The organism is Paenibacillus apiarius (assembly GCF_017052585.1).
In the GTDB taxonomy this organism is placed as follows: domain Bacteria; phylum Bacillota; class Bacilli; order Paenibacillales; family Paenibacillaceae; genus Paenibacillus_B; species Paenibacillus_B apiarius.
Window position 1 is genome coordinate 1 of record NZ_JAFFHZ010000001.1, and the last position, 57,671, is coordinate 57,671.

Annotated in this window: 57 protein-coding genes and 1 pseudogene (1 of these 58 running past the window's edge); 21 read left to right on the forward strand and 37 right to left on the reverse strand. The window is 49.3% G+C overall.

Annotated elements, in window-relative coordinates; genetic code table 11:
* The 17 genes and pseudogenes from JSQ80_RS00005 to JSQ80_RS29365 all read left to right on the forward strand — a co-directional run.
* Positions 1-282: pseudogene (locus JSQ80_RS00005) on the forward strand (stalk domain-containing protein); the annotation flags it as partial.
* 154 nt (positions 283-436) lie between these two features.
* On the forward strand, positions 437-1,156 hold the full coding sequence (locus JSQ80_RS00010; RefSeq protein WP_206093875.1) for a stalk domain-containing protein: 720 nt from the start codon (positions 437-439) through the stop codon (positions 1,154-1,156).
* Between the two features lie 210 nt (positions 1,157-1,366).
* Positions 1,367-2,098 carry a stalk domain-containing protein gene (locus JSQ80_RS00015; RefSeq protein ID WP_336245691.1) on the forward strand — a complete coding sequence of 244 codons (732 nt, stop codon included), beginning with the start codon at positions 1,367-1,369 and terminating at the stop codon, positions 2,096-2,098.
* Between the two features lie 155 nt (positions 2,099-2,253).
* Positions 2,254-2,970, forward strand: coding sequence for a stalk domain-containing protein (locus tag JSQ80_RS00020; protein ID WP_206093876.1), 717 nt, complete (start codon positions 2,254-2,256; stop codon positions 2,968-2,970).
* 103 nt (positions 2,971-3,073) lie between these two features.
* A complete protein-coding gene (locus tag JSQ80_RS00025; RefSeq protein WP_206093877.1) occupies positions 3,074-3,526 on the forward strand; it encodes a hypothetical protein in 453 nt (150 codons plus the stop codon).
* 84 nt (positions 3,527-3,610) lie between these two features.
* Positions 3,611-4,765 (forward strand): methyl-accepting chemotaxis domain-containing protein, encoded by a 1,155-nt coding sequence (locus tag JSQ80_RS00030; RefSeq protein ID WP_206093878.1) that lies wholly within the window; start codon positions 3,611-3,613, stop codon positions 4,763-4,765.
* A 35-nt stretch (positions 4,766-4,800) separates the two neighbouring features.
* Complete coding sequence (locus JSQ80_RS00035; protein ID WP_206093879.1) at positions 4,801-5,181, forward strand: hypothetical protein; 381 nt, start codon at positions 4,801-4,803, stop codon at positions 5,179-5,181.
* Positions 5,182-5,251: 70 nt separating this feature from the next.
* A complete protein-coding gene (locus JSQ80_RS00040; RefSeq protein WP_206093880.1) occupies positions 5,252-5,776 on the forward strand; it encodes a hypothetical protein in 525 nt (174 codons plus the stop codon).
* Positions 5,777-5,852: 76 nt separating this feature from the next.
* Positions 5,853-6,467, forward strand: coding sequence for a hypothetical protein (locus JSQ80_RS00045; protein ID WP_206093881.1), 615 nt, complete (start codon positions 5,853-5,855; stop codon positions 6,465-6,467).
* A 15-nt stretch (positions 6,468-6,482) separates the two neighbouring features.
* Complete coding sequence (locus JSQ80_RS00050; RefSeq protein WP_206093882.1) at positions 6,483-7,058, forward strand: hypothetical protein; 576 nt, start codon at positions 6,483-6,485, stop codon at positions 7,056-7,058.
* Positions 7,058-7,324: a hypothetical protein gene (locus JSQ80_RS00055; RefSeq protein ID WP_206093883.1), complete on the forward strand. Its 267-nt coding sequence runs from the start codon at positions 7,058-7,060 to the stop codon at positions 7,322-7,324. The genes JSQ80_RS00050 and JSQ80_RS00055 overlap by 1 nt, the downstream gene beginning before the upstream one ends.
* Positions 7,325-7,390: 66 nt before the next feature.
* Positions 7,391-9,430: an SPRY domain-containing protein gene (locus JSQ80_RS00060; RefSeq protein WP_206093884.1), complete on the forward strand. Its 2,040-nt coding sequence runs from the start codon at positions 7,391-7,393 to the stop codon at positions 9,428-9,430.
* A 29-nt stretch (positions 9,431-9,459) separates the two neighbouring features.
* A complete protein-coding gene (locus tag JSQ80_RS00065) occupies positions 9,460-10,467 on the forward strand; it encodes a hypothetical protein (RefSeq protein WP_206093885.1) in 1,008 nt (335 codons plus the stop codon).
* Positions 10,468-10,524: 57 nt separating this feature from the next.
* The gene (locus JSQ80_RS00070) at positions 10,525-12,273 is read left to right on the forward strand and encodes a hypothetical protein (RefSeq protein ID WP_206093886.1); all 1,749 of its coding nucleotides are present in this window, start codon (positions 10,525-10,527) and stop codon (positions 12,271-12,273) included.
* 32 nt (positions 12,274-12,305) lie between these two features.
* Positions 12,306-14,099 carry a DNRLRE domain-containing protein gene (locus JSQ80_RS00075; RefSeq protein WP_206093887.1) on the forward strand — a complete coding sequence of 598 codons (1,794 nt, stop codon included), beginning with the start codon at positions 12,306-12,308 and terminating at the stop codon, positions 14,097-14,099.
* Between the two features lie 68 nt (positions 14,100-14,167).
* A complete protein-coding gene (locus JSQ80_RS00080) occupies positions 14,168-14,905 on the forward strand; it encodes a peptidoglycan DD-metalloendopeptidase family protein (protein ID WP_206093888.1) in 738 nt (245 codons plus the stop codon).
* Positions 14,906-15,104: 199 nt separating this feature from the next.
* Positions 15,105-15,227: a hypothetical protein gene (locus JSQ80_RS29365; protein WP_272491054.1), complete on the forward strand. Its 123-nt coding sequence runs from the start codon at positions 15,105-15,107 to the stop codon at positions 15,225-15,227.
* 545 nt (positions 15,228-15,772) lie between these two features.
* Here JSQ80_RS29365 and JSQ80_RS00085 read toward each other — a convergent pair.
* The 15 genes from JSQ80_RS00085 to JSQ80_RS00155 form a co-directional block, all read right to left on the reverse strand.
* A complete protein-coding gene (locus JSQ80_RS00085; RefSeq protein ID WP_087433163.1) occupies positions 15,773-16,213 on the reverse strand; it encodes a peptidylprolyl isomerase in 441 nt (146 codons plus the stop codon).
* Between the two features lie 158 nt (positions 16,214-16,371).
* Entirely contained in the window at positions 16,372-17,703 is a 1,332-nt protein-coding gene (gene lysA, locus JSQ80_RS00090) for a diaminopimelate decarboxylase (RefSeq protein ID WP_087433164.1), read from the reverse strand.
* A gap of 1,258 nt (positions 17,704-18,961) precedes the next feature.
* Positions 18,962-20,269 carry an XRE family transcriptional regulator gene (locus tag JSQ80_RS00095; protein WP_206093889.1) on the reverse strand — a complete coding sequence of 436 codons (1,308 nt, stop codon included), beginning with the start codon at positions 20,267-20,269 and terminating at the stop codon, positions 18,962-18,964.
* 165 nt (positions 20,270-20,434) lie between these two features.
* On the reverse strand, positions 20,435-22,048 hold the full coding sequence (locus JSQ80_RS00100) for a spore germination protein (RefSeq protein ID WP_087433166.1): 1,614 nt from the start codon (positions 22,046-22,048) through the stop codon (positions 20,435-20,437).
* Positions 22,049-22,095: 47 nt separating this feature from the next.
* Positions 22,096-22,542 (reverse strand): stage V sporulation protein AB, encoded by a 447-nt coding sequence (locus tag JSQ80_RS00105; protein ID WP_140397865.1) that lies wholly within the window; start codon positions 22,540-22,542, stop codon positions 22,096-22,098.
* A complete protein-coding gene (locus tag JSQ80_RS00110) occupies positions 22,526-23,167 on the reverse strand; it encodes a stage V sporulation protein AA (RefSeq protein ID WP_206093890.1) in 642 nt (213 codons plus the stop codon). The genes JSQ80_RS00105 and JSQ80_RS00110 overlap by 17 nt, the downstream gene beginning before the upstream one ends.
* A gap of 141 nt (positions 23,168-23,308) precedes the next feature.
* Complete coding sequence (gene sigF / locus JSQ80_RS00115; RefSeq protein WP_087433169.1) at positions 23,309-24,064, reverse strand: RNA polymerase sporulation sigma factor SigF; 756 nt, start codon at positions 24,062-24,064, stop codon at positions 23,309-23,311.
* A gap of 11 nt (positions 24,065-24,075) precedes the next feature.
* On the reverse strand, positions 24,076-24,531 hold the full coding sequence (gene spoIIAB / locus JSQ80_RS00120; protein ID WP_087433170.1) for an anti-sigma F factor: 456 nt from the start codon (positions 24,529-24,531) through the stop codon (positions 24,076-24,078).
* The gene (spoIIAA, locus tag JSQ80_RS00125; protein ID WP_087433171.1) at positions 24,528-24,881 is read right to left on the reverse strand and encodes an anti-sigma F factor antagonist; all 354 of its coding nucleotides are present in this window, start codon (positions 24,879-24,881) and stop codon (positions 24,528-24,530) included. The genes spoIIAB and spoIIAA overlap by 4 nt, the downstream gene beginning before the upstream one ends.
* Positions 24,882-24,969: 88 nt before the next feature.
* Positions 24,970-26,148, reverse strand: coding sequence for a D-alanyl-D-alanine carboxypeptidase family protein (locus JSQ80_RS00130; RefSeq protein WP_411829155.1), 1,179 nt, complete (start codon positions 26,146-26,148; stop codon positions 24,970-24,972).
* A gap of 233 nt (positions 26,149-26,381) precedes the next feature.
* Entirely contained in the window at positions 26,382-27,710 is a 1,329-nt protein-coding gene (locus tag JSQ80_RS00135) for a pyrimidine-nucleoside phosphorylase (RefSeq protein ID WP_206093891.1), read from the reverse strand.
* An 18-nt stretch (positions 27,711-27,728) separates the two neighbouring features.
* Positions 27,729-28,556 (reverse strand): purine-nucleoside phosphorylase, encoded by an 828-nt coding sequence (locus tag JSQ80_RS00140; RefSeq protein ID WP_206093892.1) that lies wholly within the window; start codon positions 28,554-28,556, stop codon positions 27,729-27,731.
* Positions 28,557-28,598: 42 nt separating this feature from the next.
* Positions 28,599-29,789 carry a phosphopentomutase gene (locus JSQ80_RS00145; protein WP_206093893.1) on the reverse strand — a complete coding sequence of 397 codons (1,191 nt, stop codon included), beginning with the start codon at positions 29,787-29,789 and terminating at the stop codon, positions 28,599-28,601.
* A 123-nt stretch (positions 29,790-29,912) separates the two neighbouring features.
* Positions 29,913-30,833 (reverse strand): tyrosine recombinase, encoded by a 921-nt coding sequence (locus JSQ80_RS00150; protein ID WP_206093894.1) that lies wholly within the window; start codon positions 30,831-30,833, stop codon positions 29,913-29,915.
* 100 nt (positions 30,834-30,933) lie between these two features.
* Complete coding sequence (locus JSQ80_RS00155) at positions 30,934-31,170, reverse strand: DUF4227 family protein (protein WP_206093895.1); 237 nt, start codon at positions 31,168-31,170, stop codon at positions 30,934-30,936.
* 273 nt (positions 31,171-31,443) lie between these two features.
* Here JSQ80_RS00155 and JSQ80_RS00160 point away from each other — a divergent pair, with 273 nt between their 5' ends.
* Entirely contained in the window at positions 31,444-32,856 is a 1,413-nt protein-coding gene (locus tag JSQ80_RS00160; protein ID WP_206093896.1) for a S8 family peptidase, read from the forward strand.
* 50 nt (positions 32,857-32,906) lie between these two features.
* Here the strand turns inward: JSQ80_RS00160 and fur are convergent, their stop codons facing one another.
* The 4 genes from fur to JSQ80_RS00180 form a co-directional block, all read right to left on the reverse strand.
* Positions 32,907-33,395 (reverse strand): ferric iron uptake transcriptional regulator, encoded by a 489-nt coding sequence (fur, locus tag JSQ80_RS00165; protein ID WP_087433179.1) that lies wholly within the window; start codon positions 33,393-33,395, stop codon positions 32,907-32,909.
* 117 nt (positions 33,396-33,512) lie between these two features.
* On the reverse strand, positions 33,513-34,142 hold the full coding sequence (gene spoIIM / locus JSQ80_RS00170; RefSeq protein ID WP_206093897.1) for a stage II sporulation protein M: 630 nt from the start codon (positions 34,140-34,142) through the stop codon (positions 33,513-33,515).
* A gap of 89 nt (positions 34,143-34,231) precedes the next feature.
* Positions 34,232-35,470, reverse strand: coding sequence for an endonuclease Q family protein (locus tag JSQ80_RS00175; RefSeq protein WP_240463422.1), 1,239 nt, complete (start codon positions 35,468-35,470; stop codon positions 34,232-34,234).
* Positions 35,458-36,045, reverse strand: a complete 588-nt coding sequence (locus tag JSQ80_RS00180) for an NUDIX hydrolase (RefSeq protein WP_206093898.1) — start codon at positions 36,043-36,045, stop codon at positions 35,458-35,460. Before JSQ80_RS00180 ends, JSQ80_RS00175 begins: the two co-directional genes overlap by 13 nt.
* A 94-nt stretch (positions 36,046-36,139) precedes the next feature.
* Here JSQ80_RS00180 and JSQ80_RS00185 point away from each other — a divergent pair, with 94 nt between their 5' ends.
* Complete coding sequence (locus JSQ80_RS00185) at positions 36,140-36,295, forward strand: hypothetical protein (protein ID WP_206093899.1); 156 nt, start codon at positions 36,140-36,142, stop codon at positions 36,293-36,295.
* Positions 36,296-36,436: 141 nt separating this feature from the next.
* On the opposite strand, the gene uxuA is transcribed toward JSQ80_RS00185, so the two are convergent.
* From uxuA to JSQ80_RS00240, 11 genes are all read right to left on the reverse strand, one after another.
* On the reverse strand, positions 36,437-37,507 hold the full coding sequence (uxuA, locus tag JSQ80_RS00190; protein WP_206093900.1) for a mannonate dehydratase: 1,071 nt from the start codon (positions 37,505-37,507) through the stop codon (positions 36,437-36,439).
* 31 nt (positions 37,508-37,538) lie between these two features.
* Positions 37,539-38,612: a Gfo/Idh/MocA family protein gene (locus tag JSQ80_RS00195; RefSeq protein ID WP_206093901.1), complete on the reverse strand. Its 1,074-nt coding sequence runs from the start codon at positions 38,610-38,612 to the stop codon at positions 37,539-37,541.
* 24 nt (positions 38,613-38,636) lie between these two features.
* A complete protein-coding gene (locus JSQ80_RS00200) occupies positions 38,637-39,500 on the reverse strand; it encodes a sugar phosphate isomerase/epimerase family protein (protein ID WP_240463424.1) in 864 nt (287 codons plus the stop codon).
* A gap of 38 nt (positions 39,501-39,538) precedes the next feature.
* Complete coding sequence (locus tag JSQ80_RS00205) at positions 39,539-40,309, reverse strand: SDR family oxidoreductase (RefSeq protein WP_206093902.1); 771 nt, start codon at positions 40,307-40,309, stop codon at positions 39,539-39,541.
* A 17-nt stretch (positions 40,310-40,326) separates the two neighbouring features.
* Positions 40,327-41,592 (reverse strand): glucuronate isomerase, encoded by a 1,266-nt coding sequence (locus tag JSQ80_RS00210; RefSeq protein WP_206093903.1) that lies wholly within the window; start codon positions 41,590-41,592, stop codon positions 40,327-40,329.
* A 52-nt stretch (positions 41,593-41,644) separates the two neighbouring features.
* Positions 41,645-42,823, reverse strand: coding sequence for a Gfo/Idh/MocA family protein (locus JSQ80_RS00215; RefSeq protein WP_206093904.1), 1,179 nt, complete (start codon positions 42,821-42,823; stop codon positions 41,645-41,647).
* Positions 42,824-43,301: 478 nt separating this feature from the next.
* Complete coding sequence (locus JSQ80_RS00220; RefSeq protein WP_206093905.1) at positions 43,302-44,189, reverse strand: hypothetical protein; 888 nt, start codon at positions 44,187-44,189, stop codon at positions 43,302-43,304.
* A 198-nt stretch (positions 44,190-44,387) separates the two neighbouring features.
* On the reverse strand, positions 44,388-45,806 hold the full coding sequence (locus tag JSQ80_RS00225; protein WP_206093906.1) for a DUF4179 domain-containing protein: 1,419 nt from the start codon (positions 45,804-45,806) through the stop codon (positions 44,388-44,390).
* The gene (locus JSQ80_RS00230; RefSeq protein ID WP_206093907.1) at positions 45,793-46,341 is read right to left on the reverse strand and encodes a sigma-70 family RNA polymerase sigma factor; all 549 of its coding nucleotides are present in this window, start codon (positions 46,339-46,341) and stop codon (positions 45,793-45,795) included. Before JSQ80_RS00230 ends, JSQ80_RS00225 begins: the two co-directional genes overlap by 14 nt.
* A 100-nt stretch (positions 46,342-46,441) precedes the next feature.
* On the reverse strand, positions 46,442-47,305 hold the full coding sequence (locus JSQ80_RS00235) for a helix-turn-helix transcriptional regulator (RefSeq protein WP_206093908.1): 864 nt from the start codon (positions 47,303-47,305) through the stop codon (positions 46,442-46,444).
* 84 nt (positions 47,306-47,389) lie between these two features.
* Positions 47,390-48,520 (reverse strand): M20/M25/M40 family metallo-hydrolase, encoded by a 1,131-nt coding sequence (locus JSQ80_RS00240; protein ID WP_206093909.1) that lies wholly within the window; start codon positions 48,518-48,520, stop codon positions 47,390-47,392.
* A 79-nt stretch (positions 48,521-48,599) separates the two neighbouring features.
* Between JSQ80_RS00240 and prli42 the strand changes: the two genes are divergently transcribed.
* Positions 48,600-48,701 (forward strand): stressosome-associated protein Prli42, encoded by a 102-nt coding sequence (gene prli42, locus JSQ80_RS00245; RefSeq protein ID WP_087433194.1) that lies wholly within the window; start codon positions 48,600-48,602, stop codon positions 48,699-48,701.
* Positions 48,702-48,803: 102 nt separating this feature from the next.
* Here the strand turns inward: prli42 and lipB are convergent, their stop codons facing one another.
* The 5 genes from lipB to lpdA form a co-directional block, all read right to left on the reverse strand.
* Positions 48,804-49,523: a lipoyl(octanoyl) transferase LipB gene (lipB, locus tag JSQ80_RS00250; RefSeq protein WP_240463425.1), complete on the reverse strand. Its 720-nt coding sequence runs from the start codon at positions 49,521-49,523 to the stop codon at positions 48,804-48,806.
* A gap of 36 nt (positions 49,524-49,559) precedes the next feature.
* Positions 49,560-50,948, reverse strand: coding sequence for a dihydrolipoamide acetyltransferase family protein (locus tag JSQ80_RS00255; RefSeq protein ID WP_206093910.1), 1,389 nt, complete (start codon positions 50,946-50,948; stop codon positions 49,560-49,562).
* 82 nt (positions 50,949-51,030) lie between these two features.
* Complete coding sequence (locus JSQ80_RS00260) at positions 51,031-52,014, reverse strand: alpha-ketoacid dehydrogenase subunit beta (RefSeq protein ID WP_206093911.1); 984 nt, start codon at positions 52,012-52,014, stop codon at positions 51,031-51,033.
* Positions 52,005-53,036, reverse strand: a complete 1,032-nt coding sequence (locus tag JSQ80_RS00265; RefSeq protein WP_206093912.1) for a thiamine pyrophosphate-dependent dehydrogenase E1 component subunit alpha — start codon at positions 53,034-53,036, stop codon at positions 52,005-52,007. Before JSQ80_RS00265 ends, JSQ80_RS00260 begins: the two co-directional genes overlap by 10 nt.
* Positions 53,037-53,179: 143 nt before the next feature.
* On the reverse strand, positions 53,180-54,607 hold the full coding sequence (lpdA, locus tag JSQ80_RS00270) for a dihydrolipoyl dehydrogenase (RefSeq protein ID WP_206093913.1): 1,428 nt from the start codon (positions 54,605-54,607) through the stop codon (positions 53,180-53,182).
* Positions 54,608-54,939: 332 nt separating this feature from the next.
* Between lpdA and JSQ80_RS00275 the strand changes: the two genes are divergently transcribed.
* Positions 54,940-55,239, forward strand: a complete 300-nt coding sequence (locus JSQ80_RS00275) for a DUF2627 domain-containing protein (protein WP_087433200.1) — start codon at positions 54,940-54,942, stop codon at positions 55,237-55,239.
* Positions 55,240-55,352: 113 nt separating this feature from the next.
* Here the strand turns inward: JSQ80_RS00275 and JSQ80_RS00280 are convergent, their stop codons facing one another.
* Both JSQ80_RS00280 and JSQ80_RS00285 read right to left on the reverse strand, forming a co-directional pair.
* The gene (locus tag JSQ80_RS00280; RefSeq protein ID WP_206093914.1) at positions 55,353-56,888 is read right to left on the reverse strand and encodes a VanZ family protein; all 1,536 of its coding nucleotides are present in this window, start codon (positions 56,886-56,888) and stop codon (positions 55,353-55,355) included.
* Between the two features lie 159 nt (positions 56,889-57,047).
* A protein-coding gene (locus tag JSQ80_RS00285) for an AIM24 family protein (protein WP_087433202.1) crosses the window boundary here: on the reverse strand, positions 57,048-57,671 show its 3' portion. The gene runs 78 nt beyond the window's last position; the window shows 624 of its 702 coding nt (coding positions 79-702); its start codon lies off the right edge, out of view; it ends in the stop codon at positions 57,048-57,050.

The window sequence follows — 57,671 nt, forward strand, 5'->3', positions numbered from 1 at the left end:
GCTGACACCGGCATGACCCTGATGCATTATGTTGTGCTTGAAAATAACTATGAAGCGTACAAGGCAATTAAACGCAATAACTTGAATGTCGATATACCAGACAACAATGGGCAAACACCGTTATTTTTATCCGTTATTCATGAAAATAGCTTTTACTTTGGTGAATTGCGTGATGAATTAAATTCTGATGTTATGATTAAAGATTCGGAAGGAAAACAAGCAATTGATTATGCCGATAAAACCTCTACTTTCTACCTTTCTTTAAGATTTAAGATGTTGTAATTGAAGACACGACCTCCTCAATAAAAGGAGGTCGTATTTATTTATCAAGTGTAGTTATCCTAGGTCACCCTCTAACTTCATTTAAAAAACGATGCTCATTTTCCGATATATAGTACAATAGAACTATTCCCAATATATTGGAGGTCACGTTTCAATGAAAAAAATAACGATATTAATTACGGGCATTTTTATAGGTGTTGCATTATCTGCCGGAACTGTTGTGGGAGCGACTACATACTTAAAAGCAACTCAATCGAATGTAAAGCTTGTTGTGAACGAGACGGAAGCGAAATTATCCAATCCTCCAGTTCATGTGAATGGGAAACTGTATCTTCCCGTTAGAGATACTGCAAATGCCTTGGGTTATTCTGTGCAGTCTGTCACCCGTTCAACGGTTACGCTTAAGGAAGGCATTAGCCAAAACACCTCTGCTCAAACCAATGACTCGAAAGTAAAAACGAATAGCGAGAAAAAGGAAAATCAGATGGTGAAAAACTTGAAAGAAACTTATTCTACTGACGGCAAACTGGACGGAGCCAAGATTAAAGCAGCTTTAGAAAACGGCTCGCTTGATGTGAATGCTCAAGATACTGACACAGGAAATACTCTCTTAATGCTAGCTATTTTGGAGAGTAATTATGGCGCATATAAAGAGTTTAAGCGCAATGATCTTGATCCCAATATTCAAAACAGAGACAAACAAACGGCATTACATTTAACCACAATAAAAGAAAACTCTTTTTTCAGAGGAGAACTGTTGGAGGAATTAAAGGCCGATGCTTCAATAAAGGACGTATCAGGTAAACAAGCTATCGACTACACTGAAAAGGAGACAAGTGATTATTATCGTTTGTATTTGTATATGAATAAATAATTTGGTATTTATCATTCCGAAATATCATTTATATTAAGATATGAAGTCATTTAAGTCACTCTTCAATGGAGTGGCTTTTTAATTTCAATACGTGAGAGTCATCAAATCACGCAAAAACGGATGAAAAACAGCTAGAGTGATGTAAACTAAAGTTATCATTTATCTTTGCCGATATATGGTATTACGCTAAAAAATCGGAGGTATGTGAAAGTGAAAAAGTTCGTAACCAAAACCCCTGCCTTTTTGTTGGGACTACTCGTTGGGGCAATTTTAACTGCGGGCACAGCCGTAGGCGCAGCAACGTTTTATAAAGCGACGCCAATGAATATTAAAGTTGTAGTTGGCGAGAATCAAGCAAAACTAAGCGATTCTCCTTTAAATGTGAACGGGAAAACCTATCTCCCTCTTCGCGACACGGCTAGCGCTCTCGGCTATTCTGTACAGTCTGTTACTTCTTCTGAAATTACGCTGAAAGAGAAAACAAAAGTGAACACAGAAAAAGAGCAAAAGAACAAGGCCAAAAATGACAAAACGAAAACGACAATCCAAACGGTAAAAATGAAAAATTTAAAAGAAACCTATTCTACTGACGGCAAACTGGATGCAGCCAAGCTCAAGGAAGCTTTAAACGATGGAACTTTGGATGTAAATGCGCAAGATGCTGACACCGGTATTACCCTGATGCATTATGTCGTGCTTGAAGATAACTACGAAGCATATAAGGCAATTAGACGCAATGAATTGAATGTCAATATACCAGACAACAATGGGCAAACACCGATATTTTTATCCGTTATTCATAAAAATCACTTTTTCTTTGGCGAATTGCGTGATGACTTAAATGCTGATTTTATGATTAAAGATTCGGAAGGAAAGCAAGCAATTGATTATGCTGATAAAAGCTCTACTTTCTACCGTTCTTTAAGAGCTGAGATGATGTAATAGAAGACACGACCTCCTCAATTCAAGGAGGTCGTCTTTATTTTATGAAGTGTAGTAATCTAGGTTCGCCTCTAACTTCATTTAAAAAGCGATGCTCATTTTCCGATATATAGTACAATAGAACTATTTACTATATATTGGAGGTCAACGTTTCAATGAAAAAAATAACGATATTAATAACGGGCATTTTTATAGGTGTTGCCTTATCTGCCGGAACTGTTGTGGGAGCGACTACATACTTAAAAGCAACTCAATCGAATGTGAAGCTTGTTGTCAATGACACGGAAGCGAAATTATCCAATCCTCCAGTTCATGTGAATGGCAAACTATATCTTCCCGTTAGAGATACCGCAAATGCTTTGGGTTATTCTGTACAGTCTATCACCCGTTCAACGGTTACGCTTAAGGAAGGCATTAGCCAAAACACCTCTGCTCAAACCAATGACTCGAAAGCAAAAGAAAATATCCATAAAAAAGAAAATCAGATGGTGAAAAATTTGAAAGAAACCTATTCTACTGACGGCAAACTGGATGCAGCCAAGCTCAAGGAAGCTTTAAACAATGCAACTTTGGATGTAAATGCGCAAGATGCTGACACCGGTATGACCCTGATGCATTATGTCGTGCTTGAAGATAACTATGAAGTATATAAAGCAATTATACGCAATGACTTGAATGTCAATATACCAGACAACAATGGGCAAACCCCGTTATTTCTATCCGTTATTCATAAAAATAGCTTTTACTTTGGCGAATTGCGTGATGAATTAAATGCTGATGTTATGATTAAAGATTCGGAAGGAAAACAAGCAATTGATTATGCCGATAAAAACTCTACTTTCTACCGTTCTTTAAGATTCAGGATGTTGTAACTGAAAAGCATCTCAATCGAATGTAAAGCTTGTTTAAGCCACCCTTCACTGGAGTGGCTTTTCATTTTGAAAAAATACCGACTGCAGGAGGTGAAAATATAATATGGCTGCAATTGCTCTTCACGGACATCGTACCGATCAATCGACTAAATCTGGACATGTTACTTATGATATCTATCGATATGAAGACGACCCGCGAGGCGGATGGTATTATAGCAGCTCTGGAAGTACGGGAGCATTGATTACGGGAACCATAAGCTCGTCTTCCGGTTCCGTGGTTGTGAATGGAACACCGATTTGTACCGTTGGGGATGCCGTCAATGAAACTTGGGTGGCCTCCCCTTCTGTCCCTTCTAATTCAAGCTATACGGAATATAGACATGTCACTCCCGGAACTTCTGGCAGCGGGCAAGGAGAAATTACAGGCGGCAATGCTGCCAATGTCTATATGAATGGAAAATTGATAGCTGTGCAAGGCTCCACAGTAACAACATGCCTTGGAACTACCACTAAAATAAATGGAGGGAACAGCACTGTCATGATAGGCAGTTCATGAGGAGGTTTTCTTTATTTCAATGCGTGAACATTCGCAACTTTTATTTGCAGGAAACAAAGATCATCAGATGAAGGAGGTGATAATATGCCAGAGATAAAAACATGCTTGGAACTGAATGATCCCGTCACGACGATATGGCGCAGCGGCACCCCGGACGATCCTTACAAAGACCGGATGGACTCCCTGCCCATCATCAACAACCAAATGACTTTGCTGGAGATCCCGTCACACGGGCACAAGGTCATGATTGAGGGCTTCACCGAAATCGACCAAGAGCGGTTCACGAATCGAAGCACACTCGCGCCTGACGAGTTCCTCGTCAACTACTCCAACGGTATCGTGCAATTCCATCCTGCCCACGAAGGGACAACCTTGCTGTGCAAGTATAAAGGGAAAGGGCTCATTCTCTACCCCGCTTCACGCATCTATGCCATGGTCAGCCGCAGCCCCGACGTCGTGCAGACCCTTCAGGATATCATCGACGAGATGCTGCGCCGCTTGCAGGAGACCAACACGGCGATTGCCGACTTGAAGCAAGTCATTGTGAACGCTGAGACCGCCACACATGCGGCCAACCTGGCGTCCGACAATGCGAATCAGGCTGCTGATGACGCGAAGCTGGCTACAGAGAAGGCCTTGCATGCCTATAACACGACGACGCTCGTATTTAAGCCGCCGGTGGCGGATATGAAGGAGCTCTTGGATACATACCCATATCCTCAAGTTGGCTGGACGGTTCAAACCTATAAAGACGGCATGCGATACCGCTTTGACGGCAAGAGTTGGATTCCGATCGATATGTTCGGCCAAAACATTCAAGCCGTAAGCGAGCATGCGGATGGGCTGATGTCAATCGCCGAACATGTGAAGCTGAAAAGCATTCCGCTGGATGTCAAAGACCGCGTCATCGTATTTTGCTTGCCTTCCTACCTGTTTCAAGGCGTGCAAAGCGTCATCGCCAAGTTCCCTTTCCAAGGCGAGATTGTGTCTGTCGAGGCGATTTGCGGCGTTCCCGGCGATTCCGACACGGAAATCCAAATCGAGAAAACAGCCGATCTCGTTCATTGGAGCAGCATTCTGTCGCACAATCTCCATTTTAAGCCGCATCAGTTTGTGGATGACCGGACGTCGGCAGTAAGCAGCAGCAGCGTCAATGCGGGCGATATGTTCCGGCTGAACGTAGTCAAGCAAGGCGGGAACATTCAAAATGTGACGGTCGAAATGGTCGTGCGCATCTAATCTGGGGACGCCAATCGGCAATAAGGAGGGAAAAAATGAGCAAGCAAGGCACGCAAGTATGGGGATCGGCACCGCTTCAAGCACAGCCCATCGTCATCGACAAAACCAATAACCGTCTATCCTTCAAAGTGGATGCCATGGAATATGAAGTCACGATTCCTGATGGCACCTATGTGACCAAAAAAGAGTACTTCACTTCCAATCTGATCGCTCCCTTGAATGGAGCATTGGAAAGAGCAGACGCGCCAGTCGCCGCCAAGCTGGGCGGAGTCCATATGGACAAGCACATGAACGTGCTTGTGCTCGAACATCACGACTCCTCTGCCCCGCATACCATCGATTCGTTCGGCGGAAGCGCCAAGGAACTCGTGTGGGGGAACACAGAGCATACAACCGCTCATTCCGGCAGCGAATAATCTATGTAAGCAATGTCCTAATTGATATACGAATTATTTATAAAAATAAAAAATGGAAAGAGGAATTCATATGACACAACCTATTATTTCTTGGCTTAACAGCACGCATTCGGCAGAGATAACCGCCCCCTTTGACTTCGGTGTGATCGATGCCGGAGATAGCAGCCCGCCTGTTACCTTTAATATTTGGAACAATAAAAATGGTGACAAAGACGTGTCAAAAATGGAGGATTGCACCATCACGACGCGTGAAATAGGCGGCGGTCTGGAAACCCAAGTTGTCAATAACAACTGGTTTCACGCGCAAGTAGATACTTTGGATGAAACCGATATTGCAGATCCCTCTTCTCTTATCGGCAAAACGCGCTCGAAGCCGCTTGGCACGACTGGAAGCACGACCAAAGACCATTCCGGCAAAGAACTGACGACACCGCTGACTCCGGCCGCGCAGGAAATACTCGGCGTTAATAATAACGGCAATCCGCTGGATGCGGCAGGCAACTATGTGACCGTCACGCTCCAGGCAGAAGTGCCAATGGATGCTTCTAGCGGAAGACAAGACTTCAAAATCCGCGTGTCGTACCGCTACGTGTAACGAACGCTTCCTTTCAAGGCGAGGCTGCCCGCAGTCTCGCCTTTGTTCATGCTCACAATACAATGGGAGGTTCACTATGATTTTTCACAACCGCTGCAATCGTTCGCCGGTTCCTCATCAGAGCTTTATCTGGATTGCGGAATATTATGACGGCGCCTATTTGTCCGAATATGACTTTGAGACTAAAAAAGCGAACAGCTTTTATCACATAGATAAACAAAAATTAATAAGATTCGGCTTAATCGGCCACGGCTCACAAGTATTCTTCGATGTTGGCAACGGTGTCTTCACGCTGAATGACCATCGGCTCATGGTATCTTACCGGACGAAGGAGCATGAGTATCCCCTGACCGGAAGAGCTTTTCTCTATAACGACATCATCACCTACAAAGATGCTGTATCCGATGCGAATCTACTGTTGGCTGGCGCCAAGCAGGGACGCTTTAGCGATAAAATCGTGCAATATAATGTAGGCTACAAAAAAAACATGGCGCTGCTGGATGTGAACATTAACTTCCAGTGCCTGTTGTCTATCCCCTACAACGAAGCTTCTTTCCTGGCCATCAAAATGACTTCTGACAAAGATCTCGATGGAAAACTGATTATTCGACGTAACGGATTAATTGTGGATGAAATTCATGCCCCACTCAAAGCGCAGCATGCAGGCATGATGTATTGGGAAATTAGATAGCGAGGTGACATGGCAATGGCTACACAAGAGATAGGCTTACCGATCAAGTTCGAAACCGGAACGTTCAACAACACAATCGTCAAAAATGGAAAGCTGCAATTGGCTGAACTCAAACAAGACGAAAAAGGCAATATCGTCTATGCCCCCTATGGCTCTTGGGAATCGCAGCTTATTCTTATTCAAGACAAAATCACTTCCTTTAAGCGAATAGCTAAAAGCATTGAGGTGAATGGTGAAGCAACCTATAAAATCTACACCAAATCCTCGGAGGATGGCACGACATGGACGGAGTACGAAGAAATCGACGATACCGATGGCAGCATACACTCCCCTGCCGCCAAATACGCCAAAGTAAAGGTCGAGATTATTCCTCCGCTTGTAGATGCGACCTTTACCGTAGATGAGTTCACGGATGCAGGGAAATATTCCAACGAATTCGTAAATTCGGACAACGGCGTTCTTGAGTTAAAGAAGCATTACCGTTATAAATATGCGAAAGATGAATCGTGGCAAGATGAGGGTGTGATTTTGCGGAGGAAGATTCCGCATAGCAAGTTGAAAAAGATAGATTCATTACGAGTGGAGGTGTAATGATGCCAATTCCAACGACTGCATCTCTAATTTTCCATGACAACAACTATAAAACGTACAACAATGGGTGGAAAACAATTCCAACAACTTTACCTTCAAAAGACACTTTTATGAATGATGGTATTAGAGATTTATCTACTCTGGATAGAAAAGAACAAATTGCTACTCTTCCTATGACATCCTCTGAATTAGGTGATGGAAAAGTGTTTAAAGCAAAGGTTGATTATAAGAAATACTTTGATATTAACAGTATTAATGTGAAGTAGGACTGAACTGGTTCTACTTCTTTTTGTATTGAATAACGATTTTATTTAGTTGGGATGGTGAGGAAAGTGGATAATATAAATGTTACTTGGGATGCGGTTAATAAGGGTAGTGCTGTGGTTCTTAGCAATGGCAACTTAACAGCAAAAGTTCCCAATTTTAACAATACTGTTAGAGCAACAATTGGAAGAAGTACAGGGAAGTGGTATTGGGAAATAACTATTAGTGTATATAATTGGTTGCTTATAGGAATAGTTAACAAAGATGCTAATTTAAACTCTAGCAATAGTTCAACACAAAATGTACGATTTTATTGGGAAAACGGAAAAAAGTTGCCTGAGAATGTTTCTTATGGGAAAAATTTTGTTGTTGGAGATGTAATAAGTGTCCTTCTTAACTTGGATAGTGGAACACTTGAATTTTGGAAAAATGGAGTTAGCCAAGGCGTATCTCATACTAACATCAAGTCTATGGAGGAGGTTTATCCTGCGGTTTCTGCTCCACAATCAGCAACAACAGAAAGCACAGTAATAGCTAATTTCGGAGATACCTCCTTTGTACATCCTATACCCCAAGGATTTTCTTCTTTTGACGGTAGTCAAAGGCATTGGGATAGTAAGTTATTAATCCAATCTTACAGTGGAAAACATCTCTCATTTGAGAACAATATTGATGCGGCAACAGTAATTCCTAGAATGACATCAAATTCAACACCATCTGGACGAGCATTTGCAAAAGATATCTATTCTGCTCCTTATGATGCGTGGAAAGCATTTAATCAAATCGACGATAATGATGGATATTGCTCCAAAAATGGTAGTGCTGGAGTTGGTTTCCTTGCATACGAATTTGCTCAGTACATTCCTGTTTTTAAGTACGCAGTACGTAGCATGAATTCATCTGCTGTCCTTAATACAATGCCAAAAGACTGGACTTTTGAAGGAAGCTTTGATGGAGATAAGTGGTATGTATTGGATACACAGAAAAATCAAACTTGGACTGCTACAAACACAGATAAAGATTACTACATCAGCAATCCGAAATCTTATAAAATGTATCGTTTGAATTGGACTGCCAACAATGGATATACAGGATATACAGGTATCAATGAATTAAAGATGTATCACGGTTCGAATACAGAAACACACATTCCATCAATAAATGAAAAGTACTTCACGGAGTATGGAATGAACAAAATAACTCAACAAACTCTTAAAAGTGATTATGATCGGGCGCGATTAATCTCTAATAGAGAAAGCAAACTAAACGAAGGCAAAACATTTGAGCATGAGATCGATTTGAAGAAATTTAAAGTAAATAGAGTAAATACGATTGTGAGTAAAATGTCTGTGTCTGAAAGTGGGGAGAATTATAAAAATATTGCTCCAAAATTAATTCCAAGTGCAGCAGGAACATTTTCTGGAGAAGCTGAAAGCAATCTTTATAAAGCTATTGAGGGAGATGGAATGCTTACTTCTGGTAAACAAGTAGGATTCTATAGTCCCACACCAAATTCACCAGTAATTTTTATGTTAAAACCAAATGGTTCTGCCATAAAATTAAATAAAATTAGGGTTGCATTTGGTGTCTCTGATTGGAGTGGAAATACTACAGCCTCTGATTTTGAGGTTCAAGTTTCGAAGAGTAGTACAGCATCAATAGATGAATCACCTGCGAGCAGTAATTGGGAATCAATCTATGCTATTAGTAACAACTGGTATAAAGATTTTATAGAAATAAAAACGACTACAACAATATATACACCGATGATAAGAATAATCGTTTATAAAAGTGCGCATTCTACTTACCTTACAATTAGCGAGGTTGAGGTATATGGAGAAGAAGTAAGTGATCGTTTTTTGATTGAATCTAATAATTATGTGTGTACCGTTTCAGACACAGAACTGATTATTCTTCAAAATAAACAATATGATGTTGATATATTTTCTAAATATGGTCAATGGAAAGGTGTCCCTGTTGATCTAAATGGAAAAATAACAAATAGAATATATGTTTCAAGAGAACCAAGATCTTTAGGAGAAGGAAAAGTATTCAAACAAAAAGTTGATGCAGCAAATGTTCCAATCAAAAAAGTATCAATTGAATAATAGTTTTATCTAGAAAGGAGTGATGATCTTTGAGTATTTTCTATATCAAGATTATTGCAAAAAATACAGGTGATATTGGTATTGCAGGTATAATTAAACTAAAAGATTATGTAACAGAGGAGTATCTTCCTCTGGATTCGTCAAATATTGTCGAGCATAACATGAATCGGAGACTTGAAAATATAGATCAACTATTTTCAACAACATGGGGCAGTCCTCCATACTATGAAGGCTCAAGCAAAGGTTACTACATATTAAAAATTAATAGCGATAATCAAAAGTTTCAATTGGAGTTATCGAATTGGACAAATACTACTTATGGAAAACCATATGAGGTGCTTGTATCCCTAGATAATAACACTTATCAAAAAGTAGGAGAAAATAATACAAATGGTGATGGAAAAGAATATTCGTTAGTTCTTAATATCACCACAGAAAGATTGTTTGCAAAAGATACTGATGGCTATAAAACATATAGAGATGGATGGGTTTTATTCTCGAATAATGTTCCTAGTGAAGCTGACTATCAAAAGAATGGTATTGAATTAGAAAACTTAAAGCTAATACCTGAATCAGCATGGGCAGAGCTAAAAGGCGAAATTGAACTCTGTTACTATACAGATGATTCTAATAAAACAGAAACATCATTCAACATCGAAACCGAACCATTTACTCTTGCTGAAGAGTTTGACGAGCAAATAATCAAAATCATTGAATATACTGAAAACCTTGCACAAGAAGAATCCAGTATCACATTAGAAACTGAACCATTTACGTTTTATGATGAAATTGGCGATAGCTTCGATGTTCTATATTACACCGATGATCCAGATGAGACTGAAGCTGAATTAGAGATCAATCATAACTATTCCCCATGGGATGAACTTGATGGTGATTTTGAAGTAGTGACATGGACAATGGAAGAAGAAACGGAAGGTCAAGAGGAACGAAAGCCCATCTTTAAAGAAAAGATTGACGATGGCGATTTATACAGCACAAAAGTAGATTTATCAAAAGGAATTGTGAATATGAAGTGAGGCAGTCACTACAGGCTGTCTCTTTTGTTTGCAATACAATGCAAAGGAGCTGATTATATGGCAGAAACAGCAAAGCCTAATATCCCGGACTTAGGAGATTCGTTGCAAATAAAAATTAGTAATAGCCATATTGCAATCAATGATGAATCTAAGCTATTTGATGGAATTACAAGTATGCAAGGACAATACGGTGTCGTATGCATGTCTACTACCAACCAGTCATTTATAGAATTTCAGGTTCCAAGGAAATGCAATTTATGGGCAGTTGGAGGATATTACTCAGATAGTGGAGGAAGTTCAGGCAAACAAATAAGACTGCAAAAATGGGATGGGACTTCCTATATTGAAGTAGGATTATATAACACAACTAATCATTACGATTGGTTTTTATTGTTTCCTAATTTAGAAAAAGGGCAATATAAAATTACGCCAACGGCTAATTATATCGTATTTAATGAGTGGTACGTTGAAAATTTAGTTTTTAATAAAAGTTTAATTGAATTGAATGGTAGCGAATACCGAACATATAGAAGCTCTGGTTGGAACGAAATAGCTTCCCCTGTAACACCACAACTCTTCGAAGAACACGGAATGACCGATCTATCCATCATTCCATCGGAAGCATGGCATGAGCTGGCCCAACTCTCCCCCACGATCGAGATCGTTACATACGTTCCAGAGGGCAACAAAGCCAAGCCTTTTACCGAAACATACATGGACATCCCCTTACGTATCGACATGACGGCCTTGCCTTTTGAACAGCTTATCGTGCAGCCATCCGATTTTGACTTGCACGGCAGCCTGCTCTCCATCGTTGCCAATAAACTCCCTACACAAGTCTATGACGGCACCTGCAAGTTTATCGTGTCGTTCGATAAAGGCGCTGTGTGGGAAGCTTTCAGAAATGGAAAATGGAAAACAGTGAACGCTGCCGATATGGAGAATATACGTGAACAAGGAATGAGCTTCAAATCTCTTGCCCACATCAAAGAAAATCACCTCTCGAATAAAGGCAAGCAAATTCGCATCGGCTATTTCTTGGACGACAGCATACACCGCGAAGAAGAAGTAAAGCTTGATCATTCGCAGTTCGTGGTGAAATCGGCTCTTGACGATGTCAAATTGGAAGACATGACTTTCCATTTGCTCAATACGACAGCGGCAATCCAGCTCCAACTAACCGGAAACAAGCTGACTGGCAAGCTGGATGACCCAGACAAAGGAAAAGTTCAATATCGGGTGCTGTTGAATGGCAAGCCATATGATCCTGATAATGGCGAGTTTACGCGTCTGGCTTCTTCCCCCGTGGATATCAACCTCTACATTTCCGAAAGAGAGATTCTGTTCAATCAGGAAAATAAACTGACGGTCGAGTTTCAAGATTACTGGGGTCAGCCCGATCGATGGGAAACGACGTTTATCGGCACCTATTCCGGCTTGATGTTTATGGACGAGACCGGCAACTATTACTCGGACACGTTCGGCGGGATATTGAAGTACTTGGACTTCGGAATTATCATCGCAGGCCAAACGACCGTGGATCAGAAAGTGGTGGTCAAAAACCAGTTGGGATATGAGATCACCAATCTTACGTTGGAATCGATCGAGGAATCTCTGCCCCAAGGCGTTACCATCGAATTGTCACGCTCCAATAAGCCGTTTATCGCCCAGGATAAGCTGCTGTACAGCCAGATTTTTCAGCAGGATGATACGGTTGAATTTTACGTCCGCATCGCTACGGTAATAGAAGCAGAGCCAACGGTGAACGGTCAATTTGAAATTCGCGCAAAAGCGGATCGGGTATAATCTCAATACAATGAGAGCGGATGTGAATAAAATTGAATGAGTACAATGTTAAAAATGCGGCAAACCGGCTGAGGGGCCAGTTTTATCTCTATGGTTCAGGCAGCGATGATGTGGAATCGACCTTGGTGGTTGCCACCCGAGCTCGGGAAGACCTTAATGCAAGCCTATCGGTAAAACTCGAGCGAGAGCATGATTTGTCCGCCAGCTTGGAGGTCATATATCGCAGCAACGGAGATTTGCCTTCCTGCATCCAAGCAATAGCAGCCGAATACTTGCCGGCTTCGCTCGAAGTGAGACCGCACAATCAAATGTTCGGCAAATTCGAATTGCTGGAGGCTCCGCGGATTGAAACAGGGTTCCCTGCGCTTGAAGACGCAGCGACCCGCAGCCGTACCGACCTGCAGACGGTTAATTTCGGCGATACGCAGCAAATGATGATAGGCGCGAATAACGGTGAGGTATTTGATTCATTTGTGAAGTTTGGCCGACTGCACGGCTTAATGCCTGATTTGCATCTGTTAGAAAAGGCGAAATTGAAGCTATATTATACCGGGACAGTGCCGGACGGCACCAATATTGAGCTGCACCAGCCGCATCGATTCTGGGAAGAGCTTGGAGTTACGCATGCCAATAAACCCCGCTCCGCCGAGCTCCTGTCAACAGAATATACAATCGATCGCCACAAGCGCTGCATTGAATTCGACGTGCTGGATATCATGAAGCGATGGCAGGCCGGCAGCTTGGTGAATGAAGGGCTGCTAATCCAATCAGCGAACGATTACCCCGTATATTTCTATACCCGGGAATCAAGCAAGCCGCCGCGTTTAGAAGTAAAATATATATCAAATCTGATTTACAGCGTCGGCAGAAGCGCGACTGAAGCGACAATGTTCATCTATGGCGTTGGCAATGCAGAACGTTCGGCTTCGCTCACCGTGCATAGCGACCAGGGCGAGGATTTCAAACAGGCTACTTTATACGTTCACCGGCCAGAAGTGCCTGTTTCTATCGATAGAACGGGAACCATTGCCGTCAGTCGAGCGAACCTGCGGACCAGCATGACCGTTGGCATAAGACAAGAAGCTGTCTTGTATGGCAGCATCAGCGTTCCCGATTACGGCGCAGAAGATCGGGATGCAATCGTTCAGGTCAACACTCCGGAAAAGCATGCCGTACTAACCGTCGATCCGAACATCAGTCTCTCAAGCATGCTGACGGTAGCCAAGCTCAAACGTTCGAGTCGCCCCGGCCATATCCATATATCGGTTCCGGATCTGCATTCGCGTCTCGAAGTTTCGAAATACACAAGAGCATCCCAATATCTAGATGCCTCGCTGACGGTACAAAAAGAAAAAAACGAAGATCGCGAAGCGTTTTTGGTTGTCAATCGACCCGACTTGGACGGAAGGATCACCGTTAGGGCATATAAAGAAGAAGATATTGCAGGGCAAATTGAGATTCCGCATTACACGGACCAAGAATCGTTGGTCCATGTTTCTAAGCCTGTCCTTGCATCTGCTCTGGATGTGAAATATGGGCACTCCCTGAATTCGGCGCTTTATGTGAAGCATCATCAGTATATGGAGTCGTTCATTGATACAAAACAGATTGCTCAGTTGGGAGCGACCATAAACATCCGGCAGATTGCCGATTCGCCTGCTCACCTATCCATAAGCAATCCGGATCTGCCGGCTTGCTTGTACCCAAGAGTGTCAGGTGAGAATGATCTGGATGCAATCGCAAGAATTCGGAAGAAAAATGCAGCCGACCTGCATGGCCAAATCAACGTAAATGGAGTCGCAAGAGCGTATTACTACATTCTGTAGCGAATAGATGAAAGCTGAAGCCGTCCCCTTGGGGCGGCTTCTTATATTTTGAATGTGGAGGATTATAGATGAATACATTTGATTGGAAAAAATACGGTTTTACCCGTGTCACCAGTCCATATGGCTGGCGCAATGACCCATTCAACGGCAAGAAAGTTTGTCATACCGGAGTCGATTTAGTCAAATCCCATCAGGCGCCCATACACGCTTTTACAGGCGGCGAAGTCGTTCATGCCGGCATGGGAGCTGCAGGAAGCGGCTTTGGCGGCTTCGGCAATGTCGTCGCCGTTAAAGATTCCAATGGATATTTGCAATGCTATGCGCATTTGGATAGTATCAGCGTCGCAGCCGGGCAGATTATTCAAGCAGGCCAGGAGCTTGGCACGCAAGGAACGACGGGGCTCTCCACGGGCTCGCATCTGCACTATGAAGTGCGCAGTACAGCTTCTCCGAGCTTTGGCTTCGGCCGCCATACCGATCCGGGATGCTATTTGTCGTCTTGCTTTTCCGAACAGTCACAACAGGAATGCACACAAGAGCGCAAGGCAATCCCCATCCGCGTTAACAATCAACCGTTCTGCGAGGGATTTCTGGAAGGAAGCATTACCTATGCCCCGCTGCGTGCCATCAGCGAGCAATTGGGGGCCCGGGTTGGCTGGGACGGCAAGGAAGCGGCAGTCAATGGAATCCGCATGTTAGGGGGAAAAATAATCGATGGGCGCACGTACATACCCGTTCGAGCCTTTGAAGAAGCCATTGAAGTCAAGGTAGTGTGGAACGGTCAAGAGGTTAACATTGTCCAGTAAAATGGACTAAATAATTAATCAACTGAACATTACATTGCCATCTTTGCTGAGGATATTCATTTCATTTCATTGATAAATTATGGTATGTTATAAACAGAAAATACCCCTTTTTTAATACCTAATGTTTGATAAATCATCTTTTTAATTTAGTTTGAGTACACTACCCTAAGAGAAATTTTTTAGGAGGTGTGCATCGTGTATGCCGAATGAAGGAGATGAAAAGAAGATGTCTACTGTCATGAATCAAAAATATTCACAGTTGAAAGTAAAACTAGATCAAATTAGCAAAGATGCGAAATTACTAAAGAGCAAAGCGGTATGATTGTGTTAGATCCAACGAACCGCAACCATCAAGAATGGTATGAAAAAGATGAGTACAAGGGTGATTAAAAGTGCCCGAGAATCCCCTTATTTCAGAAATATGGACTACTAAAGTATACTACCGAGACTCATCCGCCCATATAAAGTAAGACCTGTGTTGGTCGTTAATCATGATGAAGGATCTGGACAATATACGATTCAAGAAATAACGTCGGTTCCACCAGGTAAAAACTTTTTTGGGACTTTCAAAGAACCCATTATTCAATGGCTATCTTGTGGCTTGAAAGAGCAATCCTATGTCAAGTGCTACCCTAGTAATACGCACTTAGTAGAGCGCGTAGCACTCCATGAAAAAATAGGGTTGATGGACGAAGAAGATTTTATCAATATCGTACATAAAATCCTTGATTCGAAAGCAATTGCGGTAGCGACAAAAAAGGTTTGAAATTTGACTTAGCCCCCATTTAGGTGGCTTTTTATTTTATATGGCAGTTTCCGCTTAAAAAAGTAAAACCCCTGCCACCGCGAGGATGACAGGGGTCAAGATTACGCTTCTTCGACTACTTTTACTTCTTTCATTTTGTCGCCTTGCTTGATGTCATCGACGACATCCATGCCTTCTTCAATTTTGCCGAATACCGTGTGCACGCCATCCAAGTGAGGGAATGCCGCATACGTAATGTAGAACTGCGACCCGCCTGTATCTTTACCGGCATGCGCCATCGCCAGAACGCCGCGCTCATGCTTGTGCGGGTTGCCTTGCGTTTCGCATTTGATCGTATAGCCGGGACCGCCTGTCCCTGTTCCCTGCGGGCAGCCGCCTTGTGCCACGAAGCCCGGGATGACGCGGTGGAACGTTAACCCATTGTAGAAACCTTCCCCTGCCAGCTTCTCAAAGTTAGCGACTGTGCCTGGCGCATCTTGGTCGTGAAGCAAAATTTTGACGACTCCGCCCTTTTCCATTTCAATGTGCGCGTATTTGCTCATATGTATGAACTCCCTTCCGTTTTCCGTTGTGTTGGAACTACCCTCACGATTATACGATAAATCAGCGTAAAAAGAAAACCACGCCACAACCGCAAACAGACCCTCAGCTCCGCTGCTCAACCATGCACAACGAAACTCAGGGTACCGTTTGGCTTGCTTTATTTCAAAACCGCTTGCTTATTCAGACGCGCTGGAACGCAATCGTTCATGACGATGTCCCGATGAGACTCACGGCGAACGACAATGTCGGCTTCGCCGTTTTGGACGAACACGACAGCGGGGCGCGGGATGCGGTTGTAGTTGCTGGCCATTGAATAATTGTACGCACCGGTGCAGGATACGGCCAACAGATCGCCTTGGTTCACTTTTGGCAAAGCAACGTCCCAAATGAGCATATCTCCGCTCTCGCAGCACTTGCCCGCGATCGATACCACTTCCGAAGCTTCCTCATTCCCCCGGTTCGCCGCCATCGCTTCATAGCGGGATTCGTACAAAGCCGGACGCGGATTGTCCGTCATGCCGCCATCTACCGCAACGTACTTGCGGACGCCAGGAATATCCTTAACGGACCCGATGGTGTACAGGGTCGTGCCCGCTTCGCCAACGATGCTGCGGCCCGGCTCTACCCAAATTTCCGGCAGTTGATTGCCGATTCCCGCAAAGCTGTTCTTCACCGCTTCCGTAATCGAGCGAACATATTCGCTTACTGCAAGCGGCGTATCCCCTTCCACATACCGTATGCCGAAGCCTCCGCCCAGATTGACGACTTGAAATACGACGCCCGCTTCCTCCTTCACTTGGCGCGCGAATTGCGCTACGCGTTCCACCGCCAGCTGAAAGCCTTCCGTTTCAAAAATTTGCGAACCGATATGCGAATGAATGCCGAGCAATTCCAAGCCTTCGGCATCCGCAGCCGCCTGCACCGCTTCGAGCGCCGTTCCGTTGCCGATGTCGAAGCCGAACTTGGAATCGATTTGCCCTGTCGAAATATACTCATGTGTATGCGCCTCTACCCCAGGCGTAACGCGGAGCAGCACGGAGACGGTCTGCTTGCGTTCTTTGGCCATGGCATTGAGCAGATGCAGCTCCGTGAAGTTGTCTACGACGAAGCAGCCGATACGGGCATCCAGCGCCATTGCGATCTCGTCCGGCGTCTTGTTGTTGCCGTGGAAATGAATGCGTTCGGCCGGGAATCCGGCTTGCAGCGCCGTGTATAACTCCCCTTCCGACACGACGTCTAGCGACAAGCCCTCGTCATCCACGAGCCGGCACATCGCCATCACACAGAACGCCTTGCTCGCAAAGGCAACCTGAAACTTCAATCCAGAGGCGCGAAACGCCTCCATATACTCCCGGCACCGCTCGCGCACGAGATGTTCATCGACTATATATAACGGTGTGCCGAATTGAGCCTTCAATTCAGACGCATCACAACCGCCGATTTCCAAATGTCCGCTGGCATTGATCTTGCTGGTTCCATGTAAGTACATCGTCTTTTCTCCCCATTCCCTAATGTATCCAATATCTACGTTCATTATATTGCATCATGAAAAATATTACATCGAGTATATCAGTTTAGATTATCGTTGCAGAATGGACTTTTTGGCTCAAGGTTTGCATTTTGTCCATTGCGTTTTCATTCATTTTACATAGTATGCTTGCACACAACACTGGACATGCACGAGCATTGAGCGTGCAGTTGCTTAATATCAAATAACATATTCATTCGATTGCGGGTTGCAACTGGGCACCTGTTATTATCTTTTGGGAATCGCGACTTTATTGGGCTCAGAGAAATTCCTCAACGCATAAAAATAGGATAAAAAAAAGCAAGAGAGGGATTTCCAAATATTCCTAAACTCAGCCGATTGCGAAACGGAGGCTTCGAAAGCGGCACCCTCTTTCCGTGGAGCGATGTAGGAGATGTGACGGTTCGGAGCGGCTTACCTAGAAGAGGAAGCTACTATGCCCTCATTCTAGCAAGTCCCTCTGGTTCCTCTTCCCTTAGTCAACGCATTACTTTAGATCGATCCCGCTCGTATCTTTTATCCATATATGTAGCAAGAACCTCCAGGCAAACAACCGGAACCTTAGTCGTTAGCTTATCCAATTCCGTGCTGCGGCCATTGATTGTTCTTTTATCCGACATTGAGCTTGTTCGATATGGTTACAAACTTCTGAATATTCCTGCCAACTCTTTGACAACCGGCAACAACATCTTAAGAATCGAATTGAATGGGGGAGGAACTACAGCGGTAAGTGTAGCACTTGATGATGTGAGAATTGCGCCAAGATAGGAACACAAAATTGTGTTTGATGAAAATCCTTCTGTACCTAAGCTGTTACTTTGCATAGTCTAAATAATCTGAATAATGGGGATAGTGAACAAAAGACTATTTCGACGACTTTTGCCTTTGCCCCCTGAGTCTCTGGGAGAGCGGGTGTAAGGGTACAGCAGAACTGTTCAGTTACACATCGATTGGCCGATACATTTTTCTCGTCAAACCTATGTAAAGAGATTTTCGAAGTCCCCCAATTTATCCTTTCTTATCAATAGAAAAAAGCCTTGGATTTTCTCCAGGGCTTTAATGTTTGACAATAGCACATAACCGATTTCTATTTTTTTATAGTGATACGTTTTCAGTCAGACAAGTGACCCAATAAAGTGGTTCAAGAGCTTTTTCACTGTACAAAATCCAATGTAAACAAGAGTCGCCAAGAATCATTCATATAAATTTTGTATTACCTTCAGGCTTTGACCGATACAATTAATCGTTGAACCTCAACAATATACGTATCCAAGAGCTGACTGAGCCTGACAACATACTCATCAGTAAGCTTTTTTCTATCATTCGCTGCTTCTAACAACTCTTGTTTTACTTTTCCTACACATTCATGTTCATTAATAATATCATTCACTTTAACATAATCAATAGCACTTTTTATATAATATGTCACACTGCTTTCGGAATCATTTTTCAAGAAAAAATAGTCCCCCTTAAGCTTGAAAAAGCGTGCCAGTTCTGACTGTCTATATGGTGTGTTGTAAGGAATGGTTGTTATTTTTTCTTCATGCTGCAGAAGCTCTTCTGCTTCCGATATATTCTCGGTCTTTAAATACAAGTCCAATAACTCATTGACGATATGCAGAAGCGATTGATCTTGACACTCGTACAAAAGCATTTGAAGGATCGATATCGCATCATCCGTGTTCCCTTTTGCCGTATATATCGTCGCCGTGAGCAATTGAACATTTTCCTTTACATGTTGGTATGAGAATTTACTATATTGCTGCAAATAGAAATTGGCCAAATCGTAATTGCCCAGTTCACAATTCGCATCACAAATGATACCAATCGAATTTGCTAGGAGCCTATCATTCGCAGGTTTGAGTTCCACCGCTTTCGCGCACAATTCCATACTTTCTTGAAATAGACGCAAATAGAAAGCATGAACACCCAGTTTATAATAAAGAAGCGCTTGCTCCTCTTTTGGCAAAAATCCGGCGAAATAAAGAACGCTTTTTCCTGATTGATAGGTACTTCTGAGCTTAGAGAAATCATCACGCTCAATCAAATATTGTTGCATCAAACCTTTCGCAACATAATGCATCATTCCATGGTCTCTCGCATAGTTGCCAATTAAGGTAAATAATAACAACTTAATGGAAGCGTTCTGAATTCCTTCTGTCGTTCTGTACAACTCCTCAACTAATTCCTCACTATCCTTATTTACGGAATGCAGGAATCTTATCGCCACCTTCACACTTAATGAAGGAGCGGATTCAACCGACGTATGGAGGATGCTTAATAATATATCCGAGCGATTCTCCATCATAGTGTACTTTTCGATGATATCATCAAAAGGGATTTGCAAAACTTTTGCCAAAGCATGTACGGTTTTAAAGTCAGGCCGTTTCACTTCTCCGTTCTCAAGTTTAGAAATCGTGCCTTTACTTAACCCCGCCAGTTCACCAAGCTGAGCAAGCGATAAATTGGCTTCATATCTGTAATTTCTAATGAGGTCGCCAAACGTTAGGGACTGCAGCGACTCCATATCCTCATCCTTCCAAACTTTCTAAGTCAGCGCAATAAATATACCATTTTATCCCTCTGTTGTAAATAACCATTAGTTCATTACAGAAAGATAATACAAGCTAATGAGCTTTGCAACAAATCAGGCTCCTGCGGGAGCCTGAACGTTGCTGATGCCATTATCCGATTAATTTGGCGTTGTATCCGGCGGCATTTTTGTACTATCCCGCGTTTTATTAAAGCTCGGACGCTGCTTCATGTAGAGAACGGGCTGGCGCACGAGGATATTGAATAGCGCATTGGCGTTAAACGGAATAAACGGCCATAGATAGGATGAGTTATACGAACGATTAACGGCCAGGTACACTACCCATATTGTTGTGCCGACGACCAACCCCGGCACTTTGAATATCGCCACCGCCACCAGCAGGAACAGGCGCACGATACGGTTCGCGAGCGACAATTCATAGCTCGGCGTGGCGAACATGCCGACAGCGGCAATGGCCATGTAGAGAATGACCTCATTGACGAATACCCCTGCTTTGACCGCGATATCCCCGACGAGAATGGCCGCCAGCAAGCCAAGCGCAATGGCAAGCGGCGAAGGCGTGTGCACTGCGGCCATCCGCATGAGGTCCACCCCGAGCTCGGCTAGCAGGAATTGAACGATTAATGGGATTTTCCCCGTTTCCATCGGACCGATAATCTGCAGCGCCGCCGGCTTCAAGCCCGGCTCGATAACAAGCAGCAGCCATAAGGGCAGCAAGAACAGTGAGGCAAAAATGCCCAGAAACCTCACGCTTCGCAAATAGGTGCCCATGAACGCCGTCTGCCGATTCTCCTCCGCATGCTGGCACAAGTCAAAAAACGTCGTCGGCAAAATAATGACGGAAGGCGACGTATCGACGAAAATAACGATGTTGCCGTCCAGCAGATGTGCGGCGACGACGTCCGGACGCTCCGAATAACGGACCAGCGGATACGGATTCCAGCCTTTATTGATAATGGCTTCTTCCAGCTGCTTATCGGCAAGCGGCAAGCCATCGATATTGACCGCTTTTATCTTTTTGCGCACCGCTTCCACTTGACGTTTATCAGCGATATCATCGATATACGCAATACAGACATCCGTCCTTGTGCGCCGCCCTACTTGCACCATTTCGTACTTCAGTCCGGGATCGCGCAGCCGTCTTCGGACCAAGGTAACGTTCGTAAGCAACGTTTCGGTAAAGCCGTCCCGCGAACCGCGGACTACTTTTTCAAGTGACGGCTCTTCCAAGCCTCGAGTCGGGAACGACTTCACATCGACCATCAGCGCTGTCGTTTCATGTTCGATGAAGAAAACGCTGCTGCCCGCCAAAACTTTGTTGATTGCTTCACTCATCGTATCTATTTTTTCGACTTGAATGTGCGGGATGTAGCACTCGAAAAATGCTTTCAACGCGTTCGAGGTGATGGATAATTTGTTCAAGAACGACAATCGCGCCAGAATCATCGTCATTACTTCATCCTTGGCGAATCCGTTGAGATAGAACAGCCCTACTCGCCGGCCGCCAAATGTCATCTCCCGGAGCAGAACATCAAAGGATTCCTCCAGGCCGACCACATTTTGCAGCGTATGTTTGATCATATCCATCTTCTTGGGGATTGCATCATCATCCTGCCAATATTTAATCGATTCTTCTACCGTATTGGATACTTCATGCTGCTTCTTCTCCACATCCTGCTGCTCGTCTTGAGGCTGGCCAGGGGGCGGCATGCCGCCTTCTGGATGGGACGGCTCCGTCACTTGCTCTGTCATCGTTCTTCCTCCTTCTGCCTTCACGCGCATTGTAGACTCTTACCAAGCTAATGAGGGTAAATAAAGCAATCAAACCATGAGCCTATAATTTTGCCGAGGACCATGGCGGTTAATAAAAACGTTAGAATACCGGACATCCCAAGGCGCTTCGCCAATATCGGGAGCACATTGAGCACTTCGGTCAAAGCAGCGGCCAGCAAACCGATGAATACACCGTCCAACAGACCTATCACCGGTGACAACCACCCGGCATAACGCAGCTTGATGCTCCATAAATCGATAACGGTGAAAAATACCGCTCCCGTAATGAGCGCAGCTTCAAACCAATGCACCCGATGAAAGGAATTCGTCAGCTGCGCAAGCCTCGGCAGCATGTCCAAGACGACGAATAAAGCCACCATGCCGCCACCTACCGCGATGCCGCCCGCCAAGCCGAGAAATGCGGCGAATATTTGGATGAATACGTTCACTAGCGCATTACTCACGCTTCTCATCCGCCTCTCGCAGCCGCTGGTATTCTTCCGTCACAATATATTGATTCAAGTTTTCCTGGTACAGATACATTTCCACTTCCAGGGGCGTCGGTTCCTCATTGAATTTTTTGCGGAAGATGTGGTTGAAAAAGATGACCATCCCCAGCCCGATTCCGATGGAATAACATGCCTGAAACCAGAAGGAACTCGCTTCTTTGCGTCCGGTAAGCATCTCTATAATCCTATGGTGGACTTGCAGCATGCTGACATCGGCATGAAAATTCATAATCGCCAGCCCGGAACCGAAGAATAAGAGCAGCCACACGATAGCAATAAAAAACGGATTCGGCCGCTTCGCCTGCTTCACAATCTCCACAAGTGTATGCGGCTGTCCGAAGCATTCGATGCCAAGAGCCGGAGCTACCGCTTTGATGGCCCTGACGATGGCCATCATGTCGACGAGGAGAATATTGCCGTCCTTAGGCTTCGGATTCAACAGCACTAGGTGCTTCAGCTTCGCCTCCCAAGCCGAATCTACGATCACTTCCGCCACGTCCCCCAGCCGGACGGGTTGTCCCGGCGGAACCTTGGACTGCTTTCTTAGTCGGATGTAGCATGTCGATGGCTTATCATCCGATATCACCATGTCCATCACTCCTTCCTCATTGTTCTTAGTATGGTTGAGTTGCGCTTCATTATGAGGAGATGGGACAGCAGGAAAGATTTGCATTCGCCGCGACAAGCGGACGCAAAAACACCGCAAGGATGATTCCTTACGGTGTTTGCATCATTGCGCGATTTGCGCCTTTATCGACTGTAATATTTTTTTCTCCAGCCTGGATACCTGCACCTGCGAGATGCCCAAGCGGCTGGCCACTTCCGACTGCGTCTGATCGCGGAAATACCGTAAATAGACGATAAGCTGTTCACGTTCGCTCAAGCCTTCGATAGCCTCATTCAGGGCGAGCTTGTCGAACCAGCGCTCCTGCGATTCGTCCGCAATTTGATCCATGAGCGTAATCGGATCGCCGTCATTTTCAAATACCGTCTCGTGAATGGAAGTCGGAGGCTTATTCGCTTCTTGGGCGAAGACGACATCCTCCGGCGACACGCCGAGTTCCGCAGCCACTTCTTTAATCGTCGGAAGACGTCCGAAGCGCTTCGACAGCTCATCCTTCGTCTTGCGCACCTTGTTCGCCATTTCCTTCAAGGAGCGGCTCACCTTTAACGTGCCGTCATCCCGCAAGAAACGCTGGATCTCGCCGATAATCATCGGGACGGCATACGTCGAGAACTTCACATCGTACGACAAATCGAATTTATCGACAGACTTAAGCAAGCCGATGCATCCGATTTGAAACAAATCATCCGGTTCGTACCCGCGGTTCATAAATCGCTGTACGACCGACCATACGAGACGAATGTTGCAGTTGACAAGCGTATCTCTTGCCACCGAATCCCCAGCTTGGCTGAGCGCAATCAGACGCTTCACTTCCGCGTCGTCCAAATAACTTTGCGACGATTGCTTCAAATCGACTTTCATGGCCTCAACCCCTAATTATAGAGCGCTTGTTTCGATTCGATCCGCTTCTTCATGCGGATGGTGGTACCAGCGCCAAGTTCGGTTGTCACTTCAAACTCATCCATAAAGTTCTCCATAATGGTAAAGCCCATGCCAGACCGTTCCATGTCCGGCTTTGACGTGAACAAAGGCTGCCGCGCCAGCTCGACGTCCTCAATGCCTTGTCCTTGGTCAGACACCGTCAACGTAATGTCTTCGCCTTCGATTGCAGCAGTAATGCTGACCATTCCAGACGGGTCATTGTCATATCCGTGAATGATGCAATTCGTTACCGCTTCGGAAATGACGGTCTTCAGATCCGTCAGCTCATCCAATGTCGGATCCAGCTGCGACACGAATGCCGCAACGGCTACGCGGGCGAATGCCTCATTCTCGGAACGACTGGAAAACTGCAACGACATGACGTTAGCTCCGCTTTGTCCGTTCATGATACGACCTCCAGACCGTTGAGCGCTAAATGCTCGTTATCGTAGACATTCATAATTTTGAACAAGCCCGACAATTCAAATAATCGGCGCACGGCCGGATTCATCTCGCAGACCGCCATTTTTCCGCCTTTGCCTTTAATTTGCTTGTACCTTCCCAGAATAACGCCGAGGCCAGAGCTGTCCATAAACGTCAACTCGCTAAGGCTTAGCACCACATGGTTCACTTGTCCGCGTTGAATCACCTCATCGAGCTGAAAGCGCACGATCTCGGCTGTATGGTGATCCAGTTCCCCCCTCAATCGGGTGATTAACACATTACGCCGATGTTCCAATTCCACCTGCAAATTCATGCGTATCACTCTCCTCCCACGATGCCGAAACATTCGTCATAGAGAATCCCAATTCCTGCTAGGCGACAAAACTAGAAGCACCGCGTCTTTATTTGACAAAAAACAACTTGCCGCAGGTCCGTTTAAACAATGTCCACCAGCCGGCTTTCGCTACGCCTTGCGTCGCTTCGACAGGAAATTCCCGAATCATTTTATCCCCTTGATACACCAAGATGCGTCCAATCGGCTGACCGGCTTCAATCGGCGCCTTCACCGATTTCGGAGCGTCCAGCTCGAAGCGGATATCTTGCTTGGCATCGCCCTTTTTCAGCAATATGGTGTATGGCCGCTGCGCTTTGATTTCCAGATTCTCGACCATCCCTTTTTCCACGCGCACGTCACCGATGCGTTCCCCGGCCTTCAATAAAGGAACATTCGTATATTGAGCGAATGCATAGTCGAACATTTGTGACACTTCCGCATTTCGGGTCTTCGTATTCGGTTCACCCAACACGACCGCAATGACACGCATATTTTCACGCTTAGCCGTTGCCGACAGGCAGTATTTCGCTTCCGATGTATAGCCCGTCTTCAATCCGTCCGCCCCTTGATAGAATCGCACGAGCTTGTTCGTATTGACGAGCCAGAACTTCTTGCTCGTATTTTGGCGTAAATAATCTTCATACGCGCCGGTATATTTCGTCACGTTCGGATATTGCATCAATGCCCGAGACATTAATGCGATATCATAGGCTGACGTATAATGATTTTCAGCAGGAAGACCGTTGCAGTTCTCAAAATGAGTATTCTTCATGCCAAGCTCTTTCGCTCTGTCGTTCATCATCTGAACAAATTCCTTTTCCGAACCGGCAATCTTCTCCGCCATCGCGACTGATGCGTCATTGCCCGATGCCATGGCAATGCCCTTCATCATCTCTTCCACCGTCATTTCTTCCCCGGGCTCCAGAAAAATCTGCGAACCGCCCATTGATGCCGCATATTCACTGGTCGACACTTTATCCGTCATCTTCAGCTTTCCTTCACTGACGGCTTCCATGACGAGCAGCATCGTCATTATCTTCGTAATGCTAGCCGGAGGAAGCTTGTCATGACTGTTTTTCTGAAAAATAATCGTTCCCGTGTCCGCCTCCATCAACACCGCAGAACGAGCATTCTCCGCCAATTGCACTTCCGCCGCATTCGAGGAGGATGTCGCTTGGCTGGACGGTTCCGCGTTTGTCCACGGCGGCAAATCTGCTTGTAGCGCAGCGGAGCTGGACGGTAATATAACGGCGCTTGCCAACACGACGCACACACTAGCATGTAGCCACTTGTTCAAAGAATGTCCCCTCCTAAAGAGATGTGCACAACCTTAATGGCAAACTAAATCTAAGCTGGATGTGCCTTATATCCATTCTTGTCCGAACGCAAGCAAAATATTCCACATCGCCAACGGATAGGCATAAAAAAAGTTCCTACCGAAGAGAGTCTTCGATAGAAACCGATAAGTGTATGTTTATATTATACAAAGCGTTGAACGCCGTCTTTGGTCACAACCGCATATACGAGCGGCTTTGCGGCGACTTCTTGCGATGTAATCTCGTAGGCCTTCAGAACCCGTTCCTTGGCTTCTTCCAGCCGCCCTTTATCATTCACGTGCAAAATGGCAAGGACGTCGCCAACCCGTACCGCTTCGCCGACTTTCTTGCGCAAATCGATGCCGACGGCCAAGTCGATGACCGAATCTTTGGTCTCCCGGCCTGCGCCAAGCAGCATGGCGGCGATCCCGATGTGCTCCGCCTGAATGGCGGCCACGGTGCCGTCCGTCTGCGCTGCGACCTCGATCAGGTCACCGGCGTGCGGCAGGCGGCTCGGGTCGTCGATCATCGAGACATCGCCCCCTTGGGCCGCTACTAGCTGCTTCAGCTTCTGCAGCGCGGAGCCGTCCTGCAAATGCTGCTCCAGCTGCCGGCGGGCATCCGCTTCGTCCTGCGCCTTGCCGCCCAACACCAGCATATGCGCGCCCAAGATGAGACACAGCTCGTGCAAGTCCGCCGGCCCCTGTCCGCGCAGCGTCATAATCGCTTCCTCCACTTCAAGGGAGTTCCCAATCAGATGGCCGAGCGGCTGGTCCATATCCGAGATGACCGCAATCGCGTGGCGGCCGACTTCCGTTCCGATATCGACCATCGCTTGCGCCAAGGCAATCGAATCGTCCAGCGTCTTCATGAACGCGCCGCTGCCCGTCTTGACGTCAAGCACAATCGCATCCGCGCCGGCCGCAATCTTCTTGCTCATGACGGAGCTGGCGATAAGCGGAATCGATTCGACCGTGGCGGTGACATCCCGAAGCCCGTACAGCTTTTTATCAGCCGGGGTAATATTCCCGCTCTGACCGATAAGCGAGACTCCGATATCATTCACTTGCGCGAAGAATTGGCTTCGCTCCAGCTCCACTTGATAGCCGGCGATCGCCTCCAGCTTATCGATCGTTCCGCCCGTATGCCCCAGCCCGCGGCCCGACATCTTGGCGACAGGGACACCTGCCGCTGCGACGAGCGGAGCCAGCACGAGCGTCGTCTTATCGCCTACGCCCCCGGTGGAATGCTTATCCACTTTAATGCCTTGGATCGGGCTCAGATCGATTTGATCGCCGGACTTCGCCATTTCAAGCGTCAAGCTAGCCGTTTCACGCGCATTCATGCCCTTAAAGTAAATGGCCATTGCCCATGCGGCAATTTGATAGTCCGGCACTTTGCCGTTGCTGTAACCTTGGATAAGGAATTGGATTTCATCAGGGGTCAGCTCTTGTCCGTCACGTTTTTTCTGAATGATGTCTACCGCTCGCAAAAAACAACCTCCTCGACATTACATTTTCGGAATGATGGCCAAAACAAGCTTCAAAAACGTCTCTTTCACCCGCTCCGCCGTCTCCATTACTTCAGCGTGAGAGAGCGGCTGATCCAATATGCCGGCAGCCATGTTGCTGATGCAGGAAATGCCGAGCACTTCCATTCCGGCATGCTGGGCCACGATTACTTCGGACACGGTGGACATGCCGACGGCGTCGCCGCCCAAGGTGCGGAACATGCGGATTTCTGCCGGTGTTTCATAGTTTGGACCTAACAGACCGACATATACGCCTTCGCGCAGTGAGCATTGCTGCTCGCCTGCAACCTCCTTCGCCAATTGGCGCAGACGGGGGCTATACGCGGCGGACATATCCGGGAAGCGCACCCCCAAACGATTATCATTAGGTCCGATTAACGGATTGCGCCCGGTCATGTTCAAATGGTCTTGAATCAGCATCAAATCTCCCGCTTGATAGGTCGTGTTAATTCCCCCGGCCGCGTTGGTCACCAGCAGCTTCTCCACGCCAATCGCCTTCATCACACGCACAGGAAACGCCGTCAGTTCCGGCCCGTAGCCTTCATACATATGGAAACGGCCCTTCATCATGACAACCGTCCGGCCTTCAATCTGGCCAATGAGCAATTCCCCCGCATGCCCCTCAACCGTCGATTGCGGAAAGTGCGGAATGTCCTGATAAGGAATCGTAACCGGATTCTCGACCAAGTCGGCTAAAATGCCTAGCCCCGATCCGAGAATAAGTCCAATGTCTGGCGCAGCGCCGATGCGCGTCTTAATGTACGCTGCGGCGTCTTGAATGTGGTCATGCGTTACTGCGTGGCTCATGAAAGATTCCCCCAATAATAAAATGATGCCGAACGACGCCTTTTACAGCAGTTCGGATAAGAAGCTGGTGCCGACCTGCGGCTGGCCGGCTTGGAAATTATCAGCGATCGTAGCCCCCAAATCGGCATAAGTCGACCGGATGCCAAGCGCTCGCCCCGCCGGAATCGCTGGGCTGTATAGGAGAAGCGGGACATATTCGCGCGTATGATCGGTGCCGCTATGAGTCGGATCATTTCCATGATCGGCCGTGATAACCAGCAGATCATTGGGACCGATTCGTTCCATCATAGCCGGCAACGCCTCGTCGAATTGCTCCAACGCCTGCGCATACCCTTCCGCATCGCGGCGATGACCGTACATCGAATCAAAATCAACCAAATTCGTGAACAGCAAGCCGTTGAAGGATTGACCGAGAAGATCGGTCGTTGTAGCGATGCCGTGCGCATTGCTCTTCGTCGGGTAGGATGCCGAAATGCCTTCCCCCGAAAAAATATCATTGATTTTACCGACCGATATAACATCCTTCCCCGCCTGTTGAAGCAAGTTCAACACCGTATCCTCCGGCGGCTTGACGGCATAGTCATGACGATTCGGCGTACGGGCGAATTGACCGGGCTGACCAGCATAAGGGCGCGCAATGACACGACCTACCGTATGCGGCTCCTGCAGCGTCAGCCGCCGCGCAATCTCGCAGGCCCGATATAATTCTTCCAGCGGAATGATATCCTCATGCGCCGCAATCTGGAACACGCTATCGGCAGACGTGTAGACGATCCAAGCGCCCGTCTTCATTTGCTCTTCGCCGTATTCCTCGATGATCTCCGTTCCGGAAGCAGGCTTGTTCGCCAGCACCTTGCGCCCTGTTTCCCGTTCGAACGCGGAAATCAGTTCGGCCGGGAATCCATCCGGGTACGTGTTGAATGGCGTCGTAATGCGCAGGCCCATCAGCTCCCAATGGCCGGTCATCGTATCCTTGCCTACCGAAATCTCCGCCATCTTCCCATAGATTGCTTGCGGCTTGTCAACCGGCTTCAATGCGCCCAGATCGGCGATGTTGCCAAGGCCGAGCTGCTGCAGATGCGGCAGCTTAATGTGAGGCACCCGTTCAATAATATGACCGAGCGTATGCGTGCCTCTATCCCCGAATTGCTCCGCGTCCGGCAGCTCGCCAATGCCTACGCTGTCCAAAACGATTACGGCAATGCGATCGAACGCTTTTTTGCTTGTATTCATGCCAATCACTCCTTTTTATCCTTCATCTTAGCTTGTGTTAAGGAGAAATGGACCATACTCCGTTCCAGAGGTTGTGCAAACAGCCCTCTTTGGATCACGAAGCATCCAACGCGCTTCCTGCTGCTATTTCTTCGCCCGCGGATGGGCCAGCGTGTAAACATCCTTCATGCTGCTCTTCTTCATATGCTCGACATAGCGCTGTGTCGTGGCAAGTTCCGAATGTCCCAGCATCTCCTGTACGGAACGCACATCCGCCCCATTCGACAGAAGATGGACCGCAAACGAATGGCGCAATGTATGAGGCGTAATCGGAAACGGCAGCTCCAGCTTGTCCGCATACTTCTTAATCATCTTCCAGAAGCCCTGTCTGGACATGCGCTGTCCGCGAACATTCAGGAACAGGGCCGGCTCGATGTTCCCGGAAGCCGGGCCAGTGCCTATCATTTCCGGACGCGCCTTCTCCAAGTACAGCTGGATCGCCTCGCCTGCGACTTGTCCTAAGGGGATGACGCGCTCCTTCCCGGATGAGACGCACCGCAAGAAGCCAAGCTTCGGCTGAACGTCGTCAACATCGAGCGCCATGAGCTCGGATACGCGCACGCCGGTCGCATACAGCGTCTCCAGCATGGCCCTGTCGCGCAGCCCTTGCTGAGATTCACCGTCCGGCATCGCTAGCAGCCGTTCCGTCTCTTCCAGCGACAATATATGAGGGCTCTTCGCTTCCGCCTTCGGACGTTCGATATGAAGGGTCGGATCCTGGCTCATCATCCCTTCGATCATGAAAAAATGAAAAAAAGAGCGCAACGAGGCAGCGATGCGCGAAATGCTGGAAGCGGCCCGACCGTCACGCTTAAGTTGATACACATATTGATTGACATGATAAGAACGCACGTCTGCCACGGATTGAATCTCTTCCTGTGCAATGGCGTTCAAAAAGGCCGATATATCTCTTATGTACGCTTCCAGCGTATGCGGAGAGAGGCGGCGCTCCAGCTCCAAATGCTGCTTGTAGCTTTCCAGCTGCTGTATGATTGTGCTTCTCATCGTTAAACTCCTTACTCCAAACACTCTCTCTTATATTCCACACATCATCGTCAAATTCCTGCTGTCTTGTCTCATTCCATCGACTTCGCACGTCATTCTCCTACTCGCCGAGCCAGTAAAATAACCGCAGCCGATCCGTAAACGTTGCAGGCTCCAAGTTCGCATTCTCGTCGGCTTGAAATACTTTGACCGCTTTCCCATGCGGCTCGCGATACTTATCGACCGGCGATATCCATTCAGTCACTGTGCCGAATAAATGAGCCATCGCGTACGTCAGAAGCAGAAACAACGCGATGAACTTCAAGCGTTCCAGCAGCTTGCGCACAGGCACAATCACCGGGATCACCTCCTCGCCTCATGTTTGTCCCGCTAAAGCTAACGTATGAGAAGAGCAGGCGCGATATGCCGAGCGTCTTATTGAAAAGCACCCTGGTCACCATGTTAATTATATGATAATGCTGCCATTTCAGAAACAATGGACGAACGATTCAGGTTTGCATTCACCGTTACACGAATGTCCACATACGATAAATTATAGATCTGCAGGCGGTGTCAAACGCGCTGGTACAGCCAGTTATCGATTCTTTTTGAAGTGGAGGGCATGAATGTCATGCGCACATTAACCCGCATGTTAAAGGCGGTCGTACACGGACACCCTACTCGAAAGACCGCTCGCAAGATGATTATCCTGAAAGACCGCAAAAGCTATGCTGCCTGTGTGAAGCAGCTTAAAAAACAAGGAATCGTCCCCTTGAAGCAGATAGAGTCCGCCCGGATGCTCTGCTGTCATTTAGAGCGCCACAAAAATCTGCAGCAGATTATGAAGCATCCCAGCATACGCCGTATCGAAAATGATGCGCGCGTCCGCGCTCATGCCATTAATACGACGCAAAGCGCAAAGCGCACAAAGCGCAGCTCGTCATCTTCCTCTAGATTGCGTTTAAAGAAGCGCAGCCATTCGGCCCCGCACACCGTAACCCCGCAAATTCCTTGGGGCATCAAGCGCATACACGCTCCCCGCGTATGGCCGAAGACAAAAGGAAAAGGCATCAAAGTGGCAATAGTCGATACAGGAATTTCAACCCATCCGGATTTGAATATAGCCGGAGGAATCAATACGATTCGAAGAGGAACGCCATATCAGGATGATAACGGGCACGGCACTCATGTGGCGGGAACGGTAGCTGCAACCGGGACAGGAAATATGCTGTACGGGGCTGCTCCGCAAGTGGAACTGTACGCGGTGAAGGCGCTGGATGAGAATGGCGACGGGTATGTGTCGGATATTGTAGAAGGCTTGGAATGGTGCATGAAAAATAAAATGGATGTCATCAATTTGAGTTTGGGATTAAGCGGTCCGAGCGAACTTCTGCGTTCTACCGTACGAAGAGCGTATCGCAAAGGCATCGTGCTTGTCGCGTCGGCCGGAAATGAAGGCGGCGATGCGGATATGATTGACGATCCAGCCAGTTATCCGGAGACGATCGCGGTAACGGCAACCGACAAAAACAATCAAATTGCTGTTTTCAGCAGCCGCGGCAAAGGCATTGATGTAGCTGCGCCAGGAGAAGATATCGTGTCAACGAACAATATGAACGGTTTTTCAAAGGATTCAGGCACTTCCATGGCCGCGCCGCACGTTACCGGTTCCGTCGCCCTTATGCTCGCGAGCAATTCCGAGTTGACGCCGCAGGAAGTAAAGTCCGCTCTGATGGACACAGCGAGCGAGCTCAAGGGATTCTCCGAGCGTTCGCAAGGCGCAGGCCTCATTCGTGCAGATAAAGCGACGGCATACGTTAGGAATCAGGTGGAGTCGCCAGCTCCATTAACAGCCGCTTCTGCAGTGAACGGTTCAATCCCTAAAGTATGGACTCGCCGCACGGCAAAGAGTGGCTCCCCTAGGCACAAGCCTAACAAACCGGAAGCCCAAGCCTCGTCAAAGCGCCGGCGCGCCAAGCGTACAAGAGCGGCCGCGCAACCAGCGTTCAAGCTGCACAACGTAGTAAAGCCTCGGCGCCGTTAGCGCTGAGGCTTCTCTTCATTTCATTCATTTAAATTGCATCGTCATAAGCATTACGCGTCCGCTTTATCGTCCTGTTGGGCTTGCTGTTCTCGTACACGTTCCTTTTCGCGGCAATGCTTGCAAATTCCTTGAAAGTCCAAACGGTGATCAATTACCGTAAAATGAAATTCCTGTTCCAAGCGTTCTTCCAATGGCCCGAGCCAGTCTTCCTGTATTTCCTGCATGGACCCACATTGGACACAAATGAGATGGTGATGGTGATGCTTGTTGCTGTCTCCGCGCAAATCATATCTAGCTACGCCATCGCCAAAATTCAATTTCTCCACAACGTGCAACTCATTCAACAATTCCAATGTACGGTAAACGGTGGCAAGACCGATTTCTGGCGCTTTTTCTTTCACGAGCATGAAGACATCTTCCGCACTAAGATGATCCTCTTCATTCTCGAGCAGGACGCGAACGGTTGCCTCGCGCTGCGGTGTCAGCTTGTACCCTTGGGATTGCAGTTGTTGTTTAATCTTCTCAATCCGCGCTTCCATGGTCTCCCCCCTTGCCCGCCAAGCCACATTATTCACTTCTATTATTATAGGGGGAGAATGCAAGCAGTGTCAAATCATTTGCACGGAGGCAAGTTCCATCCTTCATTCTGCATTGGTTTACCCGATAAGAAAGGGCGCAGCCCATTTCATTAAACCGGGCGATATCCAAGTTACGACAGCGGCTACAGCCCCCATCCCAAGCGCTGCAGACGCTTGCAACGCACAGAATCGGCCGATCGGTTCCCGCAGCGACTGCAGCTTGGGCATGAAAAGCCTGTGCTTCAATACGTGCATGGCGAATGCCATCGATGCGACGCTTGCAATCATGATTAGCGGAATGGCGATCATGTTGTGCGGAGCTACCGACACCAGAGCGAACAGGGCGCCTTTCCATGCATATTGTCCGACCAGCGTTCCGACCGTGAAACCGACGAATACGCCTTTAGCGAACACGAGCGCCAATACGATCGGAAATCCTACGATGGAGATGCCGAGCAGCGCGATGACGGCGATCCACTTCAAATAGAACAATGCCGAATCAAGAAAAACTTCCCCGCCATTCGCCAAAGCTCCGTCCTGATCGATTGTCGTGAAAAAATGTCCGATATGGCTTCCGATATCCTGCTGCTGCTCCAATGTCAACGCATTGACCAGCAGAGCACCGAACACGACGCCGACAAGAAACAGGACCGATACGAAAATATAAAGGTGAAGTTGCGCGCGCAATGAATGAGCTAATGGCTTCATAGGGGATGACTCCTTTCACAAGCAGCTTGCGAATCCTCCAGTCGATCCACTCTATGCGGCAGCCCGTCCATTTATGATAACGGCGCGGCTTACGCATCGATCACTTTGCCATACGTGCCGCCGCCACCGGTTTGCAGCGCCAACTGCCCGCTGCGGGCCTTTACGATCAGTCCGGCCGTCTTTCCGCCTACTGTTTCCTCCAATTCCGCTGCCGTCGCTTGGTGGAGAATGGCCATCTCCGTGCCGAACCGCTCCAGCAGCTTCGCCAGCGACTTCGGACCTATCCCTGGAATGAACTCCAACGGCACCTGCATAACGTAAGGAGGTCGATGCGGGGGCACGAGAGACTGTTTCCGATCTCCAATGTGCTGAATCCGGTCCCACACGCCCTGCACGAATCGGGTGCTGCCGCAAGACGCGCATGCCAGCTTCGGTTCCAGCGGCTTATCGCCAATCATCTGACCGCAGTTGGCGCATGAGGTGCGGTGATATTTGCCTAGCCGGGGATTAAGGCCATAGTTGGCTAGAATACCGCGTCCAGCTTGGCAGCGCAGCGCCAGCGCCCATTCCTTGAAGGTTGGCGCAGCCAAGGTCAGCGCATTGTATTCCCGCGCGATTTTGCTTAAGGAATGCGCATCCGAATTCGTCAGCAGCGTGAAGCGATCCAGCTCCGAAATGCAGCCTGCCATGTCCGTATCCGCACTTAGGCCCAGCTCGACCGCATCGATCAATTCCAAATCCAGCACATCCGACATCCGATCGGTGCAATTGCCGTAAACACTCTTATAAGGGGTGAATACATGCGCTGGAATGAAAATGCCGCCATGAGCCGCCGTCTGCTCCTGCAATGTGCGCCCGGATACGTATACCCGCTGCGAAGACAGGTTCATATTGGTCACATAAGGCGACAGCCATTTGGAAAAGTGCCGCATGGCGCTGAAACTCGGCATGAAGCACAGGACATGGGCCATTCCGTATCCTTCCTCCCGAATCTCCAATTCGGTACCGAGAAGCAGCGTCGTGCCTTTGTATGCAATTCCTCCGTCCGCCAGTTCCTCCATTTCGCCCCGATCGAGCAGATCGGCAATATCGTCTTGCACCCCGGGCGCGTGAGCGTCAATAATGCCGATAAGCTGAAGTCCTTTGCGTTCCGCCGCCTCCTTGGCAATCGCTTCGAAGGTCAGGCTGCGGCTGGCGCTTATTTTGACCGGCTGGTTGCGTGAAGTGCTGCCGATGTGAATATGGAAGTCCCCGTACATGGTCACGAGCGGTGACGGCTCATGAAGTTCATGCAACGCTCTATCCTTCATCGGTTTCACTTCGGCCATTGTCCTGTTAGCTCGCGCAGATGCCACGCGTAGATGGCATTGATAGTCTTCGCGTCGCTTATGCTCCCTTCACGCATCGCCGCATACGCTTCTTCTAGCGTCATGGCGCCCACTTCAAGAAATTCGTCCTCGTCTGTATGGGCTTCGCCGGGTACCAGCTCTTCCGCGGCATAGAGATGAATGATCTCATCCGCGAAGCCTGGGGACGTATAGAACGATCCGAGCGGAATGAGCGCCTGTGCCCGGAAGCCCGTCTCTTCCTCGAGTTCGCGGCGTGCTGCCGCTTCAGGCAGTTCTCCCGGATCGAGCTTCCCTGCAGGTATCTCTACCTGACTGCGGCCCATTGGCTTGCGGTATTGCTCAACAACCAGCATGCGGTTATCCTTCAGCGCCAATACCGCAACGGCACCTGGATGACGCACGATTTCACGGGTTGCCGTCGACCCATCGGGCAGGCTAACGGTATCCACCTGCAGCGAAATGATGTTCCCGTCAAATATCTTTTTTGTTTCCAGCGTAACTTCCTCGAATTTCTGGCCATTCGGCTGCTTGCTTTCTTTCTTCGAGCCCGTCATTAGTCAGCCACTCCTTTTTATACATAAATCCGTTCTTCGGAACATACCCATTATACCAAAACGGCTTGTCCGATATGAAATGAGGAACGGCAACATGAAACAATATGTTTCCAAGCATGATTTATTGTTTGTGGGAAAAGGCTATGAAATTACTGCGGAGCTGCGACGGTTGCTAATACGAGACGGCCAGTCTTCCCTCCTTTCTCATACATTGCAGAAGCAAGCGGCACGCGTTGACAAGAAAAAGTAACAGCTCCTCCTCTGTGAAAACGTCTGTGAAAATGTCACTTTAACCGGGCTATGAAAATGCCGCTTGTTTGAATGGAGACCAAAAAAAGCTTGGGCAGGGAGCGTCCATGATAGGGCTTCTCTCTGTCCAAGCTCAACATGCTTATCGTGAGGAAACAGCCGCTTCCAGCTTGCGGGATTTCGTGATCGCTTCCCACAATCCGTTCAAATAGACGGCGCCAAGAGCGCGATCATACAGTCCATAGCCCGGACGCCCGGTCTCCCCCCAGATCATCCGGCCGTGATCGGAACGAAGCGGGCCCTCATAGCGGATATCGGCGAGCGCGCACATGACCTCGGCCATGTCTACCGAGCCTTCTTCCGACAAATGCGCCGTCTCCATGAAGGAATGATGCCCCGTTACTTTCACATTGCGCGCATGCACGAAGTGAATCCGGCCCTCGCTGCCCATTCTGCGAATCATGCCCGGCAGATCGTTATCCGGATCGGAACCAAGCGAACCCGTGCAGAAGCAAATCCCGTGTGAAGGACCATTATGCAATGCCAGATAACGTTCGAACTGCGCTTCCGTCCCGAGAATGCGCGGCAGTCCGAATATCGGCCATGGCGGATCGTCCGGGTGCACGGCCATCCTTATCCCAAGCTCATCGGCAAGCGGCATAATCTCGCCAACGAAGTACGCGATGTTGGCCCAGTAATCCTCTTCATTCAACTCATGATACTGCGCAAACAGCTGTTCCAGCTCGCCATCCTTGTAGCTCGTATCCCACCCCGGAAGACGCAGCTTGCCGGTTGCCGGATCCATTTGCGTCACGACCTCATCTTCATATATGAGCGTGGTCGAGCCGTCAGCCAGCGGGAAATCGAGCCGGGAACGCGTCCAATCGAACACCGGCATCACATTATAGCATACGATCCCGACTCCAGCCTGCGCGAGATTCCGTAACGTTTCCTTGTAATTGTCAATATAGCGTTCCCGCGTCGGCAGCCCCAGCTTAATATGTTCATGCACCGGCACGCTCTCGATTACGCTCAGCTTCAATCCGTGTCCTTCAATGGTATGCTTCAGTTCTGTGATGCGTTCGAGGCTCCACGCTTCTCCTACAGGAACATCGTAAATAGCCGTTACGATGCCCTTCATGCCAGGAATTTGCCGGACATATTCCAGCTTGACAGGGTCCTCTTCCCCATACCAGCGAAACGTTAATTCCATAAGTGCCCCAACCTCCCGGAAAATGAAGTCATTATTCGACACGCACCGCTTGGGCTTGAGCGATCAATGCGCATTCGGCGGCCTTAAAAGCATGCTGCTGCGTCATCGCGCGTTCCGTTCGTTCCAAGCAGTCCAGAATGAGCTGGCCGAAGAACGGGAATCCGACCTTCCCTGCGGTCTGTATATAATATTCGCCTTCATGGTTCACCATGTAGACATGGTCGGTCGTATTGGAGCGGGCAATATCAATATATTTGCGCAGTTCGATATAACCCTCCGTCCCTAAAATAATCGTGCGGCCGTCCCCCCACGTTCCTAGCCCGTCTGGCGTAAACCAATCCACGCGGAAATAGTTGGTCGCCCCGTTGTCCCCCACGAGCGTCGCGTCCCCGAAGTCTTCCAGCTCCGGATACCGCTTGTTGGCATAGTTCGCCACTTTGCTGTGCAGGACACGGGCATCCCGGCATCCCGCGAAGTGCAAAAATTGTTCGACCTGATGACTGCCGATGTCGCATAGAATGCCGCCATATTTCTCTCTGTCGAAAAACCATCCCGGGCGCGATGGCGCGTTCAACCGATGCGGGCCGGTGCCCATCACTTGAATGACGCGGCCGATTGCTCCTTCCTCAATCAATTGTCCGGCATATACGGCACTTTCCACATGCAGCCGCTCACTGTAATACACCATATACTTTTGCGCCGTGCGCTTTACCTTCTGCCTCGCCGAATCCAATTGCTCCAGCGTGGTGAACGGAGTCTTGTCGGTAAAATAATCCTTGCCGTGATCCATCGCCCGCAGCCCCAAGGCGCAGCGCTCGGATGGAACCGCGGCGGCGGCAACGAGCTTCACCTCGCTGTCCTCCAGTATTTCGGCCTCGGAGCGGGCCGGACGGACGGAAGGATAGGTATTGACGAATGCCTCCACCTTGGCCGGGTCCGGGTCGTACACCCACTTTAGCGTTCCGCCCGCCTCGATAAGTCCGTTGCACATCCCGTATATATGCCCGTGTTCCAGTGCCATCGCTGCAAATACGAATTGTCCGGCTTCACATACCGGATTCGGCTTGCCTTGCGGAGCATAGCGCATTCCGTCTTGTCGGTTCATTTAGGTTGGCCTCCATCCATATGCTTATGTCGCCGGCGAGACCGTCTGCTTCGATAATTCATTCATCCAGCTCACGAAATGCTGAATCATCTGCACGGAGCTTCGCGTCCCGCTGAAGTCCTCCACACCGCAAAAGCCGTCATATCGTACCGCTTGCAAATCTGACATCACTTGCGGCCAACGGACGAAGCCTTCCTCAGGCGGCGACCAGACCAGCTTCGGTCCAGAATCGTCCCGTTCCGGAGAGACATCGGCATTTTTGACATGCACATGAGCCAAGTATGACCCTAAAATTTCCAGTCCCATCCGATGGTTCTCATAGCCTTCAAAGACCATGTTGCCCGGATCGAATAGCACGCCGATATCTTGCGGGTCAAAATGCGATACTAACCGATACGCAGCGCTGGCACTGGCCGCTATCGTTCCATGATGGGTCTCGACCAAACCTTTCACTTCATATTTCCGCAGCAGCGGAATCAACCGCTCCATATATTTCACTTGCTCGTCATAGAGCTCGTTATAGGACTTCGAACGATTGTAGCCGTGAACGCCGATGCGCATCATCGGGGCGCCGAGCGCATGCGCAATGCGCAGCACCTGCTCCGCCGCATCCATGTCCCCGACCTTCAAATAAGGCATGACTGCTGTATTGGCAAGCTCATGATCATCCATTTCTGTGCGCAGCGATTGCAAGAGTGAAATGTCAACATTCGGTTCAATGGTGCACTGATGATTTCCCCAAAATGAAAACGGCTTGCCTTTGTTTTCAGGCGCGATCGTGCAGCAGCGCCATTCGATGCCGCTCAGACCCGCTTCTTTTGCAATTGGAAGTAGTTCAAATACAGAAATGTCGGGTACCGCAACCGTAAATAATGACCATTTCATCATGTTAGCCTCCTATATTCAGTGAACGATTTCGTCACGACCTAAATTGTCATAGCCCCGAAGCCTCCGTCTACCCGCACAAGAGATCCGGTTACGAAGCTCGAAGCGCGCTCCGATGCCAGCCAGACGACGGCTCCTTGCAGCTCATCCGGATCGCCGAAGCGTCCCATCGGCGTATGCTTCATAATGGATTGAACACGCTCCGGCGCCAGGATGGCGCGGTTCTGCTCCGCCGGGAAAAAACCGGGAATAATCGCGTTGACGCGGACACCATGCGGCGCAAACTCGCGTGCCAGATATTGCGTCATATTGTTAATCGCCGCTTTGGACATCGAATACGAAAATACTTTGGATAACGGCGGATCAGACGATACCGAAGAAATGAGAATGATGGAACCGCCAAAGCCGCTTTCCGTCATCGATTGCCCGAACAGCTGGCAGCTGCGGACCGCTCCTTTCACATTCACATTCATGATGTGTTCCCATTCTTCCATCGCAATATCAAAGAAAGGTGTTGCGCTGTTCACGCCTGGGCAATAGAGCAAAATATCGACGCGCCCGTAGTGCTCCATGATCTCGCGATGAACTCGCTTTATGTCCGACTCGAGCGTGACGTCTCCCAGAAACGGCTGCGCATCCCCGCCCAGATCCGCGAGCCGCTTCACCGTTTGCTGAGTGGTATCGGCATTGCGGCCAACGATAGCCGTTCTGGCGCCGTGGGCAATAAGCCCTTCCGCCATGGCGCGCCCCAGTGTGCTGTTGCCGCCCAAGAGCACCGCAGTCTTGCCCCGCAAGTCAAAAAGTGGCGACATGCCTCCCCCTCCTTAAATCAAACTTTTCGTTCCCTGCCGGCAAACTTCCAGAACTGGCCGTTGAATAATTCGTCGACGTCTCGTTCGATATGGTTCCGTTCCACCTGCCATCCTTCCCGCTGCAGCCGGATATACTTATCCGCCAGCGCTTCCGCGATAATCATTCTGGAATGGCCCCATTTGGCAATGAGCTGCTCCAGCACCCGGCAGTCGGAATGCTGGGGAACGAATGATGTTCCGAGCAGCTCGATCCGAAGCCGGGTCATCTCCTCAATCATGGACTCGATATGCAGGAACCACCAGCAGCCGAACGGCAGCACATTGCGGAATTTACGCGCCAGCACCGCCAGCTCATGCTGGTTCTCGCGCGCCAGCATCGTGACCATGAACCGGTTGGCCGGATGCCGCGCCAACAGCCGTTCCAGCGCATTGATATCCGCATGCTCGCTGCGGTCCCCTGCCAGCAGGAGCGCCGGATTCACCTGCCGCTTCACTCCAATCATAAGCGCAAGCGGTACGTTTAGCTCCTTGCATACGGGAAGAATCGCTTCTTCCAACACCGCGGTGCCGCAATCGTCCGCCGGATATTCGAATGTTCCTGGCACAGAAGCGGCAATGTACAGGGCATCCATGCGCCGTGCCCAATCCCGGAGGAAGCGTCTCGTCTCTTCCAGCTGGCTGTCCCTGTTCGCTGCCGTCCACTGCTCCGTTACCGCATAACCTTGAGCACTCATTCCGCTGCTGGCGAATGCCCAATCAAGCAGCAGCGAGTCTATCCGGAGCGCTGCGCCGAACCGCCCATCGGAGACGCCTGCCTGGGACCACACCGGATGCTCCAACACGTCGAACGGATCGTTGGTCATGACGATATATCGCACATTGGCGATGCCCAGCACATCATCGACATGCTCAGTCAGCTTCCGGCTGCGCCACGCTTCCCGCAGTTTTTCGATGTCTTTGGACAGAATCGGCATGCCGAGACGGTTACAGACGCCTACAACCGCCTGCGCCGCTTCGCTTATCGGCGTCCGCTCTACAAATAGCGTCTGAAACACGTGATTGGCTTGCTCCTGCTTCGACCATGACCAGAACGTATCCGTGTCCACAACGGAGTGCCGGAACATTTCAGCAATCAAATAGTGATATGTTAGGAGCTCGTCAATACCCCATAACAGTAAAGAACCAAAATCAGCCGAATAAAGATGAGTGTGCATATCCGTAACCGGACATTGCTGCACCACTTCATGCGTCAGCCTTCTCAAGTCTTCTTCTTGGGCGAGCAAAGCGGCACCGTCCTTTCGATGAAGGTGTCATCTTGGCGAAAATGACAATCCATTATGACCCGAATGTACTGCTCATATCGGCTGCGATTGCATCATAAGAGTTGGACGAATCGGCCTGATATCTCGATTGCTTGATTCGCTGCTGCAGCTCGCTATAGAACATATCCTCGTCGATGGGCAGCGATACCCAATTATCCGTCCACGTGGACAGCAGCATCGCATTCGAGAGCATCAAGCCATGGATGCCCTCCTCTCCAGGCGCGAGCAGCGGCGTTCCTTTCTGAATCGCATCAATCCAATTCTGAGTTATGCCGCGATGGGCGCCGCCTTGGCCGTGGATCGGAATGTCGCATTTCCAGCATTCCGGCTGGCCGAATACGCCTTTGAATTCCTTGTTGAATTCAGGCTCCGGCGTGCGGAGTCTCCAGAAGGTCATCCGGTCATCTTCAATTACGATCTTGCCGCGGTCGCCCGTTATTTCAAACCGGTTCGTTCCCGGCGCTTCCCCAGTCGTCGTGACGAACACGCCACTCGCGCCGTTTTCGTATTCAACATATGCCGTAACGTCATCCTCCACCTCGATGTCGCGATACCGGCCGAAGCGGCAGAACGCGCGCATGCGAACCGGCATTATGCCAATCGTCCATTGCCATAGATCCAGCTGATGCGGATCCTGATTAATGAGGACGCCGCCGCCTTCTCCGGCCCACGTCGCGCGCCATCCGCCCGAGTCATAGTAGCTTTGCGACCGATACCAATTCGTTATAATCCAATTTGTGCGGCGTATTTCACCGAGTTCTCCGCTTTGAACCAATTCGCGCAGCTTCCGATACAGCGGATTGGTTCGTTGATTGTACATAATGCCGAATACTTTCCCGCTCGCTTTGGCCGCTTCATTCATTTCACGCACTTGCTTCGTATAGACACCAGCCGGTTTCTCGATAAGCACATGCAGGCCATGCTGAAAAGCATGGATTGCCGATGCCGGATGATGATAATGCGGTGTGCAGATAAGGACCGCGTCGACGAGACCCGATGAGAACAGTTCGCCCTCTTGCTCGTAAAACGCAACTTGATCCCCCAAGCTTTCCATAGCCCACGCCCGCTTCGACGGTATCGCGTCGCATACCGCTGCAAGAGTGGCCCCTTCCACCTGTCCGGCTGCCAAATACGCTGCATGCGCTGCTCCCATATTGCCTAATCCAATAATTCCAACTCGAACCTTTTGCATGCTTCTGCCTCCTTGAACGGCTGTCCTGATTCTCTTAAGGATGGAACTTGACTGTAGAATATCATCAATAAGGTGCGAACGCTTACATTGAATTGCGCCTTTTAAATATCTATTTAACTCTGATTGGCTTTTCCCCTCTTCCGGTAGGGGCGTGCCACAAAGTCCTTTTGTCCACTATCCCGACTGTTCAGAGTTTCAACTCAGCCTCGCTTCAAAAATATACCTTGCATTCCATTTCACAAATGATTTTGGCGTAATCTGAGTCATTGGCAGAATAGGCAAAAGAGCTCATTATGACAAGGAGGGGCCGCCCCTCGCTCTTGCATCAAGTATAAACAGAAGCGCTGCCGAGCTTATAAAAAAAGAACTGGCTCGCGCCAGTTCTTTTATATCATCTGCTGAATTAGCATTATACGTTGCCCTTTTCCGTCTTCGTGCTGCCGAATGCCTTGTCCATCTCAGAACATAAAAATAAGTGTTACTCAATCTTACCATCAGGGGATATGATTCCTATGCTGTAGCAATGCCCTTTCAAATCAATTCGCGCCTCCAGCGTTGGACTTCCCTTCTTTGTAAAGACAAAATGGTTTTCGTACCTGTTGGTTTGTTCCATGGCGTAATCCTTCAGATCAATGCCGAACATTTTCTTCGCCGCCGGTGCCGCCGCAGCTTTCACCTTGTCTGCTTTTAGACTGGCGTAGGTTTTGTCTTTCTCGGGTGTCTCTTCCTTCGTCACGCTAATTTGCGTCACCTTGCCTGTTTTCGCGCCGACTTGAACATACAAGCTTTGTTTTTTATCGCCGCCCCATAGGCTCCAAATGTTTGATTTTTCCTCCGGATAATCGATGTCATAGCGGGTAGCGCTCGTTAGCTTGTGCGCTGTACTGCCCGTAAATTGCTTAAGCGCTTGATTGGCTGTTTGCAGCACGGAACGGTCCACCTCTTTGATTGGATAGTGTACCGTCACTGTCCGGCTCGAATCCGTGAAGGAGACTGCAAAGCCTTCGCCGCCCATTGAGGTTCTTGTTTCTTTGTCATTGGCATGCCGGTAGATATCGACACGTTCGACCTTGTATTCACGTTCGCCTGCCACATTGTTAAGAGCAGTCATCGCTTTGCTTTTCCAGGTATCATCTAGTTGCTCAAAGGTTAAAAAAACATTTACATATTCCATTTCTCCTGTTTTCTTGATCGAGATACTTCTTTTTCCATCCTTAGTTCCAATAACCCATACGCCATCTGATTCATATACTTTGCCAAATTCCATGCTTTTTCCTGACAAATCTTTGACCCATTTCCGAGCAGTCTCTTGTACTTTGGGATCCAAATCCGAAAATTGCATAAGTTTGTCTTCTTCCTGCTGCACGCTTGCCCTCGCCGCTTGAGCAGCCGGCTCAGGTACAGAAGTCATCACAAGCGCTGACGCGGATACAGATAATAACAATATTTTAAATGGTTTCATTCGTAAGTACCTCCATCCATTTATGATTCACTCTCTTAGATCACTCATCTTCAATTCCGGTTCCATTTTATTAAAATTTTTTTGTCGCTTGTACACCTCGAACTACTCTGTTACCGGGATCGTCATTTCAAATTCCCCGATGTACTTAGCGGCAGGAGTTTGTTTCGTGATGAACGTCAGCTTCTCGTCGCGCTTCAACGCCGGGTATTCGGCAACAAAGCTGTACGTTTCCGGGTCTGCAATCCGTTTTTTATCATAATGGTATTGATTTCCTGCCTCATCCTCTATTATCAACTGTCCGCTGTTCAGGAAAGGCTCATCTCCGAACGAGCGGTAATAGAGCAGTGTTTTATCGTCTTGATGCTCGATGCGTGACACTTCCAGATGGCCAGCCTGTCCTTGAGTCAGAACGAGCGGTGCATCTTCCGCTGGGGCCGCTTCCACCTTTGTTTTAATCTCTTTCAAACCTGCCTTGGACTCAATGAAATACGGCCGCAGCGTAATGGATTTCGGCACTCGCTGGAAGGGCGCGTATTGCTGATCCAACGTATTGTACAACATATTATCCATACGTGTGCCTGAGCGGGCTCCTCCCATTGGCTCAAGCTCAATCCCCCGGTCATCGAACACTGCGACCTTTAGGTCCTTCAGGTAGCTGGTGCCATCTTCCTCATCGACCGGATGATCAAATCCCAGCACCACTCGCGTGGAAGCTTCCGTTATCTCGATTTTTTGCAGCGCAATCTTCTCCTCGCCCCGTTGCTTTTCTATCTTCGGCGCGAGGGTGCGGGAAGCGATCTTTTTAACCGGAAAACGGAACTCAAATCTTTCATTTTCCATGTCTTCCAGATAAACATGCAGCGATAATTCAAACTCATCGGGCAAGTTCCAATCCGGGGTGAAATTATACACGCTGTTTACCGTCTTGCCGTCTTCAGAAAGGATGGGATTCGTATAACTGTGCGCAAAGTGTTCGCTCATTCCATCGATGAATAGCTTTACCTCCTTAATGTCCCGCCCGGGCGCTGGCTGAACGATGCCGATGGATAGTCTTGCTCCGTCATAAATGACCTTGGACACATCCAAAGTGACCCCGTGTTGCGTCACGCTCTGATTGACGTTATCAACCAGCCCCTTCTCATCTGCCGTTTGCAGCCCCAAATCACCCGCGGCTTTGAAGACGGACTGAAGGAATGGTATTTGCTTCAAGGTTTGCGCCATCGTCGGGGATATGAACCCGGAGCCGATAATGCCGAAGCCGATGACAGTTGCTGCTGCGGCTGCCAACATCACTTTGCGGAAGCGGACTCTTGGGCGTCTCGAGGGATCCTCTTCCAGAGCATGGTATGACTGTTCGATTCGTTCTTTCACGATCTCAGGCAAAGCAGCTGGTTGCTTGACTGGCGTAACCCGCAAAGCGGCATATGTCTGATCGAAACGTTGTCTGATTACATCCGGCAAATCGTCGGGTCTGTTGAGCACGGCTTGCTTTACAACTTGATCCAGGTCAACACGTTTCATAGTCGTTCTTCCTTTCATAGGGATTGTCAATATATTTTCCCAGGGCCGCCCGGGCCCGATAGAGACGGGATTTCACCGTACCTTCCGTTGTATCGAGGAGATCGGCAATATCTTTAATCGCCATATCCTCAAAGTAATGCAAGGTGATGACGATTCGATGCAGTTCTTCGAGCCGATCGATAGCAGCGATCAGATCGAGATACTCAATATTTTCATAGTCAGAAGCGGGAGAAGACAATGCCGGAAGCTCGGCCATGACTACGATTCTTTTTTGCTTGCTCATTATTTGCCGGCATTCGTTAATAACAATACGGAACATCCACGTACGGAAATAAGCAGGCTCCCTCAATGTATGTATTGCTCGAAAGGCTTTTAAGATAGCCTCCTGTATCGCGTCTGCGCAATCCTCATCCCGTCTGAGCATCGAGCGGGCCACTCCATACAAGCTGCGTTCTATACCGGATACGAGCCGAATGAAGGCTTCGCAATCTCCCTGTTGAGCAAACCTCACATCTTCTACGATTTGCACATCCATGCTCCTCCTCTGTTCATCTGATTCTATCTAGTTAGATTAGGCGCCTCTCCGATCGGTTCCATCGACTTTCATTTTTTCTACAAAAAAAACTCCCAAGAAGCTAATGCTTCTCGGGAGAGCTTATCAACTGCTTGCGGTACTGTTCGGGGGTGCACCCGACCATTTGCTTGAATAGCCGTGAAAAATGAGGCAAATGCTTGAATCCTGCGCGAAAGGATACATCCGTGACGCTCCATTGCGGTTCCGTCAAAAACCACACCTTTGCCTGATTGATGCGGCGGTGATACAAATAAGTGAATACCGTCGTGCCGGTAACGTCTTTAAACACCTTGCTTAAATAGTATTTGTTCAAATGCTGGCGTTCTGCGATATCGTCCAACGTCACATCTTCTTGATAGCAGCCTTCGATGACGCGAATCGTCTCCTGCACGCGCTTCTCGCGTTCGCCTGCCGGCGGCAACGCTGCCAGAGGCTCTTTGCACCAGTCGTATATACAATACAGCAAATCCAGAAATGCCAGTTGCATCCGCCGCTCGCCCACAAAATCGTGACGTCCCTCAAACGATTTCATTCGCGTCAGCAGCCGTTCCGCTTCTTCCCGATGCGGTGCCGGAAGTTTCAGGCGCGCATACTTTAATTCCCGAAACGGACGCAGCACATCATCCCCGGCTTCCGCCGGCAAATTGGGATGAACCGCCTCGACATATCGCGGATCGAAATGGATGATGGAGCGCACATACGGATAAGACGTATCGATATTCGGCCGGTGCAGCGTGAGACCATGCATCAGAATCAGGTCGCCCGGCTCCAGCGTATATATTTGATCGCCGATCAGATAGTGCGCTTTCCCGGCATGGAACATGTAAATCTCGTAGCTGGAATGGGAATGAAAGTACGGCACCTCATAAGGCGCCGCATTCCGGTACTGCAATTCAAACATGCTGGAGTGATGAATGAAAGACAACGGTCTCTCCCCCTTAACGGATGAGCCGGGCAGATTGGAGCTGTCGTGCTTGCGTTCAGCAATGCTGCAGCTGCCAGTTCCGAGTTAGGACTGGGCAGCCTCTTGGATAAGCGCCACTACGAGCTCGCTTGTCTTCACCAGATCGGACACATGAATCCGCTCATTCGTCGTATGAATGTCCAAGTAACCAACTGCAAGATTCACCGTCGGCACGCCCATGCCGTTGAAAATGTTCGCATCGCTGCCGCCGCCGGAATGGAACAAGCGCGCCGTAGAGCCAATGCGTTCGATGGCGCGCTGCGCCAGCTGCACCACTTCGTCTTTCTCGGTAAAGTTAAATGCCGGATACACGATATCGCTCTTGAATTCCGCGCGCGCTCCGCAATCGGCAGCCGCGCTTTCGAGCGCTTCCTTCATCGCCTGCACTTGCGCCTCCACCTTATGCTGCACGATGCTGCGCGCTTCCGCATCCAGCTTCACATAATCGCACACGATATTCGTCGCGCCGCCGCCTGCGAACCGGCCGATATTCGCCGTCGTCTCGTGGTCAATCCGTCCCAGCGGCATGCGGGAGATCGCTTTGCCGGCCACTTGAATCGCGCTGATGCCATCTTCCGGGTTCACGCCGGCATGCGCGGATTTGCCGTACACTTCCATCGTAATCTTCGCCTGCGTCGGAGCCGCTACCGCAATCGCTCCGATCTCGCCATTGGAATCAAGCGCATAGCCCAAGTCCGCTTCCAATAGCTTCGCATCCATCGCACGCGCGCCGACAAGCCCGGACTCTTCGCCGACCGTAATAACGAACTGGATTTGCCCGTGCGCCTGGTTCGTCTCTTGCATGACCCGGATCGCTTCGAACATAGCGGCGAGACCGGCTTTATCGTCAGAGCCGAGAATAGTCGTTCCGTCGCTGCGGATGTAGCCGTCGTCACCAAGCTGAGGCTTGATTCCGTTGCCGGGTTGAACCGTATCCATGTGGGAAGTGAAGAACAAGCGCTTCGCGCCGTGCATTCCTTCGGTTGCCGGCCAAGTGACAATCAGATTCCCTGCGCCATGACCCGTCGTCCCTGTCGTATCATCTTCCGTAACGTGCAAGCCCAATGCTTCGAATTGCTGCTTCAGCGTATCGCAGATGACACGCTCGTGCTTCGTCTCGCTGTCGATTTTCACCAATTCCATAAAGTGTTGAACAAGTCTTTCCTGTTGGACCATTTTGCTTTCCTCCAGACGGTTTCTTAGTTAAAATAGTGAGAAGTGCATCATGTATTGCGTAGAAAGGAGCTTTAAAAGCATGAAATCAAAGAAATGGTTTAAAATTGTGGTTTACCTCATGTTGGCTGCCATGATAGGGTCGACCTTATTTGCCCTTATCGAACCTTTCATATTCGGCTAGACTGAGACTGGCAAGCCGCATCATACAGAGCAAGCATCTTATGGGACAAGCCATGCAATCATGCATGGCTTCTCTTGTATCTCGTGATGCTCATATAGGTTTTCATTGCAGCTTCGTCTTAATATTCGCGCGTTCAAAGCCCAGCACTTGCGTGACATGCGGAAGCACCATTTGAGCCACTTGATTCACGGAGAAGGTCTGGCCTGTGCAATCCTCCAATGACGTCACGCCATATTCGCTAATCCCGCAAGGGATGATCCCGCTGAAGCCTTCATGCTCAATGCCGCTCTTCACATTCAGGGCAAAGCCATGGCTCGTCACGAACCCGCGGCGATGGCGGCATCGATTGAACTTGACGCCAATGGCGGCAATCTTCAAATCTCCAACCCATACCCCCGTATACTCCGGCTTACGGCTGCCTTCTATGCCGAACGTCCCCAAAAATTGAATGACTGCTTCTTCCAGAGAACGCAAATAACCGTGCAAATCGAGCTGTGGCCCTTCGAGCAGCAATAAAGGGTATCCTACCAACTGTCCCGGGCCATGGTATGTAATATCCCCTCCGCGATCGATTTCATATACCGCGATCCCCTTCTGCTTCAGCTGTTCCGGACTGAGCAGCAGATGCTCGGGGTGACGCTGCGAGCCGATGGTATAGGTCGGAGGGTGCTCCAGAAGAAGCAGTGAATCTTGCTCCGAGCCTTCATCGATAGCACGCACTATTTCCTTTTGCTTATCCCAAGCCGCTCCATAATCAATTCGATCCAAATAGTGAATGTTTATTGTTTTTCCTGAATTTAGCATTACATTGTTAGGGTTCATCGTCTCACGCTTTCTTCTGTCGATTCGTGCCCGTGCTTAATATACCTTCGTATCCAGCGTATAGCCTTCCAGGTTCTCCTTGACGCGTTGCAGGAAGCGTCCGCAGATGACGCCATCCAGGATGCGGTGATCCAAGGATAGACACATGTTGGCCATGGATCGGACAGCAATCATGTCGTTGATGACGACAGGCTTCTTCACAATGGATTCAAAGGTCAAGATGGCGGCTTGCGGGTAATTGATAATCGGATAAGACAGAATCGATCCGAATGACCCCGTGTTATTAACGGTGAACGTGCCGCCTTGCATATCGTCGAGCCGCAAGCGTCCTTCCCGTGTCTTGCGGGCCAATTCCTCAATCTCGCGCGCCAAGCCGGCAATGTTTTTCTGATCCGCCTGCTTGATGACCGGCGTCAATACCGAATCCTCCGTGCCAACTGCCAAAGACAAATTGATATCGCGCTTTACGATAATTTTGTCGACCGCCCAGAGGGAATTCATAATCGGATAATCTTTAATGGCATTCACTATAGCTTTCAACACAAACGCCAAGTAAGTCAAGTTAATTCCTTCTTTGCGTTTGAATTCATCCTTGATTTTGCTGCGCAGCAGCACGAGATTCGTCACATCGACTTCGATCATCGTCCACGCATGCGGAATTTCCGATACGCTTTGACGCATATTTCTTGCTATGGATTGACGAATCGGGGTCACGTCGATAAAGGTCTCCCCATGACCCGCTCGATCCCGGCCTTCGACCTCAATCGAAGGTATGCGCGGCGTCTCGGCAAGATGAAGACCCGAATGGCGCACCTGCACATTCGCATCCATGGAGCCCGTATTCGCCGGGACTCCTGGCGATGGCTGGCTGCTTCCAGCTGCAGACGCATAGGTAGACGGCGCGGCAGCGGCAGGCGCCGAAGGTTGCGGCGTCATCGCCGCGACTGCATGCGACTCGATCGCAGCCATCACGTCTTTGCGCGTAATGCGCCCTCCTTGCCCCGTTCCGTTCACGGTGAGCAGATCAACTCCATGCTCCTGCGCCAGACGTTGAACCGCCGGCGAATAGCGGTGCCGCATGTCTTGGCCTTGCGTCGTACCTCCAGCCGCCATGCCGGCTGGAGCCGTTGCCCCTGCGCCGGCTGCTGCAGGGGCAGGGGCTGTCTGTGCCGCTCCTTCCGGCAGCACGCGGCAAATGACGGCGCCGACAGCAACCGTATCGCCTTCCTGTGCCACGATTTCATTCATGACCCCGGCTTCCGTTGCCGGAATCTCTGCTACGACCTTGTCCGTAATCACTTCGCATAGCGGTTCGTAGGAATCGAACGATTCGCCGGGCCGCTTTAACCATTTCCCGATTGTAGCCTGCACGAGTGATTCCGCAAGCTGCGGCATGGTCACTTCTTTTACGTTGCCTGAAGACATTGTTTCTCACTCCCGTTCTTAAATCGAGGGAGGAACGGCGGGAGGCTGACGCTCCCGTGTCCTCGGTCGATATTCCCGTTCATTAGAATAGCGCCAGCTGGCGCATCGCTTCCTTCACTTTATCCTTGCCTAACATAAAGAACTTCTCCATTGGAGGGCTGAACGGCATCGCCGGAATATCCGGTCCGCACAGCCGCTTGATCGGAGCATCCAGATCATACAGCAGCTCCTCAGAAATGATGGCGGACACTTCGGCGCCCACTCCGCCCGTCTTATTGTCTTCATGTATAATAAGAACCTTGCCCGTCTTCGCAACAGCCTCTAGAATGGCTGCGCGATCGAGCGGCTGGATGGTGCGCAGATCGAGAATGTGAGCGCTAATGCCTTCCTTCTCCAGCTCATCTGCGGCCTGCAGGGCATAGTGAAGCGGCAGGCTGTAGCCGATAACGGTAATGTCCGTTCCTTCGCGCAGCACGTTCGCCTTCCCGATCGGCACGATATAATCGTCATCCGGAACGTCTCCTGTAATCATCCGATAGCATTTCTTGTTCTCAAAAAAGATGACCGGATCGGGATCGCGAACCGCGGCTTTTAACAATCCTTTCGCATCGTAAGCCGTGGCCGGAGCTACAATTTTGAGTCCCGGCGTTCCGAAGAAAACGGATTCCGGACATTGAGAATGGTACAATCCGCCCGCCACTCCGCCGCCAATGGGAGCTCGGATAACTAGAGGACACGACCAATCGTTGTTGGAACGGTAGCGAATTTTGGCGGCCTCGCTAATGATTTGGTTCGTTGCCGGGAACATGAAGTCCGAATACTGCATTTCCGCAATCGGCTTCATTCCCACCATGGCCGCACCGATAGCGACTCCGGCAATCGCCGATTCGGCTAGCGGCGTATCAAGCGCGCGCTCCTCGCCGAATTGCTCATACAACCCTTTTGTCGTGGTAAAAACGCCGCCTTTTACGCCGACATCTTCCCCAAGCACGAACACTTCGCTATCGCGTTCCATTTCTTCTTTCATCGCCAGTCGGATGGCGTCGATATATTCCATTACTGCCATGTTCCGCGTTCCTCCTCTGCGTAGACATGTGCCAATGCATCTTCCGGCTGCGGAAACGGAGCCTGTTCCCCGTAAACCGTGGCCTCGTCGATTGTGGCTTTGATGTCCGCAAGCAGCTTGGCTTCATCTTCTTCCGACCAAATGCCGCATTCCATCAAATACGCTTTATAGCGGGGTATGCCGTCCTTCTCCCAATTCGCGTCGACTTCTTCCTTCGTGCGGTACGCCAAGTCGTTGTCCGAAGTAGAATGAGGCGACAACCGGTACATCACCGCTTCGATCAGCGTCGGTCCTTCGCCGCGAACCGCTCGTTCGCGCGCTTCTGTCATGACGCGGAACACTTCCAGCACATCGCAGCCGTCGACGCGAACTCCCGGGAATCCGTAGCCCAGCGCGCGGTCGCTGATTCGGCCGGCCACCTGCTTGGCGATAGGCACCGAAATCGCGTATTGGTTGTTCTGGACCATTATGATCGCAGGCACCTTATGAACCCCCGCAAAGTTGCAGCCTTCGTGGAAGTCCCCCTGATTGCTGGAGCCTTCTCCCAAGGTAACGAAGGACACCGAATCCTCCTTGCGCATCTTGGCGGCCAGCGCGATGCCCACAGCGTGCGGAACCTGAGTCGTTACCGGACTGGAGCCGGTAACGATTCGCAGCCGTTTGCAGCCGAAATGGCCCGGCATTTGGCGTCCCCCGCTGTTCGGATCCTGAGCTTTCCCGAACAAGGCAAGCATTAATTCGCGCACGGTCATGCCGACAGACAGCACGAAGCCGTAATCGCGGTAATAAGGCAAGAAATAGTCTTTGCTGTGATCAAGGGCAAATGCAGCTGCTACCTGAGCCGCTTCTTGGCCGATGCCGGACACATGGAAGTTGATCTTACCGGCACGCTGCAGCAGCAACGCGCGTTCGTCATATTTACGGGCAAGCACCATCAAGCGGTACATCTCAATAGCTTGCGCATTCGTTAATCCGAGTTCTTCATGCTTCGTCTGCTGACGAACAGTCACGTCAGGCGTCATGGAGTCATCCTCCTTTAATATCAACGTAATTCATCCATTACGGTCAATCAAATCATTACATAATACCAGGTACTAAGACTTGAGTCTAATACCATTATAACCTTTAGTTTTTGAAAAAGAAAACGTCAGATCCGTCCAGCTTGTCACATGCTTAACGATTGTCCGTCAATCGCCAACATCGCTTCTCCCATAATTTCAGACAGAGACGGATGAGGGTGAATGACATGTCCCATTTCCCAAGGCGTGGCATCCAGCCATTTGGCCACTGCCGCTTCGCCGATGAGCTCGGTAGCATGCGGGCCTACTATATGAACGCCAAGCAAATCGTTGCTCTTCGCGTCCGCAATCACTTTCACGAATCCATCCGTTTCCCCGTGCACGATAGCTTTGCCAATCGCCTGAAACGGCATTTTGCTCACTAGTATATCCAATCCGGCTGCTCTCGCTTCCTTCTCCGTCCAACCTATAGAAGCCGCTTCCGGCATCGAGTAAATGCAACGCGGAATGCGACGGTGATCGAGGGCAATGGCTGCTTGTCCATTAAAGTGGCCAACGGCGGCAAGCGCTTCTGCGGACGCTGCATGGGCAAGCTGGAGCCCGCCAATGACATCGCCAATGGCATAAATATGCGGTTCATTCGTCTGCATCCATTCATTGACCCGGATAAAACCGTGCGCAGACTCGATGCCAGCATTCTCCAGTCCAATATTTTCAATGTTGGCTTGTCTGCCTATGCATACGAGAAGCTTGTCTGCAATTATGCTGGATGTCTCTCCTCCTGCTTCCACAAGCAAATGCACCTCGCCTGCCGCTTCGTCTACATGTATCTCATCCGGTTGTATTTTGGCTTGCGTATGTATACGAGCCCCTCTCTTCTTAAGCTGCCGCTCAAGCTCGCGCGAGATGTCTTCATCCTCCTGCGGCACGATATGCGTTGCAGCCTCGATGACATCCACTTCCACGCCGAAATCGATGAGCATGGACGCCCACTCCATTCCGATAACCCCCCCGCCCACGATGGCAACCCGGCGGGGCAAGGCCGTCCATTCCAGCGCCTCATCCGTCGTAACTACATAGGTGCCGTCAACTTGAAGCCCAGGCAATGTGCGCGGTCTGGATCCGGTCGCTATAATCAGCTGCTTCGGCACGATCGTCTCCGCTTCGCCGTTATCGCTCTCAACGGCTACCGATCCGCTCTTCGGAGAGAAAATCGACGGCCCCATCACTCGTCCGTTGCCGTGAATGACCTCGATTTGGTGCTTGCGCATCAAGAACTGCACTCCGCGATGCAACTGCTCGACCACTTCCTGTTTCCGGGCTTGCGCACGTTCAAAATTAAGCTTAACTCCTTCGATCTCGATGCCGAACATGCTGCCATTCTGTGCTTGTCTGTACAGTTCTGCGCTCCGCAGGAGCGCTTTGCTCGGTATGCAGCCGCGATGGAGGCAGGTTCCGCCCAGCTTCTCCCGTTCGATGACCACTACCTTCTTTCCCGCTTGCGCGGCCGCAATTGCCGCAATATATCCACCCGTTCCGCCGCCGAGTACGGCGACGTCCACTTGTTTTGTCATTTGATAAACACTCCTTTAGACGGAATTTCCACTATAAACGAATGTTCAAAACCCACTTTTGAACAACCTTTAAAACGCTCGACTCCAATGGTTCTATTGTACTCTCTTTTTGTTCACCCGCCAAACATGTTTCTCCAGCGCGGACACCAAATGAGCAGGAAAGATTAGACATGTGCCGCAAATCACGGTAAGATAAGGAGAAATAAATCTAATCACGCATATATCGAACAACCTCTAATAGTACATGTTCAGAAGTAATGCATGTTCAAAGAGGGGCGCTTTTCAGGGCACTTTTTGAACACCTCTAAAATGAACTGACAGGTGAACTCATTATGAAGCAAACGCATGTCATCACTCGTTTTATCGCCATATTGTTGCTGGTTTTGCCTGGCATAGCAGCTACATACGGCTTTCTCGTCATGAAGAATGTCATCTTCCAATACATTGCCGACAAAGGGAATGATGCTATCTCCAACCCGACATTCGGTTGGTTGCCGCTTTTGGGCGGGTGTATGCTGTTCCTCATTGGCGCAGGCTTTATCGGCGGATGGATCTTCTATCGTGACCGCAAACGGAACTATGTAGCGGCACGCTTCCGCAAGAAACGGCCCAAGCCCGCTTCATTGAAATAATGAAGGCCCCCGCCATTCGATGTCATTCGAGTGGCGGGGGCCTTATTCTATGGAGGCGGCGGCTTCACCTTACGCGTGGAAACCGCCCTGTCCGTACGGCTATAACGGCCGCATCATTTGCCGGTGTCTTCGTCAGATGGACGTTCCCCGGCAGTGCGCTGCGTCCCGCCGTGTGCCGCTCCATCCTGCCCGGAGCCTTCCGTCGTTGAACCGGATTGCCCCAGCTTCGCCTTCAGTCTGGCGAGTTCCTGAGCGATGATTTCCTCTTTCGACAGCTGTTCCGGCTCGGCACGTTCAGACTGCTGCGCGCCCGCATCCGCGATTTCACTTGCAGATGGCACTTCTTGCGCCTCCAGATGCGGCACCTCATTTTCACATTCCTTAGACGCCATGTCAGGAGAACGCTCCGGCTCTTGCTCGGCCGTCTCATTGCCGCTGTCCGAATGAGGGGGCATCACGTCCATGTCACGTAACATACGCTCCGGTATCGTAATGACATTTCGCGTGCCGCTCATTTTTTCGTAGAAGAGACGCTTATCCTTTTTAAATAAATGAAGCAAAAGATGAATGAACAGCACTCCATTGAAAATGAGCCACGCCAAGAAAATCGCTACCATAATAAGAGGGGAATCCATCACTTCGTTGAAATTCAATACATACCAGAACACGTAGTTGATACCGCCGATACCGAAATAAAGAAGCCCGTATCGTTTGACCAATCCGATAAAGGATACGACACGCTGCTGTTCTTCTGAATTCAATCGGTCCTCTTGCAGATGAATACGTGTCACCCACTTGCCGAACGTCTTGCCTTCCGTAAATAGCGGCATCACAATGAAGTAGATGAATATGCCCGCTGCCAAATAAATAGGGTTCATATTTATTAAATCAAAGTTCGCCATGCTTTCTTTATATACTAGAGCAGTGTACACGATGTACACGCAGCCCATCACGATGGACAGGACGATCGAATCGAGCCACACGGCGATAGCTCTGCGGATAAATCCAACCGGCTTGCTCTTCAAATCGACATTAGCGTCCAGTTCGTGCGAACGAGGCAGGAAGTACGTAATGAGCGGCGCCAGCAAAAACCCCGTCATTCCGCCTAACGTGTTCAGAAGCAAATCATCGACGTCGAACAAACGGTATGGGCAATCGTAAATGCCATACAGTCCGGTTCGCTGCGTGACTTCGAAGAACAAGGATACCAGCAGCGCAATCACGGTCGTCTGCAAGAAAGATCGGCGGAAGTAATAACGCAAATACACGCCTAACGGCAACGTCAACACCATATTAAACGCCGCTTGAAAAAAGGCCCGCTCCTGCAACAAATATACGTAAGTGCTCGGATGCGACCATTCGACTCTGGATTCCTTCACAATATCGCGAATGAACTGAAACGGCCTCAGCTGCTCAAATACGGCGCTCGACCGCTCCACGCAGTTATGCGTTTGCGCGGGCAGTGGGAGAATGACGAGATAAAAAGCGGAAATAAAATAAAGCAGCATGGAATAAAGCACGAGAGAACGCACTTTATTAACGTACCCGTATCTGCGGTACTGCACGATCAGAAACGGAAGCGTCAAAAAAAACGCTGCAAAAGGAAATGTAATCAGTGCACTCTTAATCGGAAACAAATAAGCGTTCATGAATAATCCTTCCCATATCAAATTGTCGCAAAATTAATGTACCGACTTCAGTGGCGGTTGTCAACCCTATATCATTGACGCAATAAACAAATAACCGCCCTTCATTAGCCTGCGTTATGAACTAATGAACCGAGCGGCATCTATGTATTCGGATCTGGTCTAACGAATAAATATCCCGCCGAACGGTATCGTCTCTCTCATGATTCTTTTAACCAAGCCGTCCCCTTCTAAATCATGCTCCAATTGCCGATCGTTTATGTTCGTTTGCAGGAGGACATGCCCAGTTCCGGTTATTTCCCATTGAACATTCATATTCTGGCTCGCGATCGAGTTGCCGTACACGCATGGCTTCAGCGTCGCGTTCTCCGGATAAGCGACAAGGCAGCCGATATTCACGTAGGTGGGTTGCTCCGGGTGCAGCTGTAACGAATACAAGGGTCCGTTCGATAATATGCCCAGCAATCCATCGTCCGCATGGAACTTCATTTTGACGATTTCTTTTGTAATGAGCACATTTTTCAGCGTTTGGACGCGCCGCTCTACGTGAATGCCTTCGGTGTAGAACAAGATATGCTTCCATTCAAACAGCAGATCGCTGCCCTCCGTAATATGCAGCGTCTTCAAGCAATATCCGTTCGGCAAGCCGAGCATGACGCAAGACGGTCCGCTAATTCTGGATTGAATGAATTTGCGTTTGCGGTACATCCCTGCAATGTCCATGAACCGATCCTCGCGGTTGGCGGAATCGCCCTGGAACGCGATGATTTGCCGCGGGTGCAAAAT

Coding starts and splice junctions, on each gene's coding strand:
- JSQ80_RS00030 (WP_206093878.1), top strand. CDS start 3,611: ATGCCAGAGATAAAAACATGCTTGGAACTGAATGATCCCGTCACGACG.
- JSQ80_RS00240 (WP_206093909.1), bottom strand. CDS start 48,520: ATGGTCCAACAGGAAAGACTTGTTCAACACTTTATGGAATTGGTGAAA.
- JSQ80_RS00055 (WP_206093883.1), top strand. CDS start 7,058: ATGATGCCAATTCCAACGACTGCATCTCTAATTTTCCATGACAACAAC.
- JSQ80_RS00175 (WP_240463422.1), bottom strand. CDS start 35,470: ATGGCCGAAGTGAAACCGATGAAGGATAGAGCGTTGCATGAACTTCAT.
- JSQ80_RS00275 (WP_087433200.1), top strand. CDS start 54,940: ATGAAGCAAACGCATGTCATCACTCGTTTTATCGCCATATTGTTGCTG.
- prli42 (WP_087433194.1), top strand. CDS start 48,600: ATGAAATCAAAGAAATGGTTTAAAATTGTGGTTTACCTCATGTTGGCT.
- JSQ80_RS00145 (WP_206093893.1), bottom strand. CDS start 29,789: ATGAATACAAGCAAAAAAGCGTTCGATCGCATTGCCGTAATCGTTTTG.
- JSQ80_RS00180 (WP_206093898.1), bottom strand. CDS start 36,045: ATGACGGGCTCGAAGAAAGAAAGCAAGCAGCCGAATGGCCAGAAATTC.
- JSQ80_RS00215 (WP_206093904.1), bottom strand. CDS start 42,823: ATGCAAAAGGTTCGAGTTGGAATTATTGGATTAGGCAATATGGGAGCA.
- JSQ80_RS00140 (WP_206093892.1), bottom strand. CDS start 28,556: ATGAGCCACGCAGTAACGCATGACCACATTCAAGACGCCGCAGCGTAC.
- JSQ80_RS00105 (WP_140397865.1), bottom strand. CDS start 22,542: ATGAGAAGCGTGAGTAATGCGCTAGTGAACGTATTCATCCAAATATTC.
- JSQ80_RS00100 (WP_087433166.1), bottom strand. CDS start 22,048: ATGACAGAGCAAGTGACGGAGCCGTCCCATCCAGAAGGCGGCATGCCG.
- JSQ80_RS00185 (WP_206093899.1), top strand. CDS start 36,140: ATGAAACAATATGTTTCCAAGCATGATTTATTGTTTGTGGGAAAAGGC.
- JSQ80_RS00110 (WP_206093890.1), bottom strand. CDS start 23,167: ATGGTGATATCGGATGATAAGCCATCGACATGCTACATCCGACTAAGA.
- spoIIAA (WP_087433171.1), bottom strand. CDS start 24,881: ATGAATTTGCAGGTGGAATTGGAACATCGGCGTAATGTGTTAATCACC.
- JSQ80_RS00010 (WP_206093875.1), top strand. CDS start 437: ATGAAAAAAATAACGATATTAATTACGGGCATTTTTATAGGTGTTGCA.
- JSQ80_RS00050 (WP_206093882.1), top strand. CDS start 6,483: ATGGCTACACAAGAGATAGGCTTACCGATCAAGTTCGAAACCGGAACG.
- JSQ80_RS00260 (WP_206093911.1), bottom strand. CDS start 52,014: ATGGCAGTAATGGAATATATCGACGCCATCCGACTGGCGATGAAAGAA.
- JSQ80_RS00150 (WP_206093894.1), bottom strand. CDS start 30,833: ATGAGAAGCACAATCATACAGCAGCTGGAAAGCTACAAGCAGCATTTG.
- JSQ80_RS00265 (WP_206093912.1), bottom strand. CDS start 53,036: ATGACGCCTGACGTGACTGTTCGTCAGCAGACGAAGCATGAAGAACTC.
- lpdA (WP_206093913.1), bottom strand. CDS start 54,607: ATGACAAAACAAGTGGACGTCGCCGTACTCGGCGGCGGAACGGGTGGA.
- spoIIM (WP_206093897.1), bottom strand. CDS start 34,142: ATGAAGCCATTAGCTCATTCATTGCGCGCGCAACTTCACCTTTATATT.
- JSQ80_RS00025 (WP_206093877.1), top strand. CDS start 3,074: ATGGCTGCAATTGCTCTTCACGGACATCGTACCGATCAATCGACTAAA.
- JSQ80_RS00160 (WP_206093896.1), top strand. CDS start 31,444: ATGCGCACATTAACCCGCATGTTAAAGGCGGTCGTACACGGACACCCT.
- spoIIAB (WP_087433170.1), bottom strand. CDS start 24,531: ATGAACGGACAAAGCGGAGCTAACGTCATGTCGTTGCAGTTTTCCAGT.
- lysA (WP_087433164.1), bottom strand. CDS start 17,703: ATGTACTTACATGGAACCAGCAAGATCAATGCCAGCGGACATTTGGAA.
- JSQ80_RS00195 (WP_206093901.1), bottom strand. CDS start 38,612: ATGAACCGACAAGACGGAATGCGCTATGCTCCGCAAGGCAAGCCGAAT.
- JSQ80_RS00095 (WP_206093889.1), bottom strand. CDS start 20,269: ATGGAGTCGCTGCAGTCCCTAACGTTTGGCGACCTCATTAGAAATTAC.
- uxuA (WP_206093900.1), bottom strand. CDS start 37,507: ATGGAATTAACGTTTCGCTGGTATGGGGAAGAGGACCCTGTCAAGCTG.
- JSQ80_RS00225 (WP_206093906.1), bottom strand. CDS start 45,806: ATGAAACGTGTTGACCTGGATCAAGTTGTAAAGCAAGCCGTGCTCAAC.
- sigF (WP_087433169.1), bottom strand. CDS start 24,064: ATGAAAGTCGATTTGAAGCAATCGTCGCAAAGTTATTTGGACGACGCG.
- JSQ80_RS00020 (WP_206093876.1), top strand. CDS start 2,254: ATGAAAAAAATAACGATATTAATAACGGGCATTTTTATAGGTGTTGCC.
- fur (WP_087433179.1), bottom strand. CDS start 33,395: ATGGAAGCGCGGATTGAGAAGATTAAACAACAACTGCAATCCCAAGGG.
- JSQ80_RS00230 (WP_206093907.1), bottom strand. CDS start 46,341: ATGGATGTGCAAATCGTAGAAGATGTGAGGTTTGCTCAACAGGGAGAT.
- JSQ80_RS00200 (WP_240463424.1), bottom strand. CDS start 39,500: ATGATGAAATGGTCATTATTTACGGTTGCGGTACCCGACATTTCTGTA.
- JSQ80_RS29365 (WP_272491054.1), top strand. CDS start 15,105: ATGCCGAATGAAGGAGATGAAAAGAAGATGTCTACTGTCATGAATCAA.
- JSQ80_RS00070 (WP_206093886.1), top strand. CDS start 10,525: ATGGCAGAAACAGCAAAGCCTAATATCCCGGACTTAGGAGATTCGTTG.
- JSQ80_RS00040 (WP_206093880.1), top strand. CDS start 5,252: ATGACACAACCTATTATTTCTTGGCTTAACAGCACGCATTCGGCAGAG.
- JSQ80_RS00080 (WP_206093888.1), top strand. CDS start 14,168: ATGAATACATTTGATTGGAAAAAATACGGTTTTACCCGTGTCACCAGT.
- JSQ80_RS00045 (WP_206093881.1), top strand. CDS start 5,853: ATGATTTTTCACAACCGCTGCAATCGTTCGCCGGTTCCTCATCAGAGC.
- JSQ80_RS00205 (WP_206093902.1), bottom strand. CDS start 40,309: ATGTCGCCACTTTTTGACTTGCGGGGCAAGACTGCGGTGCTCTTGGGC.
- lipB (WP_240463425.1), bottom strand. CDS start 49,523: ATGAACCCTAACAATGTAATGCTAAATTCAGGAAAAACAATAAACATT.
- JSQ80_RS00255 (WP_206093910.1), bottom strand. CDS start 50,948: ATGTCTTCAGGCAACGTAAAAGAAGTGACCATGCCGCAGCTTGCGGAA.
- JSQ80_RS00280 (WP_206093914.1), bottom strand. CDS start 56,888: ATGAACGCTTATTTGTTTCCGATTAAGAGTGCACTGATTACATTTCCT.
- JSQ80_RS00035 (WP_206093879.1), top strand. CDS start 4,801: ATGAGCAAGCAAGGCACGCAAGTATGGGGATCGGCACCGCTTCAAGCA.
- JSQ80_RS00085 (WP_087433163.1), bottom strand. CDS start 16,213: ATGAGCAAATACGCGCACATTGAAATGGAAAAGGGCGGAGTCGTCAAA.